Source organism: Bradyrhizobium sp. KB893862 SZCCT0404, assembly GCF_018130885.1.
Taxonomy (GTDB): Bacteria; Pseudomonadota; Alphaproteobacteria; order Rhizobiales; family Xanthobacteraceae; genus Bradyrhizobium; species Bradyrhizobium stylosanthis.
On record NZ_JAFCLT010000001.1, the window covers coordinates 833,306 to 889,082 of the forward strand.

55 protein-coding genes and 1 tRNA gene (1 of these 56 only partly in view) are annotated in these 55,777 nt (G+C 65.1%); 37 read left to right on the forward strand and 19 right to left on the reverse strand.

The window, feature by feature from the left end; translation table 11 throughout:
- The first annotated feature begins 30 nt into the window (after positions 1–30).
- Positions 31–312 carry a DUF6959 family protein gene (locus JQ617_RS04235; protein ID WP_212024638.1) on the forward strand — a complete coding sequence of 94 codons (282 nt, stop codon included), beginning with the start codon at positions 31–33 and terminating at the stop codon, positions 310–312.
- An 8-nt stretch (positions 313–320) separates the two neighbouring features.
- Positions 321–1,565: an amidase gene (locus tag JQ617_RS04240; RefSeq protein WP_212024640.1), complete on the forward strand. Its 1,245-nt coding sequence runs from the start codon at positions 321–323 to the stop codon at positions 1,563–1,565.
- Here the strand turns inward: JQ617_RS04240 and JQ617_RS04245 are convergent.
- The 4 genes from JQ617_RS04245 to JQ617_RS04260 all read right to left on the reverse strand — a co-directional run bounded on the left by JQ617_RS04245 (position 1,557) and on the right by JQ617_RS04260 (position 5,861).
- Positions 1,557–2,747, reverse strand: a complete 1,191-nt coding sequence (locus tag JQ617_RS04245; protein WP_212024642.1) for a patatin-like phospholipase family protein — start codon at positions 2,745–2,747, stop codon at positions 1,557–1,559. The two genes, JQ617_RS04240 and JQ617_RS04245, sit on opposite strands and share 9 nt — an antisense overlap.
- Before the next feature lie 200 nt (positions 2,748–2,947).
- Complete coding sequence (gene plsY, locus JQ617_RS04250; RefSeq protein ID WP_212024644.1) at positions 2,948–3,544, reverse strand: glycerol-3-phosphate 1-O-acyltransferase PlsY; 597 nt, start codon at positions 3,542–3,544, stop codon at positions 2,948–2,950.
- Between the two features lie 62 nt (positions 3,545–3,606).
- Positions 3,607–4,908, reverse strand: coding sequence for a dihydroorotase (locus JQ617_RS04255; protein ID WP_063684789.1), 1,302 nt, complete (start codon positions 4,906–4,908; stop codon positions 3,607–3,609).
- Positions 4,909–4,913: 5 nt separating this feature from the next.
- Positions 4,914–5,861 (reverse strand): aspartate carbamoyltransferase catalytic subunit, encoded by a 948-nt coding sequence (locus tag JQ617_RS04260; protein WP_080137055.1) that lies wholly within the window; start codon positions 5,859–5,861, stop codon positions 4,914–4,916.
- Between the two features lie 213 nt (positions 5,862–6,074).
- Between JQ617_RS04260 and JQ617_RS04265 the strand changes: the two genes are divergently transcribed.
- The 4 genes from JQ617_RS04265 (at position 6,075) to JQ617_RS04280 (ending at position 10,269) form a co-directional block, all read left to right on the forward strand.
- A complete protein-coding gene (locus JQ617_RS04265; protein WP_245323256.1) occupies positions 6,075–6,815 on the forward strand; it encodes a M15 family metallopeptidase in 741 nt (246 codons plus the stop codon).
- Positions 6,816–6,836: 21 nt separating this feature from the next.
- Positions 6,837–8,480, forward strand: coding sequence for an acyl-CoA dehydrogenase family protein (locus JQ617_RS04270; protein WP_212024646.1), 1,644 nt, complete (start codon positions 6,837–6,839; stop codon positions 8,478–8,480).
- Between the two features lie 124 nt (positions 8,481–8,604).
- A complete protein-coding gene (locus tag JQ617_RS04275) occupies positions 8,605–9,369 on the forward strand; it encodes a CPBP family intramembrane glutamic endopeptidase (protein WP_212024648.1) in 765 nt (254 codons plus the stop codon).
- Positions 9,370–9,510: 141 nt separating this feature from the next.
- On the forward strand, positions 9,511–10,269 hold the full coding sequence (locus tag JQ617_RS04280; protein ID WP_212024650.1) for a CPBP family intramembrane glutamic endopeptidase: 759 nt from the start codon (positions 9,511–9,513) through the stop codon (positions 10,267–10,269).
- Positions 10,270–10,273: 4 nt separating this feature from the next.
- On the opposite strand, the gene JQ617_RS04285 is transcribed toward JQ617_RS04280, so the two are convergent.
- Together JQ617_RS04285 and ruvX are read right to left on the reverse strand one after the other, a co-directional pair.
- Positions 10,274–11,197 (reverse strand): AEC family transporter, encoded by a 924-nt coding sequence (locus JQ617_RS04285; protein WP_212024652.1) that lies wholly within the window; start codon positions 11,195–11,197, stop codon positions 10,274–10,276.
- Positions 11,198–11,201: 4 nt separating this feature from the next.
- Positions 11,202–11,681, reverse strand: coding sequence for a Holliday junction resolvase RuvX (gene ruvX, locus JQ617_RS04290; protein ID WP_212024654.1), 480 nt, complete (start codon positions 11,679–11,681; stop codon positions 11,202–11,204).
- A 47-nt stretch (positions 11,682–11,728) separates the two neighbouring features.
- On the opposite strand from ruvX, the gene JQ617_RS04295 reads away from it, so the two are divergent.
- Positions 11,729–11,947: a hypothetical protein gene (locus tag JQ617_RS04295; RefSeq protein ID WP_063683020.1), complete on the forward strand. Its 219-nt coding sequence runs from the start codon at positions 11,729–11,731 to the stop codon at positions 11,945–11,947.
- 65 nt (positions 11,948–12,012) lie between these two features.
- Here the strand turns inward: JQ617_RS04295 and JQ617_RS04300 are convergent, their stop codons facing one another.
- Complete coding sequence (locus JQ617_RS04300; RefSeq protein ID WP_212024656.1) at positions 12,013–12,948, reverse strand: cyclase family protein; 936 nt, start codon at positions 12,946–12,948, stop codon at positions 12,013–12,015.
- A gap of 218 nt (positions 12,949–13,166) precedes the next feature.
- Positions 13,167–14,057: a LysR family transcriptional regulator gene (locus JQ617_RS04305; protein ID WP_212024658.1), complete on the reverse strand. Its 891-nt coding sequence runs from the start codon at positions 14,055–14,057 to the stop codon at positions 13,167–13,169.
- 97 nt (positions 14,058–14,154) lie between these two features.
- Here JQ617_RS04305 and JQ617_RS04310 point away from each other — a divergent pair, with 97 nt between their 5' ends.
- The 6 genes from JQ617_RS04310 (at position 14,155) to JQ617_RS04335 (ending at position 18,596) form a co-directional block, all read left to right on the forward strand.
- The gene (locus tag JQ617_RS04310; protein ID WP_212024660.1) at positions 14,155–15,135 is read left to right on the forward strand and encodes an NAD(P)H-dependent flavin oxidoreductase; all 981 of its coding nucleotides are present in this window, start codon (positions 14,155–14,157) and stop codon (positions 15,133–15,135) included.
- 20 nt (positions 15,136–15,155) lie between these two features.
- Positions 15,156–16,232, forward strand: a complete 1,077-nt coding sequence (locus JQ617_RS04315; protein ID WP_212024662.1) for an NAD(P)H-dependent flavin oxidoreductase — start codon at positions 15,156–15,158, stop codon at positions 16,230–16,232.
- A 77-nt stretch (positions 16,233–16,309) separates the two neighbouring features.
- Positions 16,310–16,597: an Asp-tRNA(Asn)/Glu-tRNA(Gln) amidotransferase subunit GatC gene (gene gatC, locus JQ617_RS04320; protein ID WP_007611211.1), complete on the forward strand. Its 288-nt coding sequence runs from the start codon at positions 16,310–16,312 to the stop codon at positions 16,595–16,597.
- A gap of 18 nt (positions 16,598–16,615) precedes the next feature.
- Positions 16,616–16,828: a hypothetical protein gene (locus JQ617_RS04325; RefSeq protein WP_008548392.1), complete on the forward strand. Its 213-nt coding sequence runs from the start codon at positions 16,616–16,618 to the stop codon at positions 16,826–16,828.
- Positions 16,825–18,300: an Asp-tRNA(Asn)/Glu-tRNA(Gln) amidotransferase subunit GatA gene (gatA, locus tag JQ617_RS04330; RefSeq protein WP_212024664.1), complete on the forward strand. Its 1,476-nt coding sequence runs from the start codon at positions 16,825–16,827 to the stop codon at positions 18,298–18,300. The genes JQ617_RS04325 and gatA overlap by 4 nt, the downstream gene beginning before the upstream one ends.
- On the forward strand, positions 18,291–18,596 hold the full coding sequence (locus JQ617_RS04335) for a hypothetical protein (RefSeq protein ID WP_212024666.1): 306 nt from the start codon (positions 18,291–18,293) through the stop codon (positions 18,594–18,596). Before gatA ends, JQ617_RS04335 begins: the two co-directional genes overlap by 10 nt.
- 4 nt (positions 18,597–18,600) lie before the next feature.
- Here the strand turns inward: JQ617_RS04335 and JQ617_RS04340 are convergent, their stop codons facing one another.
- Complete coding sequence (locus JQ617_RS04340; RefSeq protein WP_212024667.1) at positions 18,601–20,043, reverse strand: FkbM family methyltransferase; 1,443 nt, start codon at positions 20,041–20,043, stop codon at positions 18,601–18,603.
- 193 nt (positions 20,044–20,236) lie between these two features.
- On the opposite strand from JQ617_RS04340, the gene gatB reads away from it, so the two are divergent.
- The 3 genes from gatB (at position 20,237) to JQ617_RS04355 (ending at position 23,936) form a co-directional block, all read left to right on the forward strand.
- Positions 20,237–21,721 carry an Asp-tRNA(Asn)/Glu-tRNA(Gln) amidotransferase subunit GatB gene (gene gatB, locus JQ617_RS04345; protein WP_212024669.1) on the forward strand — a complete coding sequence of 495 codons (1,485 nt, stop codon included), beginning with the start codon at positions 20,237–20,239 and terminating at the stop codon, positions 21,719–21,721.
- A 1,516-nt stretch (positions 21,722–23,237) separates the two neighbouring features.
- Complete coding sequence (locus JQ617_RS04350) at positions 23,238–23,504, forward strand: hypothetical protein (protein WP_212024671.1); 267 nt, start codon at positions 23,238–23,240, stop codon at positions 23,502–23,504.
- A gap of 195 nt (positions 23,505–23,699) precedes the next feature.
- Entirely contained in the window at positions 23,700–23,936 is a 237-nt protein-coding gene (locus JQ617_RS04355; protein ID WP_212024673.1) for a hypothetical protein, read from the forward strand.
- Between the two features lie 88 nt (positions 23,937–24,024).
- Here the strand turns inward: JQ617_RS04355 and JQ617_RS04360 are convergent.
- Positions 24,025–24,117: transfer RNA gene (locus JQ617_RS04360), tRNA-Ser, on the reverse strand.
- Positions 24,118–24,615: 498 nt separating this feature from the next.
- Between JQ617_RS04360 and JQ617_RS04365 the strand changes: the two genes are divergently transcribed.
- Both JQ617_RS04365 and JQ617_RS04370 read left to right on the forward strand, forming a co-directional pair.
- Positions 24,616–27,636: a tetratricopeptide repeat protein gene (locus JQ617_RS04365; protein ID WP_212024675.1), complete on the forward strand. Its 3,021-nt coding sequence runs from the start codon at positions 24,616–24,618 to the stop codon at positions 27,634–27,636.
- 733 nt (positions 27,637–28,369) lie between these two features.
- The gene (locus JQ617_RS04370; protein WP_212024677.1) at positions 28,370–30,028 is read left to right on the forward strand and encodes a porin; all 1,659 of its coding nucleotides are present in this window, start codon (positions 28,370–28,372) and stop codon (positions 30,026–30,028) included.
- A 596-nt stretch (positions 30,029–30,624) separates the two neighbouring features.
- Here the strand turns inward: JQ617_RS04370 and JQ617_RS04375 are convergent.
- Positions 30,625–33,099: a lytic transglycosylase domain-containing protein gene (locus tag JQ617_RS04375; RefSeq protein WP_212024679.1), complete on the reverse strand. Its 2,475-nt coding sequence runs from the start codon at positions 33,097–33,099 to the stop codon at positions 30,625–30,627.
- Between the two features lie 241 nt (positions 33,100–33,340).
- Between JQ617_RS04375 and dapA the strand changes: the two genes are divergently transcribed.
- Genes dapA through JQ617_RS04395 form a run of 4 tightly spaced genes read left to right on the forward strand, consistent with a single transcriptional unit; the run spans position 33,341 to position 35,817 of the window.
- Positions 33,341–34,231, forward strand: a complete 891-nt coding sequence (gene dapA / locus JQ617_RS04380; protein WP_063683032.1) for a 4-hydroxy-tetrahydrodipicolinate synthase — start codon at positions 33,341–33,343, stop codon at positions 34,229–34,231.
- A gap of 53 nt (positions 34,232–34,284) precedes the next feature.
- Positions 34,285–34,698 (forward strand): large conductance mechanosensitive channel protein MscL, encoded by a 414-nt coding sequence (gene mscL, locus JQ617_RS04385; protein ID WP_212025963.1) that lies wholly within the window; start codon positions 34,285–34,287, stop codon positions 34,696–34,698.
- A gap of 59 nt (positions 34,699–34,757) precedes the next feature.
- Positions 34,758–35,231, forward strand: coding sequence for an SsrA-binding protein SmpB (gene smpB, locus JQ617_RS04390; RefSeq protein ID WP_018644570.1), 474 nt, complete (start codon positions 34,758–34,760; stop codon positions 35,229–35,231).
- Positions 35,232–35,235: 4 nt separating this feature from the next.
- Positions 35,236–35,817 (forward strand): peroxiredoxin, encoded by a 582-nt coding sequence (locus JQ617_RS04395; RefSeq protein WP_212024681.1) that lies wholly within the window; start codon positions 35,236–35,238, stop codon positions 35,815–35,817.
- 45 nt (positions 35,818–35,862) lie between these two features.
- Here JQ617_RS04395 and JQ617_RS04400 read toward each other — a convergent pair whose 3' ends face one another.
- On the reverse strand, positions 35,863–36,537 hold the full coding sequence (locus JQ617_RS04400) for a uracil-DNA glycosylase (RefSeq protein WP_063683034.1): 675 nt from the start codon (positions 36,535–36,537) through the stop codon (positions 35,863–35,865).
- Entirely contained in the window at positions 36,518–37,165 is a 648-nt protein-coding gene (locus JQ617_RS04405; protein WP_018644573.1) for a LabA-like NYN domain-containing protein, read from the reverse strand. The genes JQ617_RS04400 and JQ617_RS04405 overlap by 20 nt, the downstream gene beginning before the upstream one ends.
- Positions 37,166–37,492: 327 nt before the next feature.
- On the opposite strand from JQ617_RS04405, the gene rpoZ reads away from it, so the two are divergent.
- The 8 genes from rpoZ to JQ617_RS04445 all read left to right on the forward strand — a co-directional run bounded on the left by rpoZ (position 37,493) and on the right by JQ617_RS04445 (position 44,833).
- On the forward strand, positions 37,493–37,885 hold the full coding sequence (rpoZ, locus tag JQ617_RS04410) for a DNA-directed RNA polymerase subunit omega (RefSeq protein WP_008133017.1): 393 nt from the start codon (positions 37,493–37,495) through the stop codon (positions 37,883–37,885).
- Between the two features lie 209 nt (positions 37,886–38,094).
- A complete protein-coding gene (locus tag JQ617_RS04415) occupies positions 38,095–40,380 on the forward strand; it encodes a RelA/SpoT family protein (protein WP_063683035.1) in 2,286 nt (761 codons plus the stop codon).
- Positions 40,381–40,425: 45 nt separating this feature from the next.
- Entirely contained in the window at positions 40,426–41,178 is a 753-nt protein-coding gene (locus JQ617_RS04420) for a pyridoxine 5'-phosphate synthase (protein ID WP_212024683.1), read from the forward strand.
- On the forward strand, positions 41,175–41,594 hold the full coding sequence (acpS, locus tag JQ617_RS04425; protein WP_212024685.1) for a holo-ACP synthase: 420 nt from the start codon (positions 41,175–41,177) through the stop codon (positions 41,592–41,594). Before JQ617_RS04420 ends, acpS begins: the two co-directional genes overlap by 4 nt.
- 248 nt (positions 41,595–41,842) lie before the next feature.
- Positions 41,843–42,607 (forward strand): signal peptidase I, encoded by a 765-nt coding sequence (lepB, locus tag JQ617_RS04430; protein WP_063683038.1) that lies wholly within the window; start codon positions 41,843–41,845, stop codon positions 42,605–42,607.
- Complete coding sequence (rnc, locus tag JQ617_RS04435; protein ID WP_212024686.1) at positions 42,604–43,515, forward strand: ribonuclease III; 912 nt, start codon at positions 42,604–42,606, stop codon at positions 43,513–43,515. Before lepB ends, rnc begins: the two co-directional genes overlap by 4 nt.
- Entirely contained in the window at positions 43,505–44,431 is a 927-nt protein-coding gene (gene era / locus JQ617_RS04440; RefSeq protein WP_212024688.1) for a GTPase Era, read from the forward strand. The genes rnc and era overlap by 11 nt, the downstream gene beginning before the upstream one ends.
- A gap of 21 nt (positions 44,432–44,452) precedes the next feature.
- Entirely contained in the window at positions 44,453–44,833 is a 381-nt protein-coding gene (locus JQ617_RS04445; protein WP_212024690.1) for a hypothetical protein, read from the forward strand.
- A 121-nt stretch (positions 44,834–44,954) separates the two neighbouring features.
- On the opposite strand, the gene JQ617_RS04450 is transcribed toward JQ617_RS04445, so the two are convergent.
- Positions 44,955–45,260, reverse strand: coding sequence for a hypothetical protein (locus JQ617_RS04450; RefSeq protein WP_212024692.1), 306 nt, complete (start codon positions 45,258–45,260; stop codon positions 44,955–44,957).
- Between the two features lie 58 nt (positions 45,261–45,318).
- On the opposite strand from JQ617_RS04450, the gene recO reads away from it, so the two are divergent.
- The 6 genes from recO to fabI all read left to right on the forward strand — a co-directional run bounded on the left by recO (position 45,319) and on the right by fabI (position 51,919).
- Entirely contained in the window at positions 45,319–46,071 is a 753-nt protein-coding gene (gene recO / locus JQ617_RS04455) for a DNA repair protein RecO (RefSeq protein WP_212024694.1), read from the forward strand.
- 103 nt (positions 46,072–46,174) lie between these two features.
- Complete coding sequence (locus JQ617_RS04460) at positions 46,175–46,453, forward strand: hypothetical protein (RefSeq protein ID WP_063683044.1); 279 nt, start codon at positions 46,175–46,177, stop codon at positions 46,451–46,453.
- A 249-nt stretch (positions 46,454–46,702) separates the two neighbouring features.
- Positions 46,703–48,925 (forward strand): DUF3141 domain-containing protein, encoded by a 2,223-nt coding sequence (locus JQ617_RS04465; protein ID WP_212024696.1) that lies wholly within the window; start codon positions 46,703–46,705, stop codon positions 48,923–48,925.
- Positions 48,926–48,954: 29 nt separating this feature from the next.
- Positions 48,955–49,914 carry a phosphate acetyltransferase gene (locus tag JQ617_RS04470; RefSeq protein ID WP_212024698.1) on the forward strand — a complete coding sequence of 320 codons (960 nt, stop codon included), beginning with the start codon at positions 48,955–48,957 and terminating at the stop codon, positions 49,912–49,914.
- Positions 49,915–49,919: 5 nt separating this feature from the next.
- Positions 49,920–51,134, forward strand: coding sequence for an acetate/propionate family kinase (locus tag JQ617_RS04475; protein ID WP_212024699.1), 1,215 nt, complete (start codon positions 49,920–49,922; stop codon positions 51,132–51,134).
- Positions 51,131–51,919, forward strand: coding sequence for an enoyl-ACP reductase FabI (gene fabI / locus JQ617_RS04480; RefSeq protein WP_212024702.1), 789 nt, complete (start codon positions 51,131–51,133; stop codon positions 51,917–51,919). Before JQ617_RS04475 ends, fabI begins: the two co-directional genes overlap by 4 nt.
- A 172-nt stretch (positions 51,920–52,091) precedes the next feature.
- Here fabI and JQ617_RS04485 read toward each other — a convergent pair whose 3' ends face one another.
- The 5 genes from JQ617_RS04485 to JQ617_RS04505 all read right to left on the reverse strand — a co-directional run bounded on the left by JQ617_RS04485 (position 52,092) and on the right by JQ617_RS04505 (position 55,395).
- Complete coding sequence (locus tag JQ617_RS04485; protein ID WP_212024704.1) at positions 52,092–52,550, reverse strand: MaoC family dehydratase; 459 nt, start codon at positions 52,548–52,550, stop codon at positions 52,092–52,094.
- 10 nt (positions 52,551–52,560) lie between these two features.
- Complete coding sequence (locus JQ617_RS04490) at positions 52,561–53,211, reverse strand: 3-oxoacid CoA-transferase subunit B (protein WP_212024706.1); 651 nt, start codon at positions 53,209–53,211, stop codon at positions 52,561–52,563.
- 3 nt (positions 53,212–53,214) lie between these two features.
- Entirely contained in the window at positions 53,215–53,862 is a 648-nt protein-coding gene (locus tag JQ617_RS04495; protein WP_212024708.1) for a CoA transferase subunit A, read from the reverse strand.
- Positions 53,863–53,950: 88 nt separating this feature from the next.
- Complete coding sequence (locus JQ617_RS04500) at positions 53,951–54,547, reverse strand: hypothetical protein (RefSeq protein WP_212024710.1); 597 nt, start codon at positions 54,545–54,547, stop codon at positions 53,951–53,953.
- Positions 54,544–55,395 carry an alpha/beta fold hydrolase gene (locus JQ617_RS04505; RefSeq protein WP_349630601.1) on the reverse strand — a complete coding sequence of 284 codons (852 nt, stop codon included), beginning with the start codon at positions 55,393–55,395 and terminating at the stop codon, positions 54,544–54,546. The genes JQ617_RS04500 and JQ617_RS04505 overlap by 4 nt, the downstream gene beginning before the upstream one ends.
- Positions 55,396–55,602: 207 nt before the next feature.
- Here JQ617_RS04505 and JQ617_RS04510 point away from each other — a divergent pair, with 207 nt between their 5' ends.
- Positions 55,603–55,777, forward strand: partial view of an alpha/beta hydrolase gene (locus tag JQ617_RS04510; protein WP_212024714.1) — the 5' portion only. 2,333 nt of this gene lie beyond the right edge of the window; only the first 175 of its 2,508 coding nucleotides appear in the window; its start codon is at positions 55,603–55,605; its stop codon lies off the right edge, out of view.

The window sequence follows — 55,777 nt, forward strand, 5'->3', positions numbered from 1 at the left end:
GACCAAGCGAATGATGTCCGAGGCATTGGAATGCGTGTCACACCGGTCGAGATTTTCGCCGACACCACGAACGCTGCCGTGATGCGCCACCCGGGACGGCATTTTCCGGGCGTGCTGATTCAGGGCGACACCCTCCACTCACTCTGTTGCATGGCAGACGATGCCTGTTCGGCCCTCGACCGGTCGTCGGAAGCATACGAGAATGCCAACGAGCTCAGAAACCGGCTTTGGTCCTACCTCAATCACTACAAGGCCGTCCTGGATGAGCACAGCCTGCCTCTGCCGTTCAGCGACCGAGGCACCTTGACCTAGGAAGACCCATGATCTCACTCGCCGACCTCCAGCGCCGCATCGAAGCCGGCGAGCTTTCGCCTGACGCCGCCATCGCCCAGTCGCACGCGGCGATCGAGGCCAGGGAGAAGGACGTCCGCGCCTTCGTCCGTCACGACAAGGCCGCCAAGGCGCAAGGCTCCGGGCCGCTGCGCGGCATCGCGGTCGGGATCAAGGACATCATCGACACCGCCGACATGCCAACCGAGATGGGCTCGGAGATCTATCGCGGCTGGCAGCCGCGTTCGGATGCGCCGGTGGTGATGATGCTGAAGCGGGCAGGGGCCACCATCATCGGCAAGACCACCACGACCGCGTTCGCCTCGCGCGATCCGACCCCGACGCTCAACCCGCACAATCTCGGTCACACGCCGGGCGGTTCGTCCTCGGGCTCGGCGGCAGCCGTCGGCGCCGGCATGATCCCGCTGGCGCTGGGCACCCAGACCGGCGGCTCGGTGATCCGGCCGGCGGCGTATTGCGGCGCTGCCGCAATCAAGCCGTCGTTCCGGATGCTGCCGACGGTCGGCGTCAAATGCTATTCGTGGGCGCTCGACACGGTCGGCCTGTTCGGATCGCGCGCGGAAGATCTCGCGCGTGGCCTGTTGGGAATAACCGGCCGTACCGAATTCTCCGGCATCGCTCCGGCAAAGGCGCCGCGCATCGGCGTGGTCCGGCAGGAATTCGCCGGCGCCGTCGAGCCGGCGGCGGAAGAGGGACTGCAAGCTGCCATCAAGGCGGCCGAACGTGCCGGCGCCAGCGTGCAGGCGATCGCCGCACCGGAATCGTTGGCGGAAGCCTGGCGCATCCACCCGATCATCCAGGATTTCGAGGCGCATCGCGCGCTCGCCTGGGAGTTCGATCAACATCACGACGAGATCGCACCGATGCTGCGCGCCAGCCTCGATGCGACGGTCGGGCTGACGCCGAAAGACTACGACGAGGCCCGCCGCATCGCGCGTCGCGGCCGCCGCGAGCTCGGTGAACTCTTCGAGAATTTCGACGTGCTGCTGACCTATTCGGCGCCGGGCACGCCGCCGGCCAAGGAGCTCGCCTCGACCGGTGACCCCCGCTACAACCGGGTCTGGACGCTGATGGGCAATCCGTGCGTCAACGTGCCGGTGCTGAAAGCCAACGGCCTGCCGATCGGCGTTCAGGTTATCGCGCGCTTCGGCAATGATCCGGTGGCGCTTTCGTCGGCGTGGTTCCTGGAGAACGCGCTGGCGAAATCAGGCTAGCGCCGGTTCGGCGGCGGGCAGCGTGTGTTGGGCGTCCGCGCCTGACGCGCCTTGCCCGAGCCAACGCTCGGCGGCCTCGCGGCCGCTCCGGTGCAGCGCGCGGATGAAGCCGCGGCCGAGATCGGTCGATGAGCGCTGCGCGAGCCCGTCGACGGAATCTTCGGCTGAGATCCGGGCGAGCCGCAGCGACGGCGCGGCCTGCGACTGCGCCCATGCGATCGCGGCAAGCTCGGCATTGAGCGCGGCGTTGGCGGCGATCTGGTCGAGCCGGCGGTCGATCGCCGCGAGCGTGATCGGCACGTAGCTGTCGCGGGACGGCGTGACCTGGACCAGCAGGAGGTCGGCGGTTGCAGATTCCTGCACCAGCTTCACCAGCGGCGGGTTGCCGCCGAAGCCGCCGTCCCAATAGGCCTCGCCGTCGATCTCGACGGCGCAGTGAACCAGCGGCGGGCAGGTCGAGGCCAGCGCGACATCGGCGGTGATGGCGTCGTTGCGGAAGATCTGCTGCTGGCCGTCGCGGATCCGCGTCGCCGCGATCAGCAGCTTCGGGCAGCGCGGATCGCGCAGAGCGGAAAAGTCGATGTCGCGCGACAGCGCCTGCCGCAGCGGATCGAGATCGAATGGATCGAACTGGCCGGAGCGCAGCGTCGGGCCGAACGCGACCGAGCTTCCCGCCGGAGAAAATCCGCCGACCAGCATCAACGAACGGAACGAGGCCTCATGCATCAGGCGGACCCAGAACCGGTTCAGCCGGCCGCGGGCCGCCTCGCGGCCGCCCTCAGCGAGACCGCAGGCGAGCAGCAGCGCGTTGATCGCGCCGGCGCTGGCGCCGCTGATCGTGTCGATCTCGATATCGGGCTGTTCCAGCAACCGCTCCAGCACGCCCCAGGCGAAGGCGGCAAAGGTGCCGCCGCCCTGGAGGGCCAGCGAAAGCTTTTTCGGCGGCCATGATCTTGATGGCTGCCTGATCGCAACGGATGGGGCGACGGCCTCGACTTCGACGCGGCGCGGCGGTGGCGCGACGGCGATGGGCGCTGAGGGAGAGACGGGCGCAGGCTCTATCGCGGGAGGCGGCGAGGGAGCGCCGGACCAGATGTCCGTTGCCGAGAGCAGCTGGCTTGCCGCGGTGCGTGCTGCACCTTGCGAACCAGCATCGATATGCGCGTCCATCTTCTCGCTCATTCTGAGCAACCGCGTAACGCCATTTCCACTGTCAGGATGACAGGCGTGGAACCCGTTCGCTACAGCCTGCCGTGAGTCGGAAGAGAGTTGCGAACAGGATTTGGCATATAATGCGGAGATGGTGCGGCGGTATCCGTACTTTTTCCGGCTTCAGATTTTGGCTGACGCGAACCGCTATCCGCTTCGCTCGAGAACGCGACTTAAGCCTTCTCGCCGATACGGCTTTCCTTGCCCGATTGCAGGCGCTTGATATTCTCGCGATGCGCGTAGAACAGCAGCAGCGTCAGAACCGCGAACAGCGCCGACAGCGCGAGGTGGCCGAACCACCACAGGAACATCGGCGTGATGAAGGACGCCACCAGCGCCGAGAGCGAGGAGTAGCGGGTGGTGAAGGCGGTCGCCAGCCAGAGCACGCAGAACACCACGGCGGCCGGCCAGAACAGTCCGAGCAGGATGCCGATATAGACCGCGACGCCCTTGCCGCCCCTGAACTTGAGCCAGACCGGGAAGAGATGGCCGAGGAAGGCGCCGAGCCCCGCCACCATCGCGGCATTGGGGCCGGCGATGTAGCCGCAGATCACCACGGCGACGGTGCCCTTGAGCGCGTCGAACAGCAGGGTGCCGGCGGCAAGGCTCTTGCGTCCGGTGCGCAGCACGTTGGTGGCGCCGATGCTGCCGGAACCGATCGAGCGGATGTCCTGCGTGCCGGCAAGCTTCGTCAGGATCAGCCCGAACGGAATCGAGCCGAAGAGGTAGCCGATGACGAGCGCCACCGGCAGGAATGCTTCAAGCCCCATGGCTGAACCTCCCATGGCTGCACCTTGATGCTGAACTGCGACGCCACGCATGATCCTGCGCTTCAGACATGTTCATAGACCGTTCGTCCGCCGACAATGGTGCGCACCACGCGGCCTGTAAAGCGGGCCTCGTCGAACGGGGTGTTCTTGCAGGGCGATTTGAGGTCGGCCGGATCGACCACCCAGGGCGTATCGGGGTCGATCACGATCACGTCCGCCGGGCTGCCCACGCGCAGGGTTCCACCGGGCAGGCCCAGCAGCTCGGCCGGCCGGGTCGACATCGCCCGGATCAGCGTCTTCAGCTCCAGCTCGCCATTGTGCACCAGCCGCAGGCCGGCGGGCAGCATGGTCTCGAGCCCCACGGCGCCGGGCGCCGCTTCCGCGAACGGCAGGCGCTTGACCTCGACGTCCTGCGGATTGTGATCGGACATGATGACGTCGAGGAGGCCGGAGGCGACGGCGGCGACCAGCGCGCGGCGGTCGTCCTCGGTGCGCAGCGGCGGCGACAGTTTCAGGAAGGTCCGGTAGGGGCCGATGTCGTTCTCGTTCAGCGCAAGGTGGTTGATCGAGACCGAGGCGCTGACGGCGAGCCCGGAATCGCGGGCGCGCTTGAGCACGTCGAGCGAGTCGACGCAGGACAGCGATGCCGCGTGATAGCGGCCGCCGGTCAGCGCGACGAGGCGCATGTCGCGCTCCAGCATCACGGCTTCCGCCGCGTTCGGAATGCCCATCAGGCCGAGCCGCGTTGCGAACTCGCCCTCGTTCATCACGCCTTCGCCGACCAGATGCGGGTCCTCGGTGTAGTGCACGATCAGCGCGTCGAAATCGCGGGCGTAGGTTAGGGCCCGGCGCATCACCTGGGCGTTGGTGACGCTTTTGTCGCCGTCGCTGAAAGCGACCGCGCCGGCGGCCTTCAGCAGGCCGAACTCGGTCATCTCCTCGCCGCGCATGCCCTTGGTGAGGGCGGCCATCGGCTGGATGTTGACGATCGCGGTGTCGCGGGCCCGGCGCATCACGAAGTCCACGGTCGCCGAATTGTCGACGACGGGCAGGGTGTCGGGCTGGCAGATGATGGTGGTGATGCCGCCGGTCGCAGCCGCCTGGCTCGCTGACGCAAAGGTCTCGCGATGGCTGTAGCCGGGCTCGCCGACGAAGGCGCGCATGTCGATCAGGCCGGGCGCGACGATCTTGCCGGCGCAGTTGACGACGTCGGTGCCCTCGGGGACGCCGGCCGCGCCGATGCCGCGGCGGGTCTCGCGGATGGTGCCGTCGGCAATCAGGACGTCGCCGACGCCGTCGAAATCCCTGGAGGGATCGATGACGCGGGCATTGGCAAGCAGGATCGGGCGGCGATCGGTCAACATGGGCATCACGCGTTCGGCAGGTTACGGGCGAGCGCTTCCAGCACCGCCATGCGGACGGCGACACCCATCTCCACCTGCTCGCGGATCAGGGACTGTGCGCCGTCGGCGACCGCCGTGTCGATCTCGACGCCGCGGTTCATCGGGCCGGGATGCATCACGAGGGCGTCGGGCTTGGCATAGGCGAGCTTCTTCTGGTCGAGCCCGAAATAGTTGAAGTACTCGGAGGTCGACGGCACGAAGGAGCCGTTCATGCGCTCGCGCTGGAGCCGCAGCATCATGACGATGTCGGCGCCGTTGAGACCCTCGCGCATGTCGCGCGCGACCTCGACGCCCATCCGCTCGATGCCGGGCGGCAGCAGCGTGGAGGGGCCGACGACCCGGACGCGGGCGCCCATGGTGTTGAGCAGGATGATGTTGGAGCGGGCGACACGCGAGTGCAGCACGTCGCCGCAGATCGCGACCACGAGGCCCTCGATCCGGCCCTTGTTGCGGCGGATGGTGAGGGCGTCCAGCAGCGCCTGGGTCGGATGCTCGTGGGCGCCGTCGCCGGCATTGATCACGGAACCGTCAACCTTGCGGGCCAGCAGTTCCACCGCGCCGGAGGCGTGATGGCGCATCACCAGGATGTCCGGGTGCATGGCGTTGAGCGTCATCGCGGTGTCGATCAGCGTCTCGCCCTTCTTGATGGACGAGGAGGCGACCGACATGTTCATGACGTCGGCGCCGAGCCGCTTTCCCGCGAGCTCGAACGAGGACTGGGTCCGGGTGGAGGCCTCGAAGAAGAGGTTCACCTGCGTCCGTCCACGCAGGACGGTGCGCTTCTTGTCAACCTGGCGGTTGAGCTCGACATATTCTTCGGACAGGTCGAGGAGGCCGGTGATGTCGGCCGCGGAAAGGCCCTCGATGCCCAGCAAATGCCGGTGGCCGAGGACGAAGGTCGATTTCGATGTCATTAAAGCGAGAGCTATAGGCGCGGATGGCGGGGGGAGCAAGGGCCAATGCCGGGGTAGGGAGTTATCCCCTGATCTGTCTGGTCGGGCTCGTCCTCTCCGTCATGCCCGGGCTTGTCCCGGGCATCCACGTTCTTCTATCGCAATTGATGCAAAAAGAACGTGGATGGCCGGGATAAACCCGGCCATGACGATGCGGGGCCACCTATGAAAATAATGGCGACAGCTCTTCTGGCCGCAATGACGATCAGCGCCGCCCACGCCCAATCGCTCCCCGGCGGCTTCGTCTATCTCCGCGACATCGATCCCGGCATCATCCAGGACATCCGCTACGCGACCTCGAACAATTTCGTCGGCCGTCCGCTCGCCGGCTACGGTGCCGGGGAATGCGTGGTGAAGCGCGAGGTCGGGCTGCGGCTGAAGGCGGTTCAGGCGGAGCTGGCGGCGCAGAACCTGTCGCTGAAGATGTTCGACTGTTACCGGCCGGCGCGGGCCTCGCTCGACATGGTGAAGTGGTCGCAGAACGGCCACGAGACCGCCGCCGAGCGGCGCTACAATCCGAAGATCCCGAAGACCGAGCTGTTTCGTCTCGGTTACATCGCGAGCCGTTCGCAGCATTCCACCGGTGCGGCGCTCGACCTCACGCTGGTCGATCTCAAGGCCGACAATTCCGGCAAATACGACCCGTCGAAAACCTATGCCGATTGTACGGCGCCGGTCGAGACGCGTGCTCCGGAAGGCAGCGTAGACATGGGGACCGGTTATGATTGCACCGACACCAAGGGCCATACCGCGGCACCGTCGATCGGTGCGGAGCAACGCGCCTGGCGCAAGCGGCTGGTGGCTGCGATGGCGAGGCAAGGCTTTGTGAACTATTCGAAGGAGTGGTGGCATTTTTCCCTGCCGGGGGCAGGCGGGGAGGCCTATGATTTCCCTATTCAGCCGCGGCGGAACTGATTCCGCGCCGAGGACGAGAAGATGACCCAGCCCGCCTTTGCGACCCACGAGGTCTTCAACCAGTCGCCGCCGTTCGAGGACGTCGATCTGTTCGCGGTCGACCGTCCCCTGGTCGCGGCGGTGAAGGCCAATGGCGGCGCGGCGGCGGAGCGGGAGCTGTCGGAGTTCGGCAGGCATTGGGGCTCGGCCGCGATGGCCGATCGCGGGCGCGTGGCCAATGAGAACACGCCGAAGCTGCGGACCTTCGACGCAAAAGGCAATCGCCGCGACCAGGTCGAGTTTCACCCCTCGTATCACGAGCTGATGGCGCACAGCGCACATGCCGGCGTGCACAATTCGACCTGGACGATGGAAGGCAAGCCCGCAGGCGATGCCGCCGAAGTCATTCGCGCGGCAAAGTTCTACATGGCCTCGCAAGTGGAGACCGGCCATCTCTGCCCGATCACGATGACGCGCGCCTCCGTCGCGGCGCTCGCGACTGAGCCGGATCTTTTGGCGCGCGTGATGCCGGTGCTGTCGACGAGGAGCTACGATCCCGCCTTCGCGCCGTGGTGGGAGAAGCGCGGCATGACGCTCGGCATGGGCATGACCGAGAAGCAGGGCGGCACCGACGTGCGCGCCAACATGACGCGCGCGGTGCGCGACGGCGATGCCTATCGCATCACCGGGCACAAATGGTTCATGTCGGCGCCGATGTGCGATGCGTTCCTGGTGCTGGCGCAGGCCGAGAGCGGGCTGACCTGTTTCTTCATGCCGCGCTTTGCGCCGGATGGTTCGGTCAATGCGATCCAGTTCCAGCGGCTGAAGGACAAGCTCGGCAACCGTTCCAATGCGTCCTCCGAGGTCGAATTCACAGGCGCCTATGCGCAAGTGGTCGGCGAAGAGGGTAAGGGCATCCGCACCATCATTCAGATGGTGCAGCTGACGCGGCAGGATTGCGCGATCGCTTCCGTCGGCCTGATGCGCTCGGGGCTCGCGCATGCGCTGCATCATGCCCGTCACCGCAGCGTGTTCCAGAAGCATCTGGCCGATCAGCCGCTGATGCAGGCGGTGCTCTCGGACATGGCGCTGCACGTGGAAGCGAGCACGGCCCTGATGATGCGGCTCTGCCGTGCCTTCGACCGCACGCCGCATGATGCCGCGGAGGCCGCCTACATGCGGCTGCTCACGCCCGCGATCAAATACTGGACCTGCAAGAGCGCGCCGGCATTCCTTTACGAGGCGATGGAGTGCCTCGGCGGCAACGGCTATGTCGAGGACGGCATTTTGGCGCGCCACTACCGGGAGTCGCCGGTGAACGCGATCTGGGAAGGGTCCGGCAACGTGATGTGCCTCGACGTGCTGCGCGCATTGTCGCGTGAGCCGGAGGCGGCAATGGCCGTGCTGCAATCCCTTGTCGCCGAGACCAAGGGCCTGCCCGGAGCGGGCGAGGCGGCGGCGTTCATCGGCAAGACGTTTCGGCGCGCCGATGGCGAACGCGTCGCGCGCCTCGCGGTCGAGAAGCTGGCGCTGCTGGCTGCGGCCGCTGCTCTCAATGGCGTGTCGCCGCGCCAGGCCGAGCTGTTTGCCGCCACGCGCCTCGCAGCGAACCACGCCAGCATGTATGGCGCGGTCGAGCTGGAGAGCGGCGACGTGCGCGCGCTGCTCGAGCAGGCGCTGCCGTGAGCCTTTTGCTTTTTTCTGCCGTCATTCCGGGGCGATGCGAAGCATCGAACCCGGAATCTCGAGATTCCGGGTTCGCCCTTCGGGCGCCCCGGAATGACGGTGGTGTTCCAACGAAAGCCTCCTGATGGACTCCCTCAATCCCGATCATCCACCGCTCGTCATGACGCCCGCGCCGCCGCGCGTCTGGAAGTTCTGGGGCACGGCGCTGTGGGGCCTCTTCATCTTCGCCGCGATGTTCGTCGGGCAGATCGGCGCCATCGTCCTGCTGGTGGTGATGCGGGGGCTCCCGATCGACATGGCCTCGTTGCAGTCGATCGGTCACGAGCCCCAGGCGCTGGGGCTGTCGGTGATCATGGGACTGCCGACGACACTGGCCGCCGTCTGGCTCGCCATCCGCATCAAGAAGGCGTCCTTCGTCGACTACCTCGCGCTCTATTGGCCGTCCTGGAGGCAGCTGCTATTCGGCGCGGTCGGCCTCGTCCTGATCGTGCTGGCCTGGGAGGTGGTGTCGCGATCGCTCGGCCGCGAGGCGACGCCGGGCTTCATGACCGACCTGCTGAAATCCGGCCGTGACAAGGGCGCCGCGCTCCTGTTGCTGTTCGCCTTCAGCGTGGCCGCGCCGATGTCGGAAGAGGTTCTGGCGCGCGGCTTCCTGTTTCGCGGCTGGTCGGCGAGCTTCCTGCGCGTGCCGGGCGCGATCCTGCTGTCGTCGCTGGTGTGGACGGTCGTGCACCTGCAATACGACCTGTACTTCCTCGCCGAGGTCTTCACCATCGGCCTGTGGTTCGGCTACATGCGCCATCGGACGGGCTCGCTCTGGCTCACGATCATATTGCACGCGCTGAACAACATGACCGCGGTGGTGCTGACGATGTGGCTGGGGAGCTAAGGGCAGGCCTGGCGTTTCGGCCGCGCTGGTTCTGCGCTGAAAGCGGACGCCGCTGCGGCAATTGCCCGGCTGACAATCCCCGAGTATGTTGGGGTGGTATCTACGCCCACCTTCGCTCCGACGTTGTCGGGGAAAGCCCGTATGTCTGACCTCGAAAATGCCGGCCCATCGGCGACCGGCGCGACGCCGCGGCCACGCACCTGGGATTTCGCCGAGACGCTGCTCGTTGCCTTGCTTTGCGACCTGGCATTCATGCTCACGGGCGGGATCGCGATGAGGTACGTGATCTTGAACTACGGTGGGGGTTGGGCGTTGTCTGCGACCGAGCTTCAGGCCGTGTCGCTACAGGGCCGATGGCAGGGTACCGGCATCATTTTGGGAGCGCCCGCAGTTATCCTCGTGCTGTGGATCGCGATCCGCATGGCTCGCAGAGGGTTTTCGGAATACCTTGCCCTGAACTGGCCGAGCGGAGGCGAGATCGTCCGCGCCTTGTGCCTGATGGCCATCGTCGTGTCGATCGAGATGGTCTTGATGTCCGCGGTTGGTTCGGGCGGATACAAGCCCGGGCCGGATCTCATCGTTCACAGTACGGCAGGGCTGCTCGCGATGCTGATCGGAAGCTGCATCGTTGCTCCCGTGATCGAGGAGCTCGTCGTCCGGGGCTTTATATTTCGTGGCTGGTCGCAATCGTTCCTGGGACCGAACGGCGCGATCGTGCTGGCGTCCGCGCTGTGGGCGTTCGGTCATGTGCAATACGACCTGTTCGAGCGCTTCAATGTCTTCCTGATGGGGCTCGCCCTCGGCTATCTTCGCTCGAGCGGCAATTCTACCTGGCTCGCGGTCATCGCTCATTCTGCGGTGAACACGTTTGTCTATTTCTCGATCGGACCCTACGTCTAGCGCCTCACGCCACCAGCGCGATCGCGATCGGCATGGTGATCGCCGCCAGGATCGTCTGCAGCGTGATGATCTGCGCCAGCAGCGGCGCGTCGCCGCCCATCTGGCGCGCCAGCACATAGGCGCTGGGCGAGGTCGGCACCGCGGCGCAAATCGCGACGATCGCGAGGCTGTTGCCTGACAGCCCGAACCAGGCGGCAAGAACCAGCGCGAGCACGGGCATCAGGACCAGCTTGAATGCGACGCCGATGGTGGCGCTCACGCTCGGGCGGAACAGGCCCTTGAGTTGCAGGCCGGCGCCGGTGACGAGCAGGCCGATGGCGAGCGATGAGCGGCCGAGCGCGTCCGCCACCTCGTGCCAGATCTTCGGCAGTGGCAGATGGACGACGTTGATCACGAGGCCGATGACGCAGGCCCAGATCAGGGGATTGCGGATCACCGTCATGACGATGGCGCGCACCGACTGCTTTTCGGGCGAGGCATAATGCGCGAGCACGGCGACGCTGAATACGTTCACCAGCGGGATGATCGCGACCATCGCGACCGACGCCAGCGCCAGCCCGACATCGCCGTACAGATTGGCCGAGACCGACAGCGCCACATAGGTCTGCCAGCGCGTCGCGCCCTGGAAGATCGAGGTGAAGGCAGGGCCGTCGATGTCGAGCCGCGACAGGGCCGGGCGGAGCGCGAGGCAAAGCAGGGACATTGCCAGCGCCGACAGCAGCAGCGCGCCGCCGACGCCGGCGACCGGCACTTTGGTCAGGTCCGCCTTCACCAGGGTCTGGATCAGCAGCATCGGGAACAGCACGAAATAGGTCAGCCGCTCCAGCCCGTGCCATTGCGTGTCCAGCCGCATCAGGCTGTGCCGGAGCACCACGCCGAGCACGATGAGGATGAAGACCGGCAGCAGCGCCGCGATCACGACGAGCATGGGGTCAGCCGGCGCGCAAGTTTGCGAGGCGGTCGAGCGCCCCTTGCAGGATGAAGATCGCGGCGTGCTCGTCGATCACCTCGGCGCGCTTGGCGCGGCTGACATCCATGCCGATCAGCTCGCGCTCGACGGCGGCGGTCGAGAGGCGCTCGTCCCAGAGGCCGATGGGAAGCGCGGTCAGGCCGGCGAGATTGCGGGCAAAGGCGCGGGTGGATTGCGCGCGCGGGCCCTCGCTGCCGTCCATGTTGATGGGCAGGCCGAGCACGAAACCGGCCGCCTTGCGCTCGGCGGCGATCGCGAGCAGCCGGGCCGCATCGTGCTTGAATTGCTTGCGCTGGATGGTCTCGACGCCGGTCGCCAGCCGGCGGTCCGGGTCGGACACGGCAACACCGATGGTCTTGGTGCCCAAGTCGAGCCCGACCAGCGCACCGCGCTGGGGCCAGTGGGTTGCAGCATCGACGAGAGGCAGGATAAGAGCCGGCATGGATCTAGCGCATATCACGCGTCGCGCTGCGGAGTGAACCCTTGGCGATGGACACACTGACACTATTCGGCCTGTTTGCCGTGACGGCGATGCTGGTCTGCTATGCCCTGGAGGACCGCAGCCACTGGTTCGTGCTGCTGTTCGCGGCCTCGTGCGCGCTCGGGTCGGCCTACGGCTTCCTGCAGGGCGCCTGGCCGTTCGGCGTCGTCGAGGCGATCTGGGCCGTGGTTGCATTGCGGCGGTGGCATCTCAGGCCGCAGGGATAGCGAGCGAGGGGCCTGTCGCGCAGGCTGGAGGCGCCTCGCCCACGTCCTGAGATCGCGGATCGAGATCAGCGGATCGCGATCGGGTTGATCATCGCCTGCACGCCGCCGGTCCAGCGCGGCTGCCCGAGCACGAACAGGAACTCGTAGCCCTTGTCCTTCGCGAGCGCGGCGGTGTCCATGTTCTCGAGGATGTAGGTCCCGTTCATCGCGAGCAGGATCTGGTGCACCTCGAACACGTTCTTGGACTCGAACGGCAGCACTTCGAGCGCCCAGGTGTCGGCACCGACAGCGACGACGCCCTTGCCGGTGAGGTACTTGGCCCCCTCGACGCCGAGACCGGGCTCGCCGGCCGAGTAGCGCTTGTCGTCCTTGCCGATCAGGCTGAGCCAGCCGGTGTGGAAGATGACGACGTCGCCCTGGCGGATCTCGACGTTCTGCGCCTTGGCGGCTTCCTCGATCTCCTTGACGTTGAAGGCGGTGCCTTCCTTGACGATGTCGGTCTTGAAATAGGCGGCCATGTCGAGCAGCACGCCGCGGGTGACCATCGGCGGTACCTTCTCGATGCCGAGCTTCTTCAGCCCGTTCGGGTCGGCGAAGTCGGCGAGCTTGTTGCCGTTGTAATAGACGTGCTCGACGCCGAGATGGCCGAGACCGTCGAGCTGGCTGCCGATTCCGACCCAGGTGTCGAGGATGTCGTCGTTATAGGTGGCCTTGTTGGGGCCGAGACCGGGGATGCCGGCTTGTCCGGGCTGCACGATGGTGAGCTTGAACTGGCGCGGCGGATAGGCGGGCGTCTGCGGTGTGACGGGAATGCCGAGGGCGTAGGTCTTGCCGGTCTTCACCAGGGAGGCGGCCTTCACCACAAGCTCCGGTGTCATGTAGTTGGCGGCGCCGATCTCGTCGTTCGGGCCCCATTTCGATTTGGTCCAGTCCTGAGCACTTGCAGTTCCTGACATCGCCGACAACGCGGCGACGCAGCACAACACGAGCGTATTGCGCATCGATAGTCCTCCCGATGTTTCTTGCCGATGTTTTGGCTTCGTATGGTTTCGCGCTGGCCAGTCGCTCATCCTAACGTAGAACGATCGCGCGCTTCAAAACTTTTCGACGCGCGATGATGCGACGGCTGAACGCAGCATCGGCCGCGCGCAACGCACATGGATTCGAGTACGACAGATTTGTGACAGTGAATTTCGCCGCGTGGAACGTTCGCTTTGCGTCAGGCCGCGATGACGTCGTCGTCCTTTTTCAGGCAAGCGACGAAGCCTTGAAGCGCGCTGTATTGATGTCCCGCGCTGCGCTGGATGAAGAGCGTCTCGGCGCGCGCGTGCGAGGCGCCGAGCGCGTGCATCGACACGCTGCCGCTCATCGCGCTGCGTTCGACCACCGCGCACGGCAACAGCGTCACGCCCATGTCGGCGGCGACGCAGCCGATCATGCCGTCGAGCGTGCCGAGCTCGAAGCGTGCCGCCGACGGCCAGCCGAATTCGACGAAGATCTGTTCGAGCCGTTGGCGATAGGTGCAGCCGGTGCGGAACACCAAGGCGGTCGGGCCGGATTCCGGCGTGCCGGCGCGCAGCTCGGTGAGCGAGCTCCAGCGCCGCGCGCTGACCAGCACCATCTCTTCGCGGAAGGCGTTGGTCGCGGTGAGGTCGGCATGTGCGATGGGACCTGCGACGAAGGCGCCGTCGAGCGTGCCGTCGAGCACGCTTGCGACGAGGTCGGCCGTGGTCGCGGTGCGCAGGGACAGGCGCACGGCCGGGAAGCGGCGGTGGAAATCGGCCAGCAGCGGCGGCAACCGCACGGCTGCGGTGGTCTCCATCGAGCCGATCGCCAGCGGCCCCTTCGGCTCGCCATCGTCACGTGCGGCGAGCACGGCCTCGCGCGACAACGCGGCCATCCGTTGCGCGTACGGCAAGAGACGTTTGCCGGCGCCGGTCAGCGTCATGCCGCGGCTGTGACGCTCGAACAGCGGGGTGCCGATCTCGGCCTCCAGCGCCTTCACGCGCTGGGTGACGTTCGATTGCACCGTGTTGAGCTCTTCGGCGGCGCGGGTAATGCCGCCGGTGCGGGCGACTGCGGCGAAGGTCTGGATGTCGCTGAGTTCCATGGCGTCGTTTCGCTTTTGAGATGGCAGCGTTCGCAACAATTCATTTTTCGAGAATGCTAGTCGCGCCTAGTCTCGCTGTCCAGATCAGGGAGGGACCATGCCGCTTGCGACATCGCTGACCACGCTGCTCGGGATCAGGCATCCCATCCTGCTGGCGCCCATGGACGTCATCGCCGGCAGCCGTCTGGTCGCAGCGGTGAGCCGCGCCGGCGGCTTCGGCATCCTCGGTGGCGGCTATGGCGAGCGGGCGTGGCTGGAGCAGGAGACAGCCAAGCTCGCGGGCCTCTCCGCGCCGTTCGGCATCGGCTTCATCACGTGGAGCCTGGCCAGGCGGCCCGAGCTGCTCGATGTCGCGCTCGCCGCAAAGCCGTCCGCGATCATGTTGTCGTTCGGCGATCCCGCACCGTTCGCGCCAAAAATCAAATCCGCCGGCGCCCGCCTGATCTGCCAGGTGCAGGACGAGGTCATGGCGCGGCAGGCGCTCGATGCCGGCGCCGATGTCCTGATCGCGCAGGGGACAGAGGCCGGTGGTCACGGCGCCTCGCGCACCACCGTCGATCTCGTGCCTGCGATCGTCGATCTCGCTGCGGGCCGCGCGCCTGTCGTCGCGGCCGGCGGCATCGCCGACGGGCGCGGGCTCGCCGCGATGATGATGCTGGGCGCAAGCGGCGTGCTGCTCGGCACGCGCTTCTATGCCAGCCAGGAGGCCGACGGCGTGGAGGAGGCCAAGCGGCGCATCTGCGCGGCGAACAGCGGCTCGACCGTGCGCGGCATCATCTTCGATCTCTCCCGCAACAATGTCTGGCCGGCGCCGTTCACGGGACGATGCCTGGTCAACGACCATGCCAAACGCTGGATCGGCCGCGAGGTCGAGCTGATGCAGAATGTTGCCGCAGTCGCCGCGGACTATGCCGCCGCAAAGGCCGCCGGCAATTTCGACGTCGCCGCGGTGATTGCCGGCGAGGCAGTCGGACTGATCCATGATATTCCACCGGCGGCGGAGATCGTCGAGCGGATTGCGATCGAGGCGGAGCAGCTTCTGGCTGGACGGAGAAACTCCACCGCGTCAGCCGCCTGAGCACAAGAGAGAGAACAACCATGTGGCCTGACCGTCGACTGATCGATCTCTTCAAGACCGAATGCCCGATCGTGCTGGCGCCGATGGCCGGCGTGATGGATGCGGAGCTGGTGATCGCCGTGGCGGAGGGCGGCGGGCTCGGCTCGCTGCCGAGCGCGATGCTGTCGCCGGAGAAGGCGCGTGAGCAGGTCCACATCATCCGCCAGCGCGTGAAGGCGCCGCTCAACATGAACTTCTTCTGCCACACGCCGATCGACCTCACGGCGGAGGCCGAGGCCCGCTGGAAGCAGCGGCTCACGGGCTACTACACCGAGCACGGTCTCGATCCCGCAGCGCCGATCGCCGCGGCCAACCGTGCGCCGTTCGATGCGGCCTTCTGCGAGGTGGTCGAGGAGCTGAAGCCGGAGGTCGTCAGCTTTCACTTCGGCCTGCCGGAGCAGGCGCTGCTCAAGCGCGTCAAGGCGGCAGGCTGCCTCGTCATCTCGTCCGCCACCACTGTGAAGGAAGCGGTCTGGCTCGAGCAGCACGGCGTCGACGCGGTGATCGCGCAAGGCGCCGAGGCGGGCGGCCATCGCGGCATGTTCCTGACCGACAAGATCGCCGAGCAGCCCGGCACGTTCGCGCTGGTGCCGCAGGTCGCCGACGCCGTGAAGGTGCCGGTGATTGCGGCCGGCGGTATCGCCGACGGGCGCGGCATTGCCGCAGCCTTCGCGCTCGGTGCCTCCGGCGTGCAGATCGGCAGCGCGTATCTGCGCTGCCCGGAATCCAAGGTCAGCGCGGGCGGCCGCAAGGCGCTCGCCGAGGCGCGGGACGACTCCACCGTGATCACCAATGTCATGACCGGCCGGCCGGCGCGCGGGGTGCAGAACCGGCTGATGCGCGAGGCCGGCCCGGTCTCGCCCGACGCCCCGCCGTTCCCCCACGCCGCGACCGCGCTGGGGCCGCTGAAGGCGGCGGCCGAGAAGCAGGGCAGGGTGGATTTCACCAATCTCTGGGCCGGACAGGCCGTGGCCCTCGGCCGCGAGGTCCCTGCGGCCGAATTGACCCGGGATTTGGCCAAATCGGCGCTGGCCCGCATGAAAGGGCTTGCTGGATAGGCCCCCGGCGCCGGTTGCGGCGCAAAAGCGGCCTCTGCTATACGGCACATAGGTTTTGCCGTGAGAGGCCTTATATAATGTCCGTCGACGCCGCTACCGTCCGCCGCATCGCGCATCTGGCGCGCATCGCGGTTTCCGAGGGCGAGGTTCCGCATCTGCAGGGCGAGCTCAATGCCATGCTCGCCTTTGTCGAGCAGCTCTCGGAGGTCAATGTCGAGGGCGTGGAGCCGATGACCTCGGTGACCCCGATGCAGATGAAGAAGCGGCAGGACGTGGTCAACGACGGCGAGATCGCCGACGATATCGTTGCCAACGCGCCGGCGACTGAAGGTCACTTCTTCCTGGTGCCGAAGGTCGTAGAGTAACTTTTAGGACGTGGTCCGATGTGCCTGCTTTGCGACGATGAGAAGGCCTATCAGGCCTACATGAATTACCTCGACAAGATGGAGCGGCAGGGCAAGGCCGCCGATCCCAATGTCGCCGTCAATGCCGTGCTCGACGAGCTCGAGGCCGCCGCGAATGCGGCCGCCAAGAAAGACGACCCGGCCAACGACAAGACCCTGTCTCCCTTCTTCTGCAGCCCGATCAATAAATGACCGATTTGACATCGCTGACGCTGGCCGAGGCCCGCAAGGGTCTCGCCGACAAGACTTTCACGTCGCTCGAGCTGACCGACGCGCATCTGAGCGCGATCGAGAAAGCGCGCGTGCTCAATGCTTTCGTGATGGAGACGCCCGACCAGGCGCGCGCCATGGCGCGCGAGGCGGACGCCAAGATCGGGAAAGGTGACGCGGGCCCGCTCGCCGGCATCCCGCTCGGCATCAAGGACCTGTTCGCGACCAAGGGCGTGCGCACCACGGCGTGCTCGAAGATCCTCGGCAATTTCGTGCCGACCTACGAGTCCACCGTCACCTCGCAGCTCTGGCGCGACGGCGCGGTGATGCTCGGCAAGCTCAACAATGACGAGTTCGCGATGGGCTCGGCCAACGAGACCTCGTGCTTCGGTCCCGTCGGCAATCCCTGGCGCCGCGAGGGAAGCAACACGACGCTGGTGCCGGGCGGCTCGTCCGGCGGCTCGGCCTCGGCCGTGGCAGCGCTGCTCTGCATGGGCGCGACCGCGACCGACACCGGCGGCTCGATCCGCCAGCCGGCGGCGTTCACCGCGACCGTCGGCATCAAGCCGACCTATGGTCGCTGCTCGCGCTGGGGCATCGTCGCCTTTGCCTCCTCGCTCGACCAGGCAGGTCCGATCGCGCGCAGCGTGCGCGACAGCGCGATGCTGCTGCGCTCGATGGCCGGTCATGATCCCAAGGACACGACGTCGGTCGATATCGCCGTGCCGGATTACGAGGCTGCGATCGGCAAGTCCGTGAAGGGCATGAAGATCGGCATCCCCAAGGAGTATCGTCTCGACGGCATGCCGGCCGAGATCGAGAAGCTGTGGAGCGAGGGCGCGGCCTGGCTGAAGGCCGCCGGCGCCGAGCTCGTCGAGGTGTCGCTGCCGCACACGAAGTATGCGCTGCCGGCCTATTACATCGTGGCGCCGGCGGAGGCGTCGTCCAACCTCGCGCGCTATGACGGCGTCCGCTACGGCCTGCGCGAGCAGGGTAAGAATATCATCGAGCAGTACGAGAACACCCGCGCCGAAGGGTTTGGTGCGGAGGTGCGCCGCCGCGTCATGATCGGCACCTACGTTCTCTCGGCCGGCTACTACGATGCCTATTATCTGCGCGCCCAGAAGGTACGCACGCTGATCAAGAAGGACTTCGAGGACTGCTTCGCCAAGGGGGTCGACGCGATCCTGACGCCGGCGACGCCGTCTGCGGCCTTCGGCATCGGCGAGAAGGGCGGCGCCGACCCGGTCGAGATGTATCTCAACGACATCTTCACGGTGACCGTGAACATGGCGGGCCTGCCCGGCATCGCCGTGCCCGCCGGCAAGGACGCGCAGGGCCTGCCGCTCGGCCTGCAGCTGATCGGTCGTCCGTTCGAGGAGGAGACGCTGTTCTCGCTCGGCGAGGTGATCGAGCAGGCGGCCGGCCGCTTCACGCCAGCGAGGTGGTGGTGAATGTCGCGGGCTTCATCGCGAGCCTCGACGGCGCGGCGCCCGCGCCGGAGCTGAACGCGCCGCTCGCCGGTCTCTGGTGGGCCGCGAAGGGCGACTGGGACCAGGCGCACAAGATCGTTCAGGACGACAATGGCCGCGACGCGGCCTGGGTGCACGCCTATCTGCACCGCGTCGAGGGCGATCTCGGCAACGCCGGCTACTGGTACCGCCAGGCGGGCCAAGTCGCGGCAAAGGATTCATTGGACGCGGAGTGGCAGCGGATCGCCGCCAAGCTGCTCGAAGCTGGATGCAGCTGAGCCTTCACAGGCGCGTGTTGGGCACCACACCTGCGCGCCAGGCCGCGACATTGAGGTGGTCCGGCGCCGCCTTGCGCAGACGCGACGAGACCGCGACCTTTTGACCTGCGCGTGCCTGCTGCAGAACACGGCGACGTTCGATCTCGGTGGCGACCAGCGGCTGCTTTGCCAGCCAGTTGAGGTCGACGGACGACGGTGCAAAGCACGAAGAGAATGACGCGAGCTGCTCGAGCCGTTCGAGCGCTGCAGCCACGAACCAGCCGACGACGTCGGTCCCGGGCGCAACCTGATCGAACCTTGGACTTGCCGGCCAGAATGGCTCGACGATGCGGCCTTTGCCGCCCTTGAGCACCTCCGCCGCGAACCGCAATGCGTTGACGGCCATGGTGCGGTTGCCGACGTCGGAGGCGATGCGGGCGAGCGTCGAAAGGCGCGACAGTGAAGGCTGTCGCTGACAGAGCGCGCCGAGCGTATCGCACGCGAATTTCAGCGCCGCGTAGCGCTGAGGCCAGGCGTGCTCCGGGGAGCGCCATATCGCATAGCCGGCGAGAGCGTCACGATAGACCGGGTCTTGAGCCGCGGCGCCGCCGGGCAGTGCGTTGAAAATCGACGCATAGGGTTGCGCCCTGAATTGCGCGAGCGCCCAGTCCCGCGTGGTATCGTCGGGCTCCCACTCCGGGACGGCCTCGATCAGGAAATTCTCTGTGGCGAGCGCCGCGGCGCGGTCGGGTTTGGCCGCGAACAGGTTGAGCTCGTAGGGATCGAGCGGCTCGCCGATCCTGACCGGCACCAGGACGGGGGCTCCGGCGAGGAGCCGATAGATACCGAAGCCCAGACCAGCAAAAGCCGCCGGCAGGCTGTCATTCTGCTTCTCGCCGGCTTTGATCTCGAACATCACCAAGGGAGAGTGCTCGGAGAAGAATGCCTGCGCGCCGGCCAGGATACGCTCTTCCTCTCCTTCCGCGTCGATCTTGATGAAGTCGATGGCGCCCCAGTTCCTCGACGTCTGTTCGGCGTCGAGCGAGGTGATCTGCACCTTTTCGGTAGGACCGCTGCCTTGCAGCGAGTTGAGCTCGCTGGAGTTGCCCAGCACCAACTGGCCCTCCCGTTCACCGTCGGACAGTGCGGCGGCGATGATATGCAGGTTGGCGGTCTTGTTCCTGGCTTTGCTCAGCGCGAGCAGGCGGCGCGGCTCGCTGGCTGGCTCGTAGGCAAACACCTGGCCATGAGGCGCGAGCACCCGTGCCATCGGCAGGCTGTAGACGCCGAGATTGGCGCCGACGTCGAGCGCAGTCATCCCCGGCTTCAGCCAGCTCGCGAGAAATGCCGTCTCCTTTTCGAACCATGCTTCCTGTTCGAGGATGACGTAGGTGGTGATCGCATCGAGCGAGGCCGGCACCACGATATGCGTCCCGTCAGTCATCCGGAGCGACAGCTCGCCCATCATGGCCCTCGCGTTTCGGTCCTTTTGCGGCTGTCATGACACGGATTGCGTGCGGTTTCACGCCCAATTCGGCCGATCGGGGGCAGGAGGCCCAGGTTGCATCGCTTTCCGCCTCGGCCTAATGAGTTGGTCGTGGCAGCTCCCGCCCGGCTGGGGGCCGACCCGCATCCCTCCAGCACAGAACGATATCTTCGCCATGAACGCTGACGCGACACCCCACAAGCTTCTCAAGGGCTCAACCGGCGATTGGGAGATGGTCATCGGCATGGAGATCCATGCCCAGGTGACGTCGAACTCAAAGCTGTTCTCGGGCGCCTCCACCGCGTTCGGCGGCGAGCCGAACAGCCACGTGTCGCTGGTGGACGCCGCGATGCCCGGCATGTTGCCCGTCATCAACGAGGAATGCGTCAGGCAGGCTGTCCGGACCGGGCTCGGTCTCAACGCCAAGATCAATCTGCGTTCGGTGTTCGACCGGAAAAACTATTTCTATCCGGATCTGCCGCAGGGCTACCAGATCAGCCAGTACAAGTCGCCGGTGGTGGGCGAGGGCGAGGTGCTGGTCGAGCTCGACGGCGGCCGCAGCGTCAGCATCGGCATCGAGCGCCTGCATCTTGAGCAGGATGCCGGCAAGCTTCTGCACGACCGGTCGCCGACCATGACCAATGTCGATCTCAATCGTTCCGGCGTGGCGCTGATGGAGATCGTCTCCAAGCCCGACATCCGCGACGCCGAGCAGGCCAAGGCCTATGTGACCAAGCTGCGCTCGATCCTGCGCTATCTCGGCACCTGCGACGGCGACATGGAGAAGGGAAGCTTGCGCGCCGACGTCAACGTCTCCGTGCGCAAGCCGGGAGCGCCGCTCGGCACCCGCTGCGAGATCAAGAACATGAACTCGATCAACTTCATCGGCCAGGCGATCGAGTTTGAGGCGCGCCGGCAGATCGAGATCCTCGAGGACGGCGGCGCCATCGACCAGGAGACGCGGCTCTATGACCCCAACAAGGGCGAGACGCGCTCGATGCGGTCGAAGGAAGAGGCGCACGACTATCGCTACTTCCCCGATCCCGACCTGTTGCCGCTGGAGTTCAGCCAGGCGTTCGTCGACGAGCTGAAGGCCGAGCTGCCGGAGCTGCCGGACCAGAAGAAGACGCGCTTCGTCGCTGATTTCGGCCTGTCGGCCTATGATGCGAGCGTGCTGGTTGCCGAGCGCGAGAGCGCTCTGTTCTACGAGACGGTGCTCGACAAGCTCGCCAACCGCGCGCGCGACGGCAAGATGGCTGCGAACTGGGTGATCAACGAGCTGTTCGGCCGTCTCAACAAGGAAGGCCGGGATATTACGGACTCTCCGGTCAACGCCGAACAGCTTGCGGCGATCGTCGATCTGATCGGCGAGGGCACGATCTCGGGCAAGATCGCCAAGGATCTGTTCGAGATCGTCTGGCAGGAAGGTGGCGACCCGCGCGCGCTGGTCGAAAGCCGTGGCATGAAGCAGGTCACCGACCTCTCGGCGATCGAGAAGGTGGTCGACGACATCATCGCGGCCAATCCCGACAAGGCCGCGCAGGTCAAGGACAAGCCGCAGTCGCTCGGCTGGTTCGTCGGCCAGGTGATGAAGGCGTCCGGCGGCAAAGCCAATCCGCAGAGCGTCAACGACCTGCTCAAGTCCAAGCTCGGCGTCTAGCCTCACGCGTTCGAACGAGGTGACGGACACGCTCCGTCACCTCGCTTGGTGTTTGCGATGCGACGCTCACGCGTCATCGGCGGCGAAGATCATCCCGTTCAAGCGCGATGCGGCGGCCGAATCGCAGCCCGCGCGATTCGCGCAAAGCGGCGACTTGCACACGCTCCGACGAGCGCTTCCGCCGTTAAGCATGAAAATAATTTCGTTGCCAAAAATCGCGACTCAGAGTCCGCGACTCGCCTCCGCGGCGCCGTCGCGCGCCGTGCAGCGTTCGTCGACGCGCTGATCGCACGCGATGTACGCGCACAGAATAATACTTGCTGCATAGTGTTTTCCTGCAATCGCTGCGCTTGCCGATGTCGCTGTTGCGAGAAGCATTCGCAATCGCGGACGCGTGTCTCCGCGTGTCGGCAAATCAAGCGCGGCTGGCGCACGCGCGCTGCGTCGTCAACACTTCCTTAAGTCAGAAGATGTTTTTTTCGTCGTGTTGGTGTATTCGGGGTGAGTGCATTCGATCCCCGAATGCGCGCAGCGATTAAAGCCATCTCACACATCGGAGGGCAACATGGCCAAGAAAGCGAAGAAGGCGAAGAAGGCGAAGAGCGCAGTGAAGAAGACTGCGAAGAAGACCCGCAAGGTCGCGAAGAAGAAGAAGTAACTTCGCTTCTGAAGTTGCCGGCTCCTAGCAGCCGGCACGTCATCAGCGCCTCCTAGAGGTTCTGGTCGACGATAGAGGGTGTCGGCGAGACATCAGGTCAACGGTCGGGTCGTTCTCTTTTACGGCCCGGCAGAAGAAACAAAGTTTTCTTCGTTCGGTGCGGTTCTCTTTCCAAGGGCTCCGCAATTTCACAAGCGGCCTTCGGGCCAACGTGAAATCTGGTCCTGACGTGTTCGCCGACGCCCTCGTTCTCCCTGAGGCCGGGGTATTGCCGGCATCCCTTTTCCCGACATTGCTGATCTGACCGCGACGTCGCCGCGCTGCCCTGAGGCAGGCAGGCTACGGCGCCAGTGGCGTTGTGCGCCATCTCTCCATGTGCGGTGTCATCGCCCGGCTACGACCCGGCGGTCCCTGCACGCCGAGACGGCCGTGGTCGAGCCGATGGGCCGCGGCATACCGGATCCCCGCCTGCGCGGGGACTGACGGGGCAGGGTGCGGTCACGACAGCGCCGCTCCCGCAGATTGCAGCCGCAGGACGCGCACCACCGCGCGCGATGGTTATCGATGTCCCAAAATCCAGCGGTAAACAGAATCTGACGAATCGCAAAAGTGCCTGCAAATCAAGGGCTTTTTGAATTCTGCGCGCAGGCGCCGCGCGCTCGCGTTTACGTCTGCTTCATCGCGATACTTAAACTGCCATTCAAATTTGCCCGCCATCATCGCCTCCAACAACAAGCCGGCAAACGGCGTTGGGGAAGAGTTGAACGGCGCGGGATCCCAGAAAGGGATTTTGCAAATCACAGTTGGACGGGAGCCGCGCTCGGGGGACGAGGCGGCATAAGAAAAAGGGGATGCGTTATGTTTCAGGGTACTTTCGATCTCGATACGGCGACGCCGATCGATGCGAGCGCGCTGTCGGACGTGCTGTTCGATCGCGGGATCTATTGGGCGAGCGGCCGCTCCGGCCTCGTCGATCTCGTCGCCGCGCATAAATGGTTCAACCTCGCTGCCCTGAAGGGCCGCAAGGACGCCGTGGCGCTGCGCCAGGAAGTTGCCGGCCAGATGTCGGATGCCGAGATCTCGGTCGCGCAGCGCGAGGCCAGGGCCTGGGTTTCCGCTCACTAAGAGCCGTCTCCGTTCCGATGGAACCGGAACAGGGCTTCCGGTTCCCATGTGACGCCTTTCCAGGCGCCAGCCGATATCGCCTTCGCTCGAAGCGGCTTTGAACCGAGAATCCGGTTCGCCCCCGTGTTTTCACGGGCGGCTTTGGTTGCGCTGGATCAAATCTTTCGTCGTGCCGCCGCTTAACAACCGGCGCGTATGAGCACCCACGACATCAATGAACAATGGCTGCCGATTCAGATCGCGCCCGACGACTGCGTTCTGGAACTCGGACGGCCCTACAAGACGGGCATCGTGCCCTGGACCTTTCCGGCCCGGCGCACGTCCGGTGTCTGGTTCAACGTCTGGGCCGACGAGCCGGTGCTGATCTCCCCCTCGCATTGGCGGATCTGGCGCGCTCCGGCGGCTAGATGCGGGCACACTTATATAAGGTGAGCGGGGAATCGGGCTGAGCCCAGCCGTATGACTGCGGCCAAGCGTCGTCTTCAGGTGAAAGAACGGCAGACCTTGATTCTGCGGCTGGTGGCGGAGAGGGAGGGATTCGAACCCTCGATACAGCTTGAGACCGTATGACGCTTTAGCAAAGCGTTGCCTTCAGCCACTCGGCCACCTCTCCGGTGCGAGCCTTATGCCTCTAATTGCTTGGGCCGGTCAATTTGTAAGCGCGTGTTTGCGCTCGAATATTCCCATCGATTTTCCGAACAGACCCGGTTTGCTTCCCGGACGAGAACCGTTACGCCGCAAGAACGGACGCGGGGCTCGAACGTCGCGCATATGTAATGAGACTGCTTGTTGCGCGTGAGTTCTCTCGTTCTGGCGTAAGTGGCTGGATTTGCTGAGGAATAAATCGATTTCGTGGAGAGGGTTGATCGAGGGGGCGAAATCCCTCCGTCTCCGTGATCGTTACCTTAATGTATTGATCTTGCTTGTTTTTATTGCCGAATGACCGTGTCGCAGGTGGGATGAGCTGCATCTTGACCATATCGGCTCAGACAGCCGGCTGATCTGGTAACGGTGCTCTCGGCGGGGCCGGGCGACGCGAGCGACCGAACCGGATGGGCCTTCGCAGGACCAGTTGCTAAGGTCAACGAGTTGGATTGAGGGAGGAATGGGCTTGGCGAATGAGTTGCAGGCCAAATTTCGGCGTGCTGTCGAGGCCTTTCAGGCCAGGGACCTGCCGAAAGCGGAAAAAATCCTCGAGCAGATCAGGAGAGCCTCCCCGAACATCTTCGACGTCGCCCACTTCCTCGGCGTGATCAAGCTGATGCAGGGCCGATTTTCGGAGGCCGAGACTCATCTCAAAGCGGCGGTTGCCCTGAACGGCAGCAGCGACGAAGCGCTCAGCAATTACGGATACGCACTCAAGAGCCTCAACCGGCCCCAGGAGGCGCTGACGTATTTCACGCGCGCCCTGGCGGTCAATCCGCGCAATCCTCTCTCGTACCACAACAGGGGCACGATCCTCGCCGAATCCTCGAAGAACTATGCGGAGGCGATCGAGCAGTTCGACAAGGCGGCACTCTACAATCCGAACTTTGCCGATGCCTATTCGAGCAAGGGCAATTGCCTGGAGAAGCTCGCCCGCTTTGAGGACGCCCTCATTGCCTACGACAAGGCGCTCTCGATCAAGCCCGACCTCGATCAGGCGTGGCTCGGCCGCGGCAACGTGTTCTGGAATCTCGAGCGCTACGACGAGGCATCCAGCGCCTATGAGAAGGCGCTCTCGATCAAGCCCGATCTCGAGCATGCCTGGCTCGGTCAGGGCAATGTGCTCTGGAGTCTCAAGCGCTACGACCAGGCGCTCGCCGCCTATGACAAGGCGCTTTCGATCAAGCCCGGCCTTGCGGAAGCATGGCTCGGGCGAGGGAATGTGTTCCGGACTCTCAGGCGCTACGACGAGGCATTCGGTGCCTACGACAAGGCGCTGTCGGCCAAGCCCGATCTGGCGAATGCATGGCTTGGTCTGGGCGATGCGCTGAACGATCTCAGGCGCTGCGACGAGGCGCTTGCTGCCTACGACAAGGCGCTGGCGATCGAACCCGGTCTGGGAAGTGCGTGGGTCGGCCGCGGGCACGCCTTCTGGAGCCTCAAGCGATTTGACGAGGCTCTTGCCGCCTATGACAGCGCGCTCTCGCTCGAGCCCGATCTGGAGGGCGTGTGGCTGGGGCGCGGCAACGTGTTCTGCGATCTCTCGCGCTACGACGACGCATTGGCCGCATATGAGAAGGCGCTGTCGACCCGGCCCGATCTGGCCGAGGCCTGGCTCGGTCGCGGCAACGTGTTCTGGAGCCTCAAGCGCTACGACGAGGCCTTTGCCGCCTACGACAAGGCACTGTCGATCAAGCCCGATCTGGAGGGCGCGTGGCTGGGGCGGGCCAACGCGTTGTGCGATCTCAAGCGTTACGATGAAGCTGCCGCCGCCTACGACAGGGCGCTGTCGATCAGGCCCGACCTTGCGGAAGCGCGGCTTGGCCGCGGCAACGTCTTCACCGAGCTCAAGCGCCATGATGCAGCCCTTGCTGCCTATGAGGAGGCGTTGTCGATCAAGCCCGACCTGGCGGAAGCCTGGCTCGGCCGCGGCAACGTCTTGTGGAGCTTCAGGCGCTACGAGGACGCTCTTGCCGCCTATGACAAGACGCTCTCGATCAAGCCGGACCTGGAAGGCGCGTGGCAGGGGCGCGGCAACGTGTTCAGCGACCTCAAGCGCCATGACGAAGCCTTCGCCGCTTACGACAAGGCGCTGTCGATCAAGCCCGATCTGGAAGGCATGGAAGGCTCGCGCCTCCATGCAAAAATGAACCTGTGCGAGTGGGACGGTCTGCAGGCAGAGATCGATCATCTGCTGGCGGCGATACGGGCCGGGAAACCCAACAGCTCTCCCTTCGCGCTGCTGTCGCTGACGGATGCTCCCGACGATCATCTCGCCTGCGCCAGGGCATGGGTCGCCGCGCGTCACCCGCAGTCCTCCGAGGTGGTGCCGGAACGGATCACCCACACGCATGACAAGATCCGGATCGGATATGTTTCTCCCGATTTCCGCCAGCACCCGGTCGGCTATCTGACCGCCGGCATATTCGAGAGCCACGATCCCGGCCGGTTCGAGACCTACGCCTTTTCCATCGGTCCGAACGACAACAGCGACATGCGCAAGCGGCTGGAAGGAGCCTTCCATCGCTTCATCGATTGCCAGGGCATGGGCGACGGTGACGTCCTCGCCACGATCAAGGGCGCCGAGATCGACATTCTCGTCGATCTTGCCGGGCACACGCAGAATGCCAGGCTGTCGTTGTTCGCATCCGCCCCCGCGCCGATCGCCGTCAACTTCCTCGGCTTCGCAGGCACGGTCGGCAGCAAGCAACTCTCGAATTACATCATTGCCGATCACATCGTCCTGCCCGATCAGAACAGCTCCTTCTTCGAAGAGAAAATCGTTCGTCTGCCCGGCAGCTTCATGCCGCGCGACAACAAGGCGGAGGCGATCGACGACAAGTTGCTCGATCGGGCCGATCACGATTTGCGGCCCGAATGGATCGTGTTCTGTTGTTTCAACAACGCCTACAAGATCAATCCCGCCGTCTTCGATTGCTGGATGAGCATTCTTGGAAAGGTGGACCAGTCGGTCTTGTGGCTGTCCGAGATGGGCGAGACCGCAAAGTCGAACCTGAGAAAGGAAGCCAGGGGCAGGGGCATCGATCCGGATCGACTGGTGTTTGCCAAGCACGTCGCATCCTCGGCCGAGCATCTGGCGCGGCATCGCCTTGCCGACCTTTTCCTGGACGCGCTGCCTTACAACGCGCATACGACGGCGAGCGACGCGCTGTGGGCCGGCCTGCCGGTCGTGACGCAGATTGGAGATAGTTTCGCCGGGCGCGTCGCGGCGAGCCTGCTTGACGCCGTCGGCTTGCCTGAACTGATCACGCGAACCCGTGACGACTACGAAGCCCTTGCGGTCGAGCTCGCACTGGACAGGCCGAAGCTGCAGGGAATTCGCCGGAGGCTGCAGGACAACCGGTTGACGACGTCATTGTTCGATGTCGCGCGCTATACGAGGCAGCTGGAAGCTGCCTACGAGGCCATGCATCAACGGCATCTGGCCGGATTGCCGCCGGATCATATCGACGTTCGGCCGCTCTGATAGAGCAGGTCGAGGTCGATGACGTGCGCCTGCCGTGATCGGGCAGGCGAACGGCAAGGCCGGCCGCACTCTCTTTACATGTCACGCGAGCAGCGAGGCTGCTCGCTCCCGGAACGATACAATCGAACCGGGCGAGGGACATCGCGGCAGGCCGGGATGTCTTTGGCCGTGATTCCCGGGTTCCGGCGTAGACGGCTCCGCTTCCGCCCGGCAGCAGCCCAGCGGATGCCCATTGGGATCGGCGGATTCTCTCTTTGATCAGCCGATTCCCGGTCGTCGATGGCTCTGTCACGTGCGCGCCGATTCCACGATTCGAGCGCGTCAGATGCGCGACTCCGCGACCCGCGGCGCGCGACGCCTCAAGTGAGGAAATTCGAGGGCAAATGGAACCGCCTCAAAAACATAAGCAAAAACAAGATGTTACAGGCGCGTTCTGATCACATCTGCGTGTTATTTGTGCAACACCCGTCGGAAAACACGCTTCATAGGCTCGGTTCGGAGCGTTCTGTTGTTGTGTGTGCAAGGACGTTCGGTAATTGTGACTGAGCGACGGAGGGGGGCATCCCGAGGTCGTCCCGTTTTAGGTGGTTCGCTTAAGTCCCTCGCGTTCAGCGGGTGTGTCCGAAGGCGCGAAGCGACTAAGCGGTGAGTTAAGGGACAAGGGAACCAACCTTAGGGTGTTTCACCCAGCGGATCCGGAACCTTCCCTATAGAGCAAACTTGGAGGTTTAACATGAAGTTGGTTAAGAGCCTTTTGCTCGGTTCAGCGGCGGGTCTGATCGCCGTTGGCGGAGCGCAGGCAGCCGATCTCCCCGTGAAGGCCAAGGCGGTCGAATACGTGAAGATCTGCTCCCTGTACGGTGCCGGATTCTACTACATCCCGGGCACTGACACCTGCATCAAGCTGGGTGGTTACCTGCGCGCCGAAGTCGCGCTGGGCACCAACTCGGACTTCTCGGGCGGCCTGAACGTTTCGAGCCAGGGCGCAAACGGTGCTCGCAACCGTCTGACGAACTACTACACGATGCGCGCTCGTGAAGATCTCAACATCGACACGCGCACCGCGACCGAGTACGGCGTCGTCCGTACCTTCTTCGACGGCGTGTTCTCCTGGACCACCGGCAACTACGTCGGCATCAACAGCACCTCCGGCGGTACCGCTTACTCGGGCACGCTGACTGCTGGCCCGTCCGCGACCGGTACCTCGGCGTTCAACTCGGTCAGCCTCTATGGCTCGGGCTCCGGCTCGGTCAACGGCACCGACGGCAACACCTCGGCTGGTTCGCTCGGCGTGTACTACGCCTTCATCCAGTTCGCTGGCTTCACGATGGGTAAGGCCGTGTCGCAGTTCGACGCGCCCTGGACCAACTATCCCGGCAACAACTTCGACAGCCTCGTCGGCGGCAGCGGCACGGTCACTGGTATCAACCAGTTCACCTACACTGCTGACTTCGGTCAGGGCGTGACGGCGGCGTTCTCGGCGGAAGATCCGACCTCCTACATGCAGGCCGGCAACGTCAACCTGGCTGGCGCTTCCGGCATCGGTCTCGTCGGCGGCAGCTTCGGCACCACCAACAACAGCATCGGTGGCTCGCGCTCGCCGAACCTCGTTGCCATGGTTCGTGTCGATCAGGCTTGGGGCCTCTTCCAGGCGTCGATCGCTGCGAAGGACAACCACACCGGTTACTACGGCTCGAACGAAGCCACTGGCCACCCCGACGACAAGTGGGGTTGGGCGGTTCAGCTCGCTCTGTCGATCAAGAACATCCCGACTGGTGCGGGTGACGTGATCAACATTTCGGGCGTCTACACCGACGGTGCCACCCGCTACAACTTCCAGAACCTGGCGGGCAGCTCCTACTCGATGTGGGGTTCGAACGGTGCGGCTGGTACGTACGGCAGCGTCGGCTTCGCCTTCGCTCCGGACACCACCTTCAACGGTGCGGGCACCTCGCAGGAGACGGTCAAGACCTGGGGCTTCCGTGGTGCGTACACCCATAACTGGGATGCGTACTGGAACACCGCGATCTACGGCGCTTACGCTGGCGTCTCGTACTCCGACAACCAGAAGGCCGGCATCTGCGCCGCGTTCTTCTCGGCTTCGGCTGTCACGGGTATCGGCGCAACCGCTGCGACCAACACCTGTAACCCGGACTTCAACGTTGCCCAGCTCGGTTTGATCACCCGCTGGACCCCGGTGAAGAACCTGACCTTCTCGGCCGACCTGAACTGGACGCACCTCGACCAGAAGTACGCCGGCAACATCACTCTCCCGGCTGCTCAGAACGCCGGTGGTGCGATCGTTGCGGGTGCTGCGAAGCCGACCGCGACCTACACCCTCAAGGATCAGGACACTGTGACCCTGCTCCTCCGCGCTCAGCGCAACTGGTAAGTTCGGTCTAACGACCTGACAGAGAGCCCCGGCGGGAAACCGCCGGGGTTTTTCTTTTGGTCGGTCGCTTGCCTCGCCGTCAGCGGGAGAGGTGGTGATCGCCAAGGACGTAAGTCCGTAAGAACGGCATCCGGTGCCGGCTTTTGATGCGAATGAGGCCGCCAACGCGACGGCCTTCTGGGATCCCGAGCCAGGCCAGCGTCACTTCAGATCGAGGGGCCCGGCAGGAGGAGCGCTCGACGCTGGTCCAGCCCCGCTCCATCCTGTTGCTCTGACACTCGTCGTAAGTCTTGAAGCCAAGAGCGTTGGGCGGTTCTGGACCGAGGCACCGGACTAGGAGCATCCGACCCAGGAACCATTGCCCGGGCCGTTGCTGGTTTAGGCCGCGACTTTGGTCGGGGCGGCGCTCAACCGCGCGATAGGGACGGCGACTAGAGCACGTGCGGGCACGCCAACGTCGTCATGGCTTTCCTCCCGCTCTTATTGCTTGGGGCGGCAGACGCTCATCCCGGAGGACCAGCGCGCGTGCGAGGTCGTGCTCAATCCAGGACGTCGTCTGGCGCGTGAGGGCCGTGCGTCCGCTCGGGAGAAGGCGGCTACTCGACGCTGCCGGCGCCGCGGCGCAGATCGGCCTCGATCTGCAGGCGCGTGCCGCCGCCGAACCGGGCGCGGTAGACCTGCAGATTCTCCATGATCCGCTGCACGTAGTTGCGCGTCTCGGAGAACGGGATCAGCTCGACCCAGTCGACTGCATCGACCTTGGAGTCGCGCGGATCGCCGTAGCGGTCGACCCACTTCTTCACGCTGCCGCGGCCGGCATTGTAGGCGGCAAAGGTCATAATGTAGGAGCCGCGATAGTCCTCGAGCAGCCCGCCGAGCTCGGCCGAGCCGAGCGTGGCGTTGTAGACCGAATCGTTCTTGAGACGTCCGAGGTCGTAGGTCGCGCCGTGGCGCTTGCAGACATAGCGCGCGGCGTCGGGCGTCACCTGCATCAGCCCGTAGGCCTGCGCCGGCGAGACCACTGACGGGTTGAAGGCGCTCTCCTGCCGCGCGATGGCGTAGACGATGCTGCGTTCGACCTCGGGGCCGATCGGCGTGAACTGCGGAATGCCGTTGACGGGGTAGGCGTAGAAGTCGAACGGCAGGCCGCGATTGAGCGCGGCCTTGCCGAGCAGCAGCATGCCGCGTGCGTCGCTGTAGCGCTGGGTGATCTCGCCGAGGCCGGCAAGCGCTTCGGGATCGCCGTTCTCGCCCATGTCGGCCAGCATTGGTATCGCCATCTCGCGCTCGTCGAGCTCGTAGAGCAGCTGCGCGGCCCGCACGATCTCGAGGCGCTCGGCGCCGCGGCCGCGCGGCTGGCTGTTCAGCTCGATCTGCGGCAGGCCGAGCTTTGCGCGCGCGAGCTGGCCGTAATAGCTGGTCGACTGTTCGGCGGCCCGCGCATAGGCGTTGCGCGCCTCCTGCTGGCGGCCGGCAGCTTCCGCGGCGCGGCCCTGCCAGTAGCCGGCGCGCGCCAGCGTGGTCGGGTTGACGCTGCCGACGCCGATACGGGCGAAATGCTGCGCGGCGGCGGCGGGATCGTTGAGGAAGCGCAGCGCGATCCACCCCGCGGTGAATTCCTGCTCGGTCTTGTAGATGTCGCGCGAGGGCAGGGCCGCATCGCGCGCGATCAGATAGGCGCTGCGGAACTCCTCGGTGTCGATCATCTTGCGCGCCAGGAGGCGCCGCTCGATCCACCATTCGTCGAGATTGTAGAGCCGGTTCGGATCCTTCGGCGCTGCCAGCATCAGCTGGGCGGCCTCGGCAAACTTCTCCTCGCGGCGCAGCAGCTGGATCTTGCTGAAGATGAAGCCGGGATCGTTGTGCAGCTCGCGCGGCACCGCGTCGAGCAAGGCGCGCGCGTTGGGGGCCTTCTTGACGGCGGCGATGCGGGCCTTGGCCAGCGCGATGTAGCCGGCGCCGAGGCGCTTTGCGGCGCGCAGCGCGGCCTCGTTCTCGCTGCCGTAGAGCAGGGTATCCATCCGCGCCTTCTGGTCGCCCGCCGTCAGCAGGGCGCCGAACTGGTCGAGCGCGTTGTTCTCGGTGTCCTCCGACATCGGATCGCTGCGCCAGGCCTCGCGCACCAGCCGCTCGGCATTGGCGCGGTCGCCCCGCGCCAGCATCGCCCTGGCGAGCGTGAAGCGGCCCTTGGCGGAGATCGGGGATTCATTCTCGAACCAGGACCAGGCGACGGACTCGTCGCGCCTGTCGTCCCACATCGCGGCCTCCAGGCGGCGGCGCAGGAAGGTCTGCGACGGCCAGCTCGGATTGGCCGAGAGGAAGGCGCGGTAGCGCTCGACGGTCGCGCCGTTGTCCTCGCTGCGCAGGATGATCCACTCCGCGAGCTTCCGAGCGACGGGATCGGAGATGGAGGCGGCGTAGTTGCTGGCGTCGCCCGCCTTGCGCTTGCGCACGAGCTCGATGACGTTCTCCAGCGTGTCCTTGTCGGCTTGCGACGTCGACGAGGTCGCAGCGACTGCGGCCGGCGTGACCGGCTTGCGCGGTGCTGCGTGCTGACGCGTCGCAGGCGCAAGCACGGGCGCCGCGATCGGTTTGGCCGGCGCCGGGGCGGTCGGTTTGACGGTGGCCGTCACGGCCGGGGCGGGCGCCGGTTTGGAAGGCGAGCCGCTTGCGGCCGGATGCGGTTTCGGCGCTGCGGCCGCTGCCGCGGGCTTCGGCTTGTCCTTCGTGGCGTCCTTGCCGGCGCTCTTGGCGGCATCCTGGGCCGGCCTCTTCGCGGCGTCCTTGGCCGGGGCAGGAGCGGCACCCTTAGCCGTATTCTTGGCCGCACCGGCCTTCGCAGCGTCCTTGCCAGTCTCCTTGCCGGTTCCCTTGTCCTTGCCAGCGTCCTTCGCCGACCCCTTGGCAGGTCCTTTCGCGCCGTCCTTGGCGGCTGGCTTCGCGGTCTCCTTGGACCCTTCGGCGGTTGTCTCGTTGGACTTGGCCAAGGCGGCGCAGCCGACCGACAGCCCTGCCGCCAGGCTTACGACCAGACCTAGGGATCTCCATGCGGCGCGCGGGAAGCAGGTCACGGCGTTTCGTCGCCCCGAATCAGTCAAATGGCTCAAGACCTATCTGTACAGGATCTCTAGGTATTCGATTGAATATGCGGACAAAATACCAACAGCCGCTTACTTTCGGCGGGTTTGCACCACCACCGCGGCAAAATCGCGGCCTAAACGGTGCGTCACGCGGCAGCGGCCCTTTTACCAGCGGGACAGACCCGATATGTATGGGGCTTGCTCTCAAGATTGCCGCGTACGGAGGAAGTCCATGGCAGCCAAGACGAAATTCCGGGGATCGTTCACCGCCTTGGTCACGCCGTTCAAGAACGGCTCGCTGGACGAAGCGGCGTTCCGCTCCCTGGTCAACTGGCAGATCTCAGAGGGCACCAACGGCCTGGTCCCGGTCGGCACGACCGGCGAGAGCCCGACGCTCAGCCATGACGAGCACAAGAAGGTCGTCGAATGGTGCATCGAGGAGGCCAAGGGCCGCGTGCCCGTGGTCGCCGGTGCCGGCTCCAATTCGACCAAGGAAGCGATCGAGCTTGCCCAGCACGCCGAGAAGGCGGGCGCCAATGCCGTGCTGGTGGTGACGCCCTACTACAACAAGCCGACCCAGGAAGGCATGTACCAGCACTTCAAGGCGATCAACGATGCGATCGGGATTCCGATCATCATCTACAACATCCCGCCGCGCTCGGTGATCGACATGTCGGTCGACACCATGAAGCGGCTGTGGGAGCTGAAGAACATCGCCGGCGTCAAGGACGCCACCGCCAGCATGGTCCGCGTCTCGCAGCAGCGTGCAGCGATGGGCGAGGACTTCAACCAGCTCTCCGGCGAGGACGCGACCATCCTCGGCTATATGGCCCATGGTGGTCATGGCTGCATCTCGGTGACCTCGAACGTCGCGCCGCGGCTGTGCTCGGAGTTCCAGGCGGCTTGGGCCAAGGGCGACACCAAGGCGGCGCTCGCGATCCACGACAAGCTGATGCCGCTGCACAACAACCTGTTCATCGAAAGCAATCCGGCGCCGATCAAGTACGCGATGTCGCTGATCGGCAAGCTCGACGAGACGCTGCGGCTGCCGATGGTTCCGGTCTCCGAGCCGACGCGCGTTGCCGTGCGCAGCGCCATGGTGCACGCCGGACTGATCAACTGATGAAATAGCAATCGGGGGAGCCGTTCATGAGCGTCGACGAAAAGGGCAGGAAGATGCTCACGGAGTTCCGCGAGTTCGCCATGAAGGGCAATGTCGTCGACCTCGCGGTCGGCGTCATCATCGGCGCGGCCTTCGGCGCCATCGTCACGTCGCTGGTCGGCGACGTCATCATGCCGATCATCGGCGCTGCGACCGGTGGTCTCGACTTCTCGAACTACTACATTCCGCTGTCGAAGGCGGTGACGGCCACCAATCTGGCGGATGCGAAAAAGCAAGGCGCGGTCCTCGCTTACGGTAGCTTCCTCACGCTGACGATCAACTTCATCATCGTCGCCTTCGTGCTGTTCCTGGTGATCCGCGCCATGAACACGCTGAAGCGGAAGGAAGAGACCAAGCCCGCCGAACCCGCGAAGCCGTCGGCGGAGGTCATGCTCCTGACCGAGATCCGCGATCTCCTCAAGAAGTGACGCGCACCCTTCGTCCAAACTGTTAGCTTACGTGCGTATGTCGATCAGGTTTTTAGGTCATGGCCGATAAGAACGAACGTCCGATCAAGGTCATGGCGGAAAATCGCAAGGCCCGCTTCAACTATGCGATCGAGGACACGATCGAGGCGGGCATTGCACTGACCGGCACCGAGGTGAAGTCGATCCGCAACGGCAAGAGCACGATCGCCGAATCCTATGCCGACTCCAAGGACGGCGAGATCTGGCTGATCAACGCCACCATTCCCGAATATCTCCAGGGCAACCGCTTCAATCACGAGCCGAAGCGGCCGCGAAAGCTGCTGCTGCATCGCCGCCAGATCAACAAGCTGATGGGCGCGGTCGATCGCGAGGGCATGACGCTGATCCCGCTCAAGCTCTACTTCAACGAGCGCGGTCGCGCCAAATTGCAGCTCGCGGTTGCGAAGGGCAAGAAGCTGCACGACAAGCGCGAGAGCGAGAAGAAGCGCGACTGGAGCCGGGAGAAGGGCCGGCTGCTGCGGGCGAGGGGATAGTGCGATGAACCAGCGCAACCTGCTCGAGGTCGACTGGAGCCAGATCCCGGCGCCCGCCGATGACGGCGGTACCGCGCATCTGACCGGCATGACGTTGCCGCCGATCGGCTTGCTCGCGACCGACGACAGGTCGGTGACGCTGTCGGCACTCCCAGGCCGGACCGTGGTGTTCGCCTATCCGCGGACAGGCGAGCCGGGCAAGATCGCGCTGGTCGATGATTGGGACATGATTCCGGGCGCACGCGGGTGCACGCCGCAGACCTGCGCGTTCCGCGATCTCTTCGCCGAGCTGAAGGCTGCCGGTGCCGCCCATGTGTTCGGCTTGTCGACCCAGAGCAATGAATACCAGACCGAGATGGCCTCGCGCCTGCACCTGCCATTCCCCGTGCTGTCGGACGAGAAGCTCGCGCTGACGCGCGCGTTGAACTTGCCGACCATGGAGGTCGCGGGCCTGACGCTGATCAAGCGCCTCGCGCTCGTCATTGACGACGCCAGGATCACGCATGTGTTCTACCCGGTGTTCCCGCCTGACCGGAACGCCGGCGACGTCCTGGACTGGCTGAAGGCCAATCCGGTCAAATCCTGAACCGAGAAGTCCTGATCCAGGCCAAAGCCTGATCCGCGGCAAGGCCTAGTCGAGGTCGGCCCGGATCTTCGCGAACACGCTGCGGAACATGTCGGTGGTCAGCACGCCGGTGTTCGTGTTGTAGCGCGAGCAATGATAGCTGTCGTACAGCTTGAAGGCGCCGGCCTGATGCACCGCCCCGTGGCCGAAGGGGGCCTGCGACGCCTTCAGCTTCAGCGGCTTGAGCACGCTATCGTGCGCAATCCGTCCGAGCGCCACGATCGCGCGCAGCTTCGGCATGGTCTCGAGATTCGCGACGAGGAACTGGCGGCAGGTGTTGATCTCAACCGGCAGCGGCTTGTTCTGCGGCGGAACGCAATGCACGGCATTGGCGATGCGGCAGTCCACGAGCTTCATCCCGTCATCGGGCCGTGCCTGATAGGTCCCCTTGGCAAAGCCGTATTCGAGCAACGTGGCGTAGAGCAGGTCGCCGGCATAGTCGCCGGTGAAGGGGCGCCCGGTGCGGTTCGCGCCCTGCATGCCGGGCGCAAGGCCGACGATCAGCAGACGTGCCGTGATGTCGCCGAAGGGCGGGACGGGGGCGTTGTGCCACAACGGCTCCCGCGCACGGTTCGCCTCGCGAAAGGCGACCAGGCGCGGACAGAGCGGACAATCGCGGTCGGGGACGAGGGTGGGGGGCTGGCGGCTTGACCGGACCGCCTCACTCCTCGAAGTCGTCATCGCCCCTCGGCGCCATGGTGGTCGCGCGCTGGAGGAACTGCGGGGCGTGATGGCGTCCCTCGCCACGCTCGCCGCGGTCGCGCGGGGCGGGACGTTCGGACGGGTCGCGGCCGAGCTTGGACTGCAGCTCGACGAGATCGGTGAAGACGTCGGCCTGGCGGCGCAGCTCGTCGGCGATCATCGGCGGCTGGCTGGCGATGGTGGAGACCACGGTCACCCGGACGCCGCGGCGCTGGACGGCCTCGACCAGGGAGCGGAAGTCGCCGTCACCCGAGAACAGCACCATCTGGTCGATGTGCTCGGCGAGCTCCATGGCGTCCACCGCGAGCTCGATGTCCATGTTGCCCTTAACCTTGCGGCGGCCGGAGGCGTCGATGAATTCCTTGGTCGCCTTGGTGACGACGGTGTAGCCGTTGTAGTCGAGCCAGTCGATCAGCGGGCGGATCGAGGAGTATTCCTGATCCTCGATGATGGCGGTGTAGTAGAACGCCCGGAGCAGCGTCCCGCGGCTCTGAAACTCCTTCAGCAGGCGCTTGTAGTCGATGTCGAAGCCCAGAGTTTTCGCCGTCGCGTAGAGATTGGCCCCGTCGATGAAGAGCGCGATCTTGTTGGTAGGAGAAGGTGACATTCAGTTTGCTCGCGTAGTGTGTCGTGATTGATCGTTTATTGTTGGCGCGGCGGCCCCCAGCCGCGCAGTCCCATAGCGCCTAAACCCGTCGAAACCGCAAATCCGGAGAAGTCGGGGCAATCAAGGTATAGTTATGGCGGACTCTCATACACCCGGCGCCGCCCTCGATGGCAGCCCGGGAAATCACCCATCCCAGCCCCAATGTGGGGGTATCAGAGCCATTTGGCGAGGCCAAATCACAAATTGGCCTTGCGAAATCGCCCTGTCCCCTATAACTACCCCCAATCATCCACATATTTCGTCCCACCCACAACGGAGCGACAGTCTATGGCTCGCGTCACCGTAGAAGATTGTATCGACAAGGTCGACAACCGGTTTGACCTGGTCCTGCTGGCCGCCCACCGCGCCCGCATGATTTCGTCAGGTTCACAACTAACGGTTGACCGCGATAACGACAAGAACCCTGTTGTGTCTTTGCGCGAAATTGCCGACACGACCATCTCGCCGGAGGACCTCCGCGAGGAGCTGGTGCACTCGCTCCAGAAGTTCGTCGAGGTCGACGAGCCCGAGCCCGATACGGTGCCGCTGATCGGTTCCGCCGGCGCCAGCGTCGATGCGGACGATACCGAAGTTGCTGTCGAGCGCATGACCGAAGAGGAGCTCCTGAAGGGCCTGGAAGGCCTCGCTCCGCCGGAGGAGCAGCCCGAGGAAGACGAGTAAATCGTCCCGTCGCAATCATCGACTTCTTGTGATCTTATCAAAGGCCCGAACCGTTGTTCGGGCCTTTGCTTTTGTTGGCGTTTTCGTGGTTACCATAGTGTTGTCGATGGGCGCTGCGAACCTGTCACCGAATTGAACTGACGCACGCGCGATCGGGGCTAAGATGTATACAACGGGCCGCCTCGTGGTCCGTTTGAAGGCAGGACGGAATGGTATATCGGCGCCGGAGATCCACGCAGATGCAGGCCGCAACCGAATCGGTTGCCGTGGTCCCGACTGCTCAGGTTGCGCGCCCCGCAAAGCCCCGCGCGCGGATGATGCGTCAATATGACCTCGTCGAGCGCGTCAGGTCCTACAATCCCAACACCAACGAAGACCTGCTGAACCGCGCCTATGTCTACGCGATGAAGGCGCACGGCTCGCAGACGCGGGCCTCGGGCGATCCGTATTTCTCGCACCCGCTCGAAGTGGCGGCGATTCTCACCGACCTGAAGCTCGACGACGCCACCATCGTGGCCGCGCTGCTGCACGACACGATCGAGGACACCGAGGCGACACGGGCCGAGATCGACCAGATCTTCGGGCCCGAGATCGGGGCGCTGGTCGAGGGCCTGACCAAGCTGAAGCGGCTGGAGCTGGTCTCGCGCGAGGCCAAGCAGGCCGAGAACCTGCGCAAATTGTTGCTGGCGATTGCCGACGATGTCCGCGTGCTGCTGGTCAAGCTCGCCGACCGCCTGCACAACATGCGCACGCTGGAATTCGTGCCGACGGAATCACGCAGGCGCATCGCCGAGGAGACGCTCGACATCTACGCGCCGCTGGCCGGGCGCATGGGCATGCAGGAAATGCGCGAGGAGCTGGAGGATCTGTCCTTCCGCACCCTCGATCCCGAGGCCTATTCGGTGGTGATGCAGCGCCTCGATGCGCTCGCCGAGCGCAACCGCAACCTGATCGGCGAGATCGAGGACCAGCTCTCCAACAATCTGCGGCACCGGGGTCTGGGCGCGCGGGTCTATGGCCGCCGCAAGAAGCCGTTCTCGATCTGGACCAAGATGGAGCGCAAGTCGGTCGGCTTCGAGCAATTGTCGGACATCTTCGGCTTTCGCCTCGTCGTCAACGACATCGAGGCCTGCTATCGCGCGCTCGGCATCGTCCACACCACCTGGCCGGTCGTGCCGGGACGCTTCAAGGACTACATCTCGACGCCGAAGCAGAACGACTACCGCTCGATCCACACCACGGTGATCGGCCCCGGCAACCAGCGCGTCGAGCTGCAGATCCGCACCGAGGCGATGGACCAGATCGCCGAGCGCGGCATTGCCGCGCATGTCTTCTACAAGGAGGGCGTGGGCTCGCCGACCGAATTCCTCAAGCGCGAATCCAACGCGTTCGCCTGGCTGCGCCACACCGTCGGCATCCTCTCGGAGAGCGCCAATCCCGAGGAGTTCCTCGAGCACACCAAGCTCGAGCTGTTCCATGACCAAGTGTTCTGCTTCACGCCGAAGGGCAAGCTGATCGCGCTGCCGCGCCATGCCAATGTGATCGACTTCGCCTATGCCGTGCATACCGACGTCGGCAACAGCGCCGTCGGCTGCAAGATCAACGGCAAGTTCTCGCCGCTGTCCTCGGAGCTGCAGAACGGCGACGAGGTCGAGGTGCTGACGTCGGAGGCGCAATCGGCGCCGCCGTCGGCCTGGGAAACGCTGGCGGTGACCGGCAAGGCGCGCGCCGCGATCCGCCGTGCCACGCGCACCGCCGTGCGCGACCAGTATGTCGGCCTCGGCCGGCGCATCGTCGAACGCCTGTTCGAGCGCGCCAAGATCGAATACGCCGACGACAAGCTCAAGGGCGCGCTGCCGCGGCTGGCACGCACCTCGATCGAGGACGTCATGGCGGCCGTGGGGCGCGGCGAGATCAAGGCCTCCCACGTCGCGCGCGCGATGTATCCGGACTACAAGGAGGAGCGGGTCGCCCGTTACGGCATCAAGAAGGGCCTCGCCGCCAAGATCAAGGAGAAGTCGTCCGAGCCGCCGCGCAGCCCGGTCGCCATCCCGATCCGCGGCATCAATTCCGACCTGCCGGTGAAGTTCGCGCCGAACGGCGGCGCGGTGCCCGGCGACCGCATCGTCGGCATCGTCACGCCGGGCGAGGGCATCACCATCTACCCGATCCAGGCGCCGGCGCTGAAGGATTTCGAGGAGGAGCCGGAGCGCTGGCTGGACGTGCGCTGGGACATCGAGGACACCGCGCCGCAGCGTTTCCCGGCCCGCATCAGGGTCGAGAACGTCAACGAGCCCGGCGCGCTGGCGCAGATCGCGACCGTGATCGCCGAGCACGACGGCAACATCGACAACATCAGCATGCAGCGCCGCTCGCCCGATTTTACGGAGACGACGATCGATCTCGAAGTCTACGATCTGAAGCACCTGAGCGCGATCCTCGCCCAGTTGCGTGCGAAGGCGGTCGTTGCCCGCGTCGAACGTGTTAATGGATAGGCGCCGCTTGCACGCGTCCGTCCCTCCGATTTCGTGAGTCCTGAAATGCCCGCATCTGCGCTCCGCCTCGGCGTCAACATCGATCACGTCGCAACCGTGCGTAACGCGCGCGGCGGCCGCCATCCCGATCCGGTGCGCGCCGCGCTGCTGGCCATCGAGGCCGGCGCCGACGGCATCACCGCTCACTTGCGCGAGGACCGCCGTCATATCCGCGACGAGGACATGGCGCGGCTGAAGGCGGAAATCTCCAAGCCGCTGAATTTCGAGATGGCGGCGACCGACGACATGATGCGGATCTCGCTCGCCACCAGGCCGCATGCGGTGTGCCTGGTGCCGGAGCGCCGCCAGGAGGTGACGACCGAAGGCGGCCTCGACGTGGTCGGCCAGCACAATGCGCTCGCGCCCTACATCGCGCGGCTGAGCGAGGCCGGCATCCGCGTCTCGCTATTCATCGCCGCCGACCCCGCGCAGATCGAGATGGCGGCCCGGCTGCGCGCGCCCGTGATCGAGATCCACACCGGCGCCTGGTGCGACGCCGTCACCGACGGCCACACCGAGAAGGCCGAGTCCGAATGGACGCGGATCATCGCCGGCGTGAAACTAGCCAAGAACGCCGGGCTCGAGGTCCACGCCGGCCACGGGCTCGACTACGCCACCGCGGAGAAGATCGCCGGCCTGCCTGAGATCATGGAGCTCAACATCGGCTACTACATGATCGGCGAAGCGCTGTTCGTGGGTCTTGCCGAGACGGTGCGCAAGATGCGCGCGGCGATGGACCGCGGCCGGGGCCGGGCATGATCATCGGCATCGGCTCCGACCTGATCGACATCACCCGCGTGGCCAAGGTGATCGAGCGCCATGGCGAGCGTTTCCTCGACCGCATCTTCACTCCGGCCGAGCGGGCCAAGGCGGAGCGCCGCGCCAAGAACGAGAAGATGGTGGTGGCGACCTATGCCAAGCGGTTCGCCGCCAAGGAGGCCTGTTCCAAGGCGCTCGGCACCGGCATCCGTCTCGGCGTCTGGTGGCGCGACATGGGGGTGGTCAACCTGCCGGGGGGGCGGCCGACCATGCAACTGACCGGCGGGGCGCTGGCCCGGCTCCAGACCCTGACCCCGGAGGGATTCGAGGCCCGAATCGACCTGTCGATCACCGATGACTGGCCGCTGGCCCAGGCCTTCGTCATCATTTCCGCCGTTCCGTTGGCGAAGCCCTGACCGTTCAGTGGTCGTTTTATAAATCTCTTTGAAAATCAATGTCTTGGGCAGTTTTGATGCGATCCTTGATTGCGTGGCCCCCGACAACCGTCTAAAAGTCCGCCAACGCAAATCAGGCTGGGCGAATTCGGCTTTACGCCGGAATTGGCCCTCATTATCAGAATCAGGACAATCTCCTTGCGCCGCGAGCGATGGGCTGTTCGCGGGAGGAGGGCGCTCTGTGACCGCCGGCCGGAATTGAGAGAGCAATGAGCGTGACTTCGGGAACGAAAACTGAAAGCGGCGTCGGCGAAACGATCCGGGTCGTCATCCACGCCCTCCTGATCGCGCTGGTGATCCGCACGTTCCTGTTCCAGCCGTTCAACATCCCGTCCGGCTCGATGAAGGCGACGCTGCTGGTCGGCGACTATCTGTTCGTCTCGAAATATTCCTACGGCTATAGCCACTACTCGATCCCGTTCTCGCCGCCGCTGTTCTCGGGGCGGATCTGGGGCTCGGACCCGAACCGCGGCGACATCGTCGTATTCCGCCTGCCCAAGGACGATTCCACCGACTACATCAAGCGCGTGATCGGGCTTCCCGGCGACCGCATCCAGATGCGGGACGGGCTGCTCTACATCAACGACACGCCGGTCGAGCGGCAGCGCATGAGCGAGTATGTCGGCGAGGATCCCTGCGGCGCCGAAAGCGGCGCGATCTCCCGGGTGAAGCGCTGGAAAGAGACGCTGCCGAACGGCGTGTCCTATGAGACGCTGGACTGCGCCGACAACGGCTACATGGACAACACCAACGTCTACACCGTGCCGGCCGGCCATTTCTTCATGATGGGCGACAATCGCGACAACTCCACCGACAGCCGCTTCCTCGGCCAGGTCGGCTATGTGCCGCAGGAGAACCTGATCGGCCGCGCCCAGATGATCTTCTTCTCGATCGCCGAAGGCGAGCATGCCTGGATGTTCTGGCGCTGGCCGTGGGCCGTGCGCTGGAATCGCTTCTTCAAAATCGTCCGATGAAAGACGAAGCCAAGGACATCACGACCCACCCGATCGACGCGCAAGCCGCCTCCGATGGCGAAGCTGCCGCCAACACGCTTGCGACCAAGGCTTCTGAAGGCAAGGCTTCTGAAGGCAAGGCTTCGGAAGGCAAGAGCGCTGAAACCAAGACGGCTGAAGCCAAAACGCCCGCGAAGAAGAAGCGGGCACGCAGCAGCAAGGCCAAGAGCTCGGACGCGAACGCGGCGCTCGAGGCGCGCATCGGGCACGCCTTCACTGATCCGAACCTGCTGATGCAGGCGATCACGCATGTCTCGGCGCTGAAGTCCGGGCGCAAGCGCGGCGACAGCTACCAGCGGCTCGAATTCCTCGGCGACCACGTGCTCGGTCTCGTCGTCTCCGACATGCTCTACCATGCCTTTCCGAACGCCGACGAGGGCGAGCTGTCCAAGCGCCTCGCCGAGCTCGTGCGCAAGGAGAGCTGCGCTGACGTGGCCAAATCGCTCGGCCTGCTCGACGACATCAAGCTCGGCTCGGTCGGCTCCAGCGCCGACGCCCGTCTGCGCAAATCCATCCTCGGCGACATCTGCGAGGCCGTGATCGGCGCCATCTTCCTCGATGGCGGCCATGCCGCGGCATCCGAGTTCGTCAAGCGCAACTGGACCGAGCGCATGCACAAGCCGCGGCGTCCGTTGCGCGATCCCAAGACCGTGCTGCAGGAATGGGCGCAGGGCAAGGGGCTGCCGACCCCGGTTTACCGCGAGGTCGAGCGCACCGGCCCGCATCACGATCCGCAATTCCGCGTCGCCGTCGACCTGCCGGGACTGGCGCCGGCCGAAGGCATCGGCGGCAGCAAACGCGCAGCAGAGAAAGTAGCAGCTTCGGTGATGATCGAACGTGAAGGTGTTGGCGGCAGCAATGACGGCTGAAGCGAGCGGCGAAGCGCCCACCGCGACGCGCTGCGGTTTCGTCGCGCTGATCGGCGCGCCCAATGTCGGCAAGTCCACGCTGGTCAATGCGCTGGTCGGGGCCAAGGTCACGATCGTCTCGCGCAAGGTGCAGACTACGCGCGCGCTGATCCGCGGCATCGTCATCGAGAACAACGCGCAGATCATCCTGGTCGACACGCCCGGCATCTTCTTGCCCAAGCGCCGGCTCGACCGCGCCATGGTCTCGACCGCCTGGAGCGGGGCGCATGACGCCGACCTCGTCTGCGTCCTGCTCGATGCCAAGACCGGGATCGACGAGGAAGCCGAGGCCATCCTCGCCAAGGCGGCCAGCGTCAATCACGAGAAGATCCTGGTCATCAACAAGGTCGACCTCGTCCAGCGCGAGAAGCTTCTGGCGCTGGCGCAGGCCGCCAACGAGCGCATGAAGTTCGCGAAGACCTTCATGATCGCGGCGATCTCGGGCGACGGCGTCGACGACATCCGCTCGACGCTGGCCGAGATGGTGCCGCCGGGCCCGTATCTCTATCCCGAAGACCAGATGTCGGACGCGCCGATGCGGCAGCTCGCCGCCGAAATCACGCGCGAGAAGATCTATCAGAAACTGCACCAGGAATTGCCCTACCAGTCCACGGTCGAGACCGACAAATGGGAGGAGCGCAAGGACAAGTCGGTGCGGATCGAGCAGACGATCTTCGTCGAGCGCGAAAGCCAGCGCAAGATCGTGCTCGGCAAGGGCGGCGCGACGATCAAGTCGATCGGCGCGGACTCGCGCAAGGAGCTGATGCAGATCCTGGACGTGCCGGTGCATCTGTTCCTGTTCGTCAAGGTGCGCGAGAACTGGGGTGACGATCCCGATCGCTATCGCGAGATGGGCCTGGACTTCCCGAAAGAATAACCAGGAAAAGATCCGTATCCGATGAGCGTGCCCAGCAACGTCCGGCGCTTCGAAGCGCTGCTCTATGCGTCACTGATGCTGGATGCCGTCTCGGTCGCGGTGCAGGACCGCACCCCCAATGCCGAGATGACCGAGCAGATGATCATGACGGCGACGCTGCTCGCCGGCGGCATGATCCTGCTGCTGGTCTATTTCGTCTGGCTGGCCGCGCATTGGCGCAAGAACTGGCCGCGCTGGGTGCTGGCGGCGGCGCTCGTGCTGTCGGTGATCTCGCTCGGCCAGATCATCGGCGAGAAGGGCATGGAGCTCGACAGCGCCATCGAGATCGTCTCCTGCGTGCTGACGACGATGGGCCTGTATTTCTCCTTCAGCGGCGACGCCCAGGGCTGGTTCAACGCCTAGCGTCTCGCGCGGTGCCGTAGGGTGGGCAAAGGCGCGCCCTTGCGCGCCGTGCCCACCATCATCGCGTTGTAATCAAAATTCGTGGGCACGCGTCGCTTTGCCCGCCCTACGATTTTTGTGCCTACGATCGGTACGCGTGGACAATGATCGCCGCGCTCACGATGACGGCCCAGATCACGAAGCCCACGATCACCCCGAGCGCCGGTGACAGGATCACCCGACCTTCGCCCTTACGCGTGATCCGCAAGAGGCCTGTCCAGCCGATCCGGCTCAAGGTTTCCGGGAATTCGATGGTGACCCTGCCGAAGGTGGCTGCGAATAGCAGCGCGAGTGCCGTGAAATAGAGAACGGTCGGCAGTGCCGCCCAGACGACCCAGAACACCAGTTCGAGAACGAGCGCGATCAGGTCGAAAATGATGCTGGCCATCGTGATCCCGGGCGTGTCCGAACTTCTGCATCAAGGCATATCGCGTTATACTTAACATATGGAATGGACCGACGAAGGCATCGTGCTGGGTGTGCGGCGGCATGGCGAATCCAGCGCCATCGTCGAGCTGCTCACGCGCGCGCATGGCCGGCACCTCGGCCTCGTCCGCGGCGGTGCGAGCTCGCGGCTGCGGCCGCTCTTGCAGCCGGGCAACAGCGTCAGCGCGGTGTGGCGGGCGCGGCTCGACGAGCATCTCGGCACCTACGCGATCGAAGGCCTGAAGCTGCGCGCGGCGACGCTACTGGGATCGTCCCATGGCGTCTACGGCGTCACCCATCTGGCCTCGATCGCGCGGCTGCTGCCGGAGCGCGACCCGCACGAGGAGATATTCTCGCTGCTCGAACATTCGCTCGACGATTTCGACGACATCGGCAGTGCGGCCGTGCATCTGATCCATTTCGAGCTGGCGATGCTCGCCGAGCTCGGCTTCGGACTGGCCCTGGAGAACTGCGCGGTCACCGGCGAGACCACGGATTTGATCTACGTCTCGCCGAAGTCAGGCGGCGCGGTGTCGCGCGGCGCGGGCGAGCCGTGGCGCGACCGGCTGCTGCGACTGCCGCCGTTCCTGCGCCATGGCGAAGCCGCCAGCGAGCTCACCGAGCAGGACCTCCAGGACGGCTTCCGGCTCACCGGCCTGTTCCTGCTGCGCCATGTGCTGGAGCCGCGCGGGCAGGCCCATTCGGACGCGCGGGCCGGCTTCATCAACGCCCTCACGCGGCAGCAGGCGAGGGCGGCTCTTCCTTCGCCATGAGCTGATCGCGTCTCTGCCTTGCCCCTCGGCATGGGGTTCCCCCGGAACGAAATCGGGCTGACGGAGTTCGCTCCCTCAGGGTTCCACAACGGGGAAAGCCCAAATGTTGATCAGAGGATTCGCCTTGTCCGCGGCGCTGGTCGCGCTTGCGCCTGAAGCAACGGCCGGAGAGCCGCAACCGGGTGTGTTTCGACGCGCCTCCTGCACCGTCGTGCGGTACTATGTGGCCAAATATTCCGCTGCGGCCGCAGAGACATGGGCGCGGTCCCATGGGGCGACGGAGGCCGAGATCGAGGCCGCCCGCCGCTGCGTGGCCAACGCGCCGGCCACCGCGCAGCCCAAAACCCAGCAGACCGTGACAGCGGGCTGGGCCGGGCAATAGACCGCTCGTTCCTGCATTTGATGACAATTCGGCGATCGCCGGCGCGCCCATAGCGCGGCGGCGCGTTGATTTGATCACGCAATAGCCCGCACGCTGCGCAGCGCGCGGGACGTGTTCGCGCGCCTGCGTGCGTAGATTTGCGCACCATATCGGCCCGATCGGATTCCGCGCATCATCGACCGTTGACCTAAATCAACATCGCCAAGTTCAGTCCTCGTTGAATGGCTGTGCGAGACGGCGAGGTCGAACATGGCGATGGAAAATCTGAAACTGCCCGACGGTCCGATGTCGGGCCTGGTCGCGTCCGCCGTCGAATATCTGGTCGATGCCGGGCAGCGCAGCGTCCTGTTCCTCGACATCATGCGCCAGCGCGGCGACCAGTATCGCGAGCACGTCACACAGACTGCACCACATGTGCTGCAATATGCTGCCGAATTGATCACGGACGGCCGCACGCTGGACGAGCCGGTCAATTACGCGCTGGTGCGCATCATTCCGCCCAAGGATGTCGAGATCGACATGAACCGGCGGCCTTTCGTCGTGATCGATCCGCGTGCCGGCCATGGTCCGGGCATCGGCGGCTTCAAAGCCGACAGCGAGATCGGCGTCGCGATGAAGGCGGGACATCCCTGCTATTTCATCGGCTTCCTGCCCGAGCCGGTGCCGGGCCAGACCATCGAGCGCATCGCGCGCGCCGAAGCGAAATTCATCGAGACGGTCATCAGCCGCCACCCCGATGCCGACGGCAAGCCCTGCGTGATCGGCAACTGCCAGGCAGGCTGGGCCGTCATGATCCTGGCATCGCTGCGGCCGGAGCTGTTTGGTCCGCTGATCATCGCCGGTGCGCCGCTCGCTTATTGGGCAGGCGTGCACGGCAAATATCCGATGCGCTATTCCGGCGGACTGTTGGGCGGAAGCTGGTTGACGGCACTGACCAGCGATCTCGGCGCCGGAAAGTTCGACGGCGCCTGGCTGGTGCAGAACTTCGAGAACCAGAACCCGTCCAACACGCTCTGGACCAAGCAATACAACGTCTATTCCAAGGTCGATACCGAGGCGGAGCGCTATCTCGACTTCGAGCGCTGGTGGGGCGGGCACGTCAACCTCAATGCCGAGGAGATCCAGTTCATCGTCGACGAGCTGTTCATCGGCAACAATCTCGCCGCCGGGCGCATCGAGATGTCGGATGGACAGAAGGTCGACCTGCGCAACATCCGCTCGCCGATCGTGGTGTTCTGCTCCAAGGGCGACAACGTCACCCCGCCGCAGCAGGCGCTGGACTGGATCCTGGAATGCTATTCCGACGTCGACGAGATCAGGGCTTACGGCCAGACGATCGTCTATACCGTTCACGAGAACATCGGCCATCTCGGCATCTTCGTCTCCGGCGGCGTGGCGAAGAAGGAGCATGCGGAATTCTCCAGCAACATCGATCTGATCGACGTGCTGCCGCCCGGGCTCTATGAGGCGACGTTCGAGGCTTGCGGCGACGAGACAATCAACGCCGATCTCGCGGAAGGCCATTGGGTGATGCGCTGCGAGGCGCGCACCCTGGACGATATCCGCGCCATGGGCGGCAATTCGCCGGAGGATGAGCGCCGCTTCGCAACCGCCAAGCGCATCTCCGAGCTCAACCTCGCGGCCTATCAGAAATTCCTGCAGCCCTGGGTCAAGAAGATGGTGACGCCGCAAATGGCGGACTTCGCCCGCAATATGCATCCGCTGCGGCTGCAATATGAGGCCTTCAGCAGCAAGAATCCCTTGATGTCCAGCGTCAAATCGGCCGCCGACCGGGTCGAGGACAATCGCAGGCCGGTCTCGAAGGACAATCCGTTCCTGGCGTTCCAGGAGCAGATGTCCAAGCAGATCGTTCATGCGCTCGATAGCTGGCGCGACGCGCAGGAAGCGCTGAGCGAAACCATGTTCCTCAATCTCTACGGCTCTCCGGTGCTCCAGGCCGCCGTCGGCATCGATCCGGAGTCCGTGCCCTCGCGCCGCCGCGAGATGTCGGACGAGCATCGCGCCATGCTCGAGAAGCGGATCGCCGAATTGAAGTCGCGTATCGGCGAGGGCGGCCTCCGCGAGGCGACGCTGCGGGCACTGCTCTATGTCGGCTCGGCGCGCGGCATGGTGGACGAGCGCAGCATCGAGGCGCTGCGCCAGGTTCGGCGCGACCAAGCCGGCGCCCGGATGACGCTGTCCGAATTCAAGATGCTGGTGCGCGAGCAGTTCTTCATGCTGCTGCTGGATCGGGAGCGTGCCCTGGCCGCCATCCCGGGCCTGTTGCCCGACGACATGAACAAGCGGCGCGCGGCTTTCGCGGCGATGCGCGAGGTGCTGTCGGCGAGCGAGGACATCACCGGCGAGCGCGCCAATCGCCTGAGGCGCGTTGCCGGGCTGTTTGGCCTGGACGGCGAGGGCGAGGTGACGTCCAACGTCGCCCCTTTCGACCCCCAGGCAAGAGCGTCGTAGCGCGGATTGGCGGAAGCGGGAGCAACATCATGTCGGCCGATACGACGCACGAGACCGGCAGCAAGTACGACCGGCTGATCGCCGCGGCCAGGGCCGCGCCCCCGACGCCGACCGTCGTCGTGCATCCTTGCGACGAGACGTCCCTGCGCGGCACTGTCGATAGCGCCAGCGCCGGCATCATCCGACCGATTCTCGTCGGGCCCGAGCGGAAGATCAGGGACACGGCCGCAAAGTTCGATCTCGACGTCTCCGGCTTCGAGATCGTCGATGCCGCGCACAGCGACGATGCTGCGACCAAGGGTGTCGAGCTGATCCATGCGGCCAAGGGCGAGTTGCTGATGAAGGGCAGCCTGCACACCGACGAACTGATGCGTGCCGTCACCGCCAAGATCGGCGGTCTGCGCACCGACCGGCGCATCAGCCACGTCTTCGTCATGGACGTGCCGGCCTATACCGACACCATCTTCGTCACGGATGCCGCGATCAACATTTTCCCCGACCTCGACGCCAAGCGCGACATCATCCAGAACGCGATCGATCTCTACAACCAGGCCGGCTTCGGCAAGACACCGCGGGTTGCGATCCTGTCGGCGGTCGAGACCGTGACGTCGAAGATCCCCTCGACGATCGAGGCCGCGGCTCTCTGCAAAATGGCCGATCGCGGCCAGATCACCGGTGGCCTGCTCGATGGTCCGCTGGCGTTCGACAATGCGATCGACCCGGAGGCGGCGCGGATCAAGGGCATCGCATCCGAGGTCGCCGGCCGGGCGCAGATCCTCGTTGTCCCGGACCTTGAGTCCGGCAACATGCTGGCCAAGAACCTCGCCTATTTCGCCAAGGCGGATGGCGCCGGCATCGTGCTCGGTGCACGGGTGCCCGTCGTCCTGACGTCGCGCGCGGATTCGCCGCGTGCGCGGATGGCCTCCTGCGCGGTCGCGGCGCTCTATGCGCACGCCCGGCGCCAGAAGGCGCCGACAGTGGCCGCGTGATCGCCATGGAGACGATCCTCGTCGTCAATGCAGGTTCCTCCAGCGTCAAGTTTCAGGTCTATGCAATCGAGGGCGAGGGCACCCTTCGCCGGCACATCAAGGGACAGATCGACGGCATCGGCAGCCGGCCGCGGCTGCGGGCAAGCGGCGCAGGCGGTGATGCGCTGGCCGATCGCGCCTATCCGATCGAGACCGTGCCTGACGTTCCCGCGGCGATGGCCGTTGCCGGCGCCTGGCTGCGGGACGAGCTGCGCGTCACGCCGATCGCGGTCGGGCACCGGGTCGTGCACGGGGGACCGGACTATGCGAAGCCGGTGCTGATCGATCATGGCGTGGTGTCGCGTCTCGAACGTTTCGTATCCCTGGCGCCGCTGCACCAGCCGCACAATCTCGCGCCGATCCGATCGCTGCTGGCGAACTTTCCTGCGCTGCCACAGGTGGCGTGCTTCGACACGGCCTTCCACCGCACCCATGACGCCGTCGCGGACCACTACGCCATTCCGCATCAGCTCCATGCCGAGGGCGTCAGGCGCTACGGATTTCATGGGCTGTCCTACGAATACATCGCCCGGACGCTTCCGAGTGTCGCTCCCGACATCGCCAAGGGGCGCGTGATCGTTGCCCATCTCGGCAGCGGCGCCTCGATGTGCGCGCTGAAGGACGGCCGCAGCGTCGAAAGCACGATGGGCTTCACGGCGCTCGACGGCCTGCCGATGGGAACGCGTCCCGGACAGATCGACCCCGGCGTGGTGCTCTACCTCATCTCCGAGAAGGGCATGCCGGCCGCAAAGGTGCAGGACTTCCTCTACCGCGAGTGCGGCCTGAAGGGCCTCTCGGGCATCAGTAACGACATGCGCGAACTGGAAGCGAGCACCGACCCGCACGCGCGGCTCGCGATCGATTGTTTCGTTTACCGCATCGGCCTCAATGCCGGGATGCTGGCCGCCGCCCTGCAGGGGCTCGACGCCTTCGTGTTCACGGCCGGCATCGGCGAGAACTCGTCCTCGATCCGCGCGCGTGTCGCCAGCCGGCTCGAATGGCTCGGTGCCGTGCTCGATGCAGGAGAGAACGCCCGCCATGCGCGGCTGATTTCGGAGGCTGGCAGCCGCATCCCCGTCTACGTCATCCCGACCGACGAGGAGCTGATGATCGCGCAGCACACGCTTGCGCTGCTGATGAACGGCCAATCGCACAACACACGATCTGAGAGGGTGTCATGATCCCGGTATTCCCCGACAGCAAGGTGGCCCTCAAGGGCAAGAAGGGCCTGATCGTCGGCATCGCCAACGACCAGTCGATCGCCTGGGGCTGCGCGCGCGCGTTTCGTGCGCTCGGCGCCGATCTCGCCATCACCTATCTGAACGATCGCGCCAAGAAACACGTGGAGCCGCTGGCCCAGGCGCTGGAGGCGCCGATCTTCATGCCGCTCGACGTCATGGTCGAGGGCCAGACCGAGGCGGTGTTCGAGCGCATCGCATCCGAGTGGGGGCAGCTCGACTTCCTGCTCCATTCGATCGCCTTCTCGCCCAAGGAGGCCCTGCATGGGCGCGTCGTCGATGTCGGCCGCGACGGCTTTCTCAAGACCATGGATGTCTCGTGCTGGTCGTTCATGCGCATGGCGCATCTCGCCGAGCCGCTGATGAAGAACGGCGGCACGTTGTTTACGATGACCTATTACGGCAGCCAGATGGTGGTCGAGAACTACAACGTGATGGGCGTCGCCAAGGCTGCGCTCGAGGCCTCGGTTCGCTACATCGCCGCGGAGCTCGGTCCGAAAGGCATCCGCGTCCATGCGATCTCGCCGGGGCCGCTGGCGACCCGTGCTGCATCCGGCATTCCGGAGTTCGACGAGCTCATGGACAAGGCGCAATCGAAGGCGCCGGCGCGCAGCCTGGTCAGCATCGACGATGTCGGCAATGCCACCGCGTTCCTCGCGCTCGACGGCGCCAAGTTGATGACCGGCGGCGTGCTCTACATCGACGGCGGCTATCACATCATCGATTGATCGCGCGGGGTCATCCGCAGTCGCGGCGCTGAGGCGAAGGCTGATCGTGGCATCATGCCGGTGTTTTGCCCGACGGAACAACCGCTTTTTGGGCTGCAAATTCGCCGATCGAAAAGCGTAACGATTCCAACCCGCCGCTACTGTGCATGGGGTTGTTTTCGAACTTTTTTGGTCAGCGGTAGTGCAGGGCGATCAGTTCGGCGACGCAGGCGGGCTTCTTGCCGCCCTCGATCTCGATCACGAGATGGTAGTTCACGCGCAGGCCATCCGGCGGCACGTCTTCGGCTTCCGCAACGCTGACGCGGCCGCGCAATTTCGAGCCTGCCGGCACCGGCGCGAGATATCTGATCCGGTCGGCGCCGTAGTTCAGCGTGTTGCGCAGGCCCTTCAGGCCGATCACCGAGCGGATGAACAGCGGCGCGAGAGCGAGCGACAGCAGGCCATGGGCGATGGTCTTGCCGCCGGGCATCTCCCTGGCTGCGCGCTCCCGGTCGACGTGAATCCACTGCTCGTCGCAGGTTGCTTCCGCGAACTGGTTGATGCGGTCCTGGGACACCTCGACCCAATCGCTCACGCCGATCTCGGTGCCGACCGCAGATTTGATCTCGCTGAAATCGCTGAATACGCGCATGTTCCCCTCGTCAGATTTGCATCGCCGGGACGGTGTCGGGAACGGCCAGTTCCGCTTCCGTCACCGCCAGCACCTCGCCGATGCTGACACCGGGCGCCGTCTCCAGCAGCGTCGCCTTGCCGCCGGGAAAGCCGATCACGGCCATGTCGGTCACCACGAGATGGACCGGCCGCGCCGAGGTTAGCGGCAGGGAGCATTTGGCGACGATCTTCGACTTGCCCTTGGCTGCATGCTGCATGGCGACGATCACGCGCTTGGCGCCGCTGACGAGGTCCATGGCGCCGCCCATGCCCGGAACCATCTTGCCGGGGATCATCCAGTTGGCGAGGTGGCCTTGCGCGTCGACCTGCAGGCCGCCGAGCACGGTGATGTCGACATGGCCGCCGCGGATCAGGCCGAACGACATCGCGCTATCGAAGGTCGCCGCGCCTGGCAGCGCACTGATCGGCCGGCCGCCGGCGTCGGTGAGCGTCGGGTGCGCCATGCCTTGCTCGGGGATCGGTCCGGTGCCGATCAGGCCGTTCTCCGATTGGAAGAACACTTTCAGATCCGCCGGAACGTAGTTCGCCACCAGCGTGGGAATGCCGATGCCGAGATTGACGAGGTAGCCGCTCTTCAGTTCCTTGGCGACGCGCCGCGCGATGATGACCTGCGGATCCATATGTCACCCGTTCGTAATGAGGTAATCGACGAGCGGCGCCGGCGTCATGACGTGGTCGGGCGCGATGACGCCCACCGGCACGATGTTCTCGACCGTCACGATCACCGTGTCCGCCGCCATCGCCATGATCGGGTTGAAGTTGCGCGCCGTCAGCGCATAGGCGAGGTTGCCGAGATAGTCGGCGAGGAAAGCGTGGACCAGCGCGTATTGTGCCCGCAACGCCGTCTCCAGCAGGAATGGTTGGCCATCGACCTCGATCTGGCGTTTGCCTTCCGCGACGAGGGTGCCGACGCCGGTCGGCGTCAGCACGCCGCCCAGTCCGCATCCGCCGGCCCGGATGCGTTCGACGAAGGTGCCTTGCGGCACGAGATCGACGGCGATCTGGTTCCCCAGCATTTGCTGCTGCGCCTTCGGATTGAGGCCGATATGCGTCGCGGTGAGCTTTGCGACCAGCGCCGCATCGAACAGCTTGCCAACGCCTCTGCCAGGTATGGCGGCGTCATTGCAGATCAGGGACAGGCCGGACTTGTTCTGCCGGACGAGTTCGTCGAGCAGGCGCTCCGGCGTCCCGACTCCCATGAAACCGCCGACCATGACGCTGGCGCCGGCCGGGATCATCGCAACGGCTTCTTCGACGGAAACGGCCTTCATGCAGGGACCTCCGCGGCGGGCAGACAGATGCTGGATCGATGTTGCGGGCGGGCGATCTCGCAGTCTTGATCTGCGTCAAGGCTCCGGTTCATTCGCGCTGGACGATACCGATGCTCTCCAGGGTCTCGTTCCAGAGCCGGCGCACGTCGGCATGCCGCCGCTCGAGCGCCGCGCTGACGGCGTCCCGGAAAGGAAGCAGGTCGGGTCCCTTCAGAAACAGGATCTGTGCCTGCAACAGCCGGCTGCTCTCGAATTCGATGCGGCGCAGGGCCATGACGAAGGGATCGTTCTGGCTCGCTTCCGTCGGCAGCAGGGCGGCCGGACGTATCCCGGCGTGGACCGCATGCGCAAGGGTCGCAAGGTGAATGGCCTGCGCGCGGGCGGGATCGGCGATGTCCTCGACCGGAGCGGGAAGCCAGGCCATCTCCCAGGACGCGACCATGTGGGTCAGCGCGAAATCCGGAACCCACGTGGTCGCGCGCGCGAGCAGCGAGACGATCTCGCTCTCGCGATAGAACTGGGCGTTCAGCTCGACCTGCCAGGCCGCATCGAATTTCGCGGGAAGGGCGACTGCGAATTGCCGCGCCAATGCACCATGGGCAGAGACCAGGAATGCGGCGACCCGCGTCTGCTGGCGCGGCTGCACGCGGCCGTCGGCCTCCAGCGGTCCAAAGAACGCGTTCATGTCGTCGCCGTCCTCCGCACGGGGATCGCGCGCAGATGGTCGTAGTCCGCGGGAAATGGCGAATAGTCTCCGCCGGCATCGTCCGGCGCGATCAGGACCTGCTTGTTGCCCTGCCAGCGTCCAGCCATGACGTCCTCGGCGAAGCGGGCCAGGAGGTCGGCGGTGAGCTCGGCCTTCTCGAGCGTGAAGGCATGGTAGGCCTTCGGAATGATCACGAGCGCGCTGTCGGGAATCTCCACACGCAGCGTCTCGTGCAGCGCGCGCGGCGTGAGGAAGTCGAACTCGCCGTTCAGGATCATGGTCGGGGCGGTGATCGACGAGAGAAGCGGCGTCAGCGGCTTGAAGTCGAGGAAGGACTCCATGAGGTTCTGCAGAGCGTAGACGTCGTTCACCAGCCATCCCTGCCGCTTCACGCTGTCGAGCTTGTCCAGCAACGGCTTCAGCCACTGGTCCGACAGGTTCATCGGCAGCAGCAGATCCTGGAGATAGCCGGTGCCACCCAGGATGAGACCGGTCCGCAGGGCGTTACCGATCAACAGGAGTTGCGGCGATAGCTCCGCAAAGCAGCTCATCGGCACGAGTCCGGACAGCCGCTCGCCGTGCTCGATGGCATAGCGCAGCGCGATCAAGCCACCAAAGCTGATGCCGCTGAGGAAGACAGGACCATCGCCGAGCTCATCGATCAGGCGATGCAGCACGGCGGTATGGTCATCCTGATCGATGAACAGAGCGGGCTTGTCGGAAATGCCCTGGCCGAGCAGGTCGAAAGTCGCGACCCGAAAGTGCCGTGCGGTCAGCGCGTCGCGATAGGTGCCCCAGAGCTCTGAATATTGCGTAAGGCCGTTCACCAAGATGTAAGTCGGCGCGCCGGCCGGCCCATCAAGCTCATAGCGGATTCGATATGAGCCGTGACTGAGAAAGGGCATAGCGGGGACCGGCCAATGTGATGATGGCCCGATCCTCAACGCCGACGTGCGGATTCCATTGAGCTAAATCAAACCTCCCTCGGACGCCGGACCTAGCGTCGCGCAAAACATTGCCAGGAGGAGTCCGCCATGACCGGGGCAAAGGTGCTTCAGCGCTGCTTCGTCACCTTGATTGTGTTGCTGGTCGGCACCGCGCTAGCGGTCGCGCAACCGTTCACGCGCCGCTCGTCGCAGGTGCAGCATGACGGGCTCAAGAAGACCTACGAGATCGCGAACTTTCGCCTCGGCGGCAAATACGATCTGG

Bases quoted from the DNA above. Each gene is read 5' to 3' on its own strand.
- JQ617_RS04240 (WP_212024640.1), top strand. From the start codon at position 321: ATGATCTCACTCGCCGACCTCCAGCGCCGCATCGAAGCCGGCGAGCTT.
- JQ617_RS04280 (WP_212024650.1), top strand. From the start codon at position 9,511: ATGTCTGACCTCGAAAATGCCGGCCCATCGGCGACCGGCGCGACGCCG.
- JQ617_RS04310 (WP_212024660.1), top strand. From the start codon at position 14,155: ATGCCGCTTGCGACATCGCTGACCACGCTGCTCGGGATCAGGCATCCC.
- JQ617_RS04255 (WP_063684789.1), bottom strand. From the start codon at position 4,908: ATGTTGACCGATCGCCGCCCGATCCTGCTTGCCAATGCCCGCGTCATC.
- mscL (WP_212025963.1), top strand. From the start codon at position 34,285: ATGCTCACGGAGTTCCGCGAGTTCGCCATGAAGGGCAATGTCGTCGAC.
- JQ617_RS04420 (WP_212024683.1), top strand. From the start codon at position 40,426: ATGCCCGCATCTGCGCTCCGCCTCGGCGTCAACATCGATCACGTCGCA.
- JQ617_RS04405 (WP_018644573.1), bottom strand. From the start codon at position 37,165: ATGTCACCTTCTCCTACCAACAAGATCGCGCTCTTCATCGACGGGGCC.
- JQ617_RS04325 (WP_008548392.1), top strand. From the start codon at position 16,616: ATGTGCCTGCTTTGCGACGATGAGAAGGCCTATCAGGCCTACATGAAT.
- dapA (WP_063683032.1), top strand. From the start codon at position 33,341: ATGGCAGCCAAGACGAAATTCCGGGGATCGTTCACCGCCTTGGTCACG.
- smpB (WP_018644570.1), top strand. From the start codon at position 34,758: ATGGCCGATAAGAACGAACGTCCGATCAAGGTCATGGCGGAAAATCGC.
- JQ617_RS04465 (WP_212024696.1), top strand. From the start codon at position 46,703: ATGGCGATGGAAAATCTGAAACTGCCCGACGGTCCGATGTCGGGCCTG.
- JQ617_RS04305 (WP_212024658.1), bottom strand. From the start codon at position 14,057: ATGGAACTCAGCGACATCCAGACCTTCGCCGCAGTCGCCCGCACCGGC.
- JQ617_RS04470 (WP_212024698.1), top strand. From the start codon at position 48,955: ATGTCGGCCGATACGACGCACGAGACCGGCAGCAAGTACGACCGGCTG.
- fabI (WP_212024702.1), top strand. From the start codon at position 51,131: ATGATCCCGGTATTCCCCGACAGCAAGGTGGCCCTCAAGGGCAAGAAG.
- ruvX (WP_212024654.1), bottom strand. From the start codon at position 11,681: ATGCCGGCTCTTATCCTGCCTCTCGTCGATGCTGCAACCCACTGGCCC.
- gatB (WP_212024669.1), top strand. From the start codon at position 20,237: ATGAACGCTGACGCGACACCCCACAAGCTTCTCAAGGGCTCAACCGGC.
- recO (WP_212024694.1), top strand. From the start codon at position 45,319: ATGGAATGGACCGACGAAGGCATCGTGCTGGGTGTGCGGCGGCATGGC.
- gatC (WP_007611211.1), top strand. From the start codon at position 16,310: ATGTCCGTCGACGCCGCTACCGTCCGCCGCATCGCGCATCTGGCGCGC.
- JQ617_RS04295 (WP_063683020.1), top strand. From the start codon at position 11,729: ATGGACACACTGACACTATTCGGCCTGTTTGCCGTGACGGCGATGCTG.
- JQ617_RS04450 (WP_212024692.1), bottom strand. From the start codon at position 45,260: ATGGCCAGCATCATTTTCGACCTGATCGCGCTCGTTCTCGAACTGGTG.
- rpoZ (WP_008133017.1), top strand. From the start codon at position 37,493: ATGGCTCGCGTCACCGTAGAAGATTGTATCGACAAGGTCGACAACCGG.
- gatA (WP_212024664.1), top strand. From the start codon at position 16,825: ATGACCGATTTGACATCGCTGACGCTGGCCGAGGCCCGCAAGGGTCTC.
- JQ617_RS04485 (WP_212024704.1), bottom strand. From the start codon at position 52,550: ATGCGCGTATTCAGCGATTTCAGCGAGATCAAATCTGCGGTCGGCACC.
- JQ617_RS04300 (WP_212024656.1), bottom strand. From the start codon at position 12,948: ATGCGCAATACGCTCGTGTTGTGCTGCGTCGCCGCGTTGTCGGCGATG.
- era (WP_212024688.1), top strand. From the start codon at position 43,505: ATGACGGCTGAAGCGAGCGGCGAAGCGCCCACCGCGACGCGCTGCGGT.
- JQ617_RS04275 (WP_212024648.1), top strand. From the start codon at position 8,605: ATGGACTCCCTCAATCCCGATCATCCACCGCTCGTCATGACGCCCGCG.
- JQ617_RS04415 (WP_063683035.1), top strand. From the start codon at position 38,095: ATGGTATATCGGCGCCGGAGATCCACGCAGATGCAGGCCGCAACCGAA.
- JQ617_RS04235 (WP_212024638.1), top strand. From the start codon at position 31: ATGCGTGTCACACCGGTCGAGATTTTCGCCGACACCACGAACGCTGCC.
- JQ617_RS04495 (WP_212024708.1), bottom strand. From the start codon at position 53,862: ATGAAGGCCGTTTCCGTCGAAGAAGCCGTTGCGATGATCCCGGCCGGC.
- JQ617_RS04285 (WP_212024652.1), bottom strand. From the start codon at position 11,197: ATGCTCGTCGTGATCGCGGCGCTGCTGCCGGTCTTCATCCTCATCGTG.
- lepB (WP_063683038.1), top strand. From the start codon at position 41,843: ATGAGCGTGACTTCGGGAACGAAAACTGAAAGCGGCGTCGGCGAAACG.
- JQ617_RS04500 (WP_212024710.1), bottom strand. From the start codon at position 54,547: ATGAACGCGTTCTTTGGACCGCTGGAGGCCGACGGCCGCGTGCAGCCG.
- JQ617_RS04460 (WP_063683044.1), top strand. From the start codon at position 46,175: ATGTTGATCAGAGGATTCGCCTTGTCCGCGGCGCTGGTCGCGCTTGCG.
- JQ617_RS04445 (WP_212024690.1), top strand. From the start codon at position 44,453: ATGAGCGTGCCCAGCAACGTCCGGCGCTTCGAAGCGCTGCTCTATGCG.
- JQ617_RS04270 (WP_212024646.1), top strand. From the start codon at position 6,837: ATGACCCAGCCCGCCTTTGCGACCCACGAGGTCTTCAACCAGTCGCCG.
- rnc (WP_212024686.1), top strand. From the start codon at position 42,604: ATGAAAGACGAAGCCAAGGACATCACGACCCACCCGATCGACGCGCAA.
- JQ617_RS04395 (WP_212024681.1), top strand. From the start codon at position 35,236: ATGAACCAGCGCAACCTGCTCGAGGTCGACTGGAGCCAGATCCCGGCG.
- acpS (WP_212024685.1), top strand. From the start codon at position 41,175: ATGATCATCGGCATCGGCTCCGACCTGATCGACATCACCCGCGTGGCC.
- JQ617_RS04490 (WP_212024706.1), bottom strand. From the start codon at position 53,211: ATGGATCCGCAGGTCATCATCGCGCGGCGCGTCGCCAAGGAACTGAAG.
- plsY (WP_212024644.1), bottom strand. From the start codon at position 3,544: ATGGGGCTTGAAGCATTCCTGCCGGTGGCGCTCGTCATCGGCTACCTC.
- JQ617_RS04315 (WP_212024662.1), top strand. From the start codon at position 15,156: ATGTGGCCTGACCGTCGACTGATCGATCTCTTCAAGACCGAATGCCCG.
- JQ617_RS04265 (WP_245323256.1), top strand. From the start codon at position 6,075: ATGGCGACAGCTCTTCTGGCCGCAATGACGATCAGCGCCGCCCACGCC.
- JQ617_RS04350 (WP_212024671.1), top strand. From the start codon at position 23,238: ATGTTTCAGGGTACTTTCGATCTCGATACGGCGACGCCGATCGATGCG.
- JQ617_RS04355 (WP_212024673.1), top strand. From the start codon at position 23,700: ATGAGCACCCACGACATCAATGAACAATGGCTGCCGATTCAGATCGCG.
- JQ617_RS04340 (WP_212024667.1), bottom strand. From the start codon at position 20,043: ATGATGGGCGAGCTGTCGCTCCGGATGACTGACGGGACGCATATCGTG.
- JQ617_RS04475 (WP_212024699.1), top strand. From the start codon at position 49,920: ATGGAGACGATCCTCGTCGTCAATGCAGGTTCCTCCAGCGTCAAGTTT.
- JQ617_RS04245 (WP_212024642.1), bottom strand. From the start codon at position 2,747: ATGAGCGAGAAGATGGACGCGCATATCGATGCTGGTTCGCAAGGTGCA.
- JQ617_RS04400 (WP_063683034.1), bottom strand. From the start codon at position 36,537: ATGACGACTTCGAGGAGTGAGGCGGTCCGGTCAAGCCGCCAGCCCCCC.
- JQ617_RS04260 (WP_080137055.1), bottom strand. From the start codon at position 5,861: ATGACATCGAAATCGACCTTCGTCCTCGGCCACCGGCATTTGCTGGGC.
- JQ617_RS04370 (WP_212024677.1), top strand. From the start codon at position 28,370: ATGAAGTTGGTTAAGAGCCTTTTGCTCGGTTCAGCGGCGGGTCTGATC.